Source organism: Natronorubrum amylolyticum, from assembly GCF_052040145.1.
Taxonomy (GTDB): domain Archaea; phylum Halobacteriota; class Halobacteria; order Halobacteriales; family Natrialbaceae; genus Natronorubrum.
Map to the genome: position 1 here is coordinate 1 of NZ_JBPPFW010000008.1, position 47,488 is coordinate 47,488.

At 64.7% G+C, this 47,488-nt stretch carries 52 protein-coding genes and 1 pseudogene; 23 read left to right on the forward strand and 30 right to left on the reverse strand.

Features of this window, described 5'->3' with window-relative positions:
• Window positions 1-339, reverse strand: a pseudogene (locus tag ACSFDB_RS20700) (helix-turn-helix domain-containing protein); the annotation flags it as partial.
• A gap of 134 nt (window positions 340-473) precedes the next feature.
• Between ACSFDB_RS20700 and ACSFDB_RS20705 the strand changes: the two are divergent.
• From ACSFDB_RS20705 to ACSFDB_RS20715, 3 genes are all read left to right on the forward strand, one after another.
• Entirely contained in the window at window positions 474-704 is a 231-nt protein-coding gene (locus ACSFDB_RS20705; RefSeq protein ID WP_440772783.1) for a DUF2249 domain-containing protein, read from the forward strand.
• A gap of 105 nt (window positions 705-809) precedes the next feature.
• Window positions 810-1,043, forward strand: coding sequence for a DUF2249 domain-containing protein (locus ACSFDB_RS20710; RefSeq protein ID WP_440772784.1), 234 nt, complete (start codon window positions 810-812; stop codon window positions 1,041-1,043).
• A 111-nt stretch (window positions 1,044-1,154) separates the two neighbouring features.
• Window positions 1,155-1,418 (forward strand): DUF2249 domain-containing protein, encoded by a 264-nt coding sequence (locus ACSFDB_RS20715; RefSeq protein WP_440772785.1) that lies wholly within the window; start codon window positions 1,155-1,157, stop codon window positions 1,416-1,418.
• An 11-nt stretch (window positions 1,419-1,429) separates the two neighbouring features.
• On the opposite strand, the gene ACSFDB_RS20720 is transcribed toward ACSFDB_RS20715, so the two are convergent.
• On the reverse strand, window positions 1,430-2,347 hold the full coding sequence (locus tag ACSFDB_RS20720) for an alpha/beta fold hydrolase (RefSeq protein ID WP_440772786.1): 918 nt from the start codon (window positions 2,345-2,347) through the stop codon (window positions 1,430-1,432).
• Between the two features lie 286 nt (window positions 2,348-2,633).
• On the opposite strand from ACSFDB_RS20720, the gene nirK reads away from it, so the two are divergent.
• Window positions 2,634-3,713: a copper-containing nitrite reductase gene (nirK, locus tag ACSFDB_RS20725; RefSeq protein WP_440772787.1), complete on the forward strand. Its 1,080-nt coding sequence runs from the start codon at window positions 2,634-2,636 to the stop codon at window positions 3,711-3,713.
• Window positions 3,714-3,792: 79 nt separating this feature from the next.
• On the opposite strand, the gene ACSFDB_RS20730 is transcribed toward nirK, so the two are convergent.
• Complete coding sequence (locus ACSFDB_RS20730) at window positions 3,793-3,918, reverse strand: hypothetical protein (protein WP_281245264.1); 126 nt, start codon at window positions 3,916-3,918, stop codon at window positions 3,793-3,795.
• Window positions 3,919-4,059: 141 nt separating this feature from the next.
• Window positions 4,060-5,037 (reverse strand): transcription initiation factor IIB, encoded by a 978-nt coding sequence (locus ACSFDB_RS20735; RefSeq protein ID WP_440772788.1) that lies wholly within the window; start codon window positions 5,035-5,037, stop codon window positions 4,060-4,062.
• 262 nt (window positions 5,038-5,299) lie between these two features.
• Here ACSFDB_RS20735 and gatC point away from each other — a divergent pair, with 262 nt between their 5' ends.
• The 3 genes from gatC to ACSFDB_RS20750 all read left to right on the forward strand — a co-directional run bounded on the left by gatC (window position 5,300) and on the right by ACSFDB_RS20750 (window position 7,361).
• Window positions 5,300-5,575, forward strand: coding sequence for an Asp-tRNA(Asn)/Glu-tRNA(Gln) amidotransferase subunit GatC (gatC, locus tag ACSFDB_RS20740; protein WP_440772789.1), 276 nt, complete (start codon window positions 5,300-5,302; stop codon window positions 5,573-5,575).
• A 2-nt stretch (window positions 5,576-5,577) separates the two neighbouring features.
• On the forward strand, window positions 5,578-6,852 hold the full coding sequence (gatA, locus tag ACSFDB_RS20745; RefSeq protein ID WP_440772790.1) for an Asp-tRNA(Asn)/Glu-tRNA(Gln) amidotransferase subunit GatA: 1,275 nt from the start codon (window positions 5,578-5,580) through the stop codon (window positions 6,850-6,852).
• A 95-nt stretch (window positions 6,853-6,947) separates the two neighbouring features.
• On the forward strand, window positions 6,948-7,361 hold the full coding sequence (locus ACSFDB_RS20750) for a DUF8048 family protein (protein WP_440772791.1): 414 nt from the start codon (window positions 6,948-6,950) through the stop codon (window positions 7,359-7,361).
• A gap of 569 nt (window positions 7,362-7,930) precedes the next feature.
• Here the strand turns inward: ACSFDB_RS20750 and ACSFDB_RS20760 are convergent.
• The 8 genes from ACSFDB_RS20760 to ACSFDB_RS20795 all read right to left on the reverse strand — a co-directional run bounded on the left by ACSFDB_RS20760 (window position 7,931) and on the right by ACSFDB_RS20795 (window position 16,345).
• Window positions 7,931-8,281, reverse strand: a complete 351-nt coding sequence (locus ACSFDB_RS20760) for a helix-turn-helix transcriptional regulator (protein ID WP_440772793.1) — start codon at window positions 8,279-8,281, stop codon at window positions 7,931-7,933.
• A gap of 72 nt (window positions 8,282-8,353) precedes the next feature.
• A complete protein-coding gene (locus ACSFDB_RS20765) occupies window positions 8,354-9,151 on the reverse strand; it encodes an NRDE family protein (RefSeq protein WP_440772794.1) in 798 nt (265 codons plus the stop codon).
• 91 nt (window positions 9,152-9,242) lie between these two features.
• Window positions 9,243-10,829, reverse strand: a complete 1,587-nt coding sequence (locus ACSFDB_RS20770; RefSeq protein ID WP_440772829.1) for a class I adenylate-forming enzyme family protein — start codon at window positions 10,827-10,829, stop codon at window positions 9,243-9,245.
• On the reverse strand, window positions 10,826-11,920 hold the full coding sequence (locus ACSFDB_RS20775; RefSeq protein WP_440772795.1) for a mandelate racemase/muconate lactonizing enzyme family protein: 1,095 nt from the start codon (window positions 11,918-11,920) through the stop codon (window positions 10,826-10,828). Before ACSFDB_RS20775 ends, ACSFDB_RS20770 begins: the two co-directional genes overlap by 4 nt.
• Window positions 11,917-12,858, reverse strand: coding sequence for a 1,4-dihydroxy-2-naphthoate polyprenyltransferase (locus tag ACSFDB_RS20780; RefSeq protein WP_440772796.1), 942 nt, complete (start codon window positions 12,856-12,858; stop codon window positions 11,917-11,919). The genes ACSFDB_RS20775 and ACSFDB_RS20780 overlap by 4 nt, the downstream gene beginning before the upstream one ends.
• A gap of 130 nt (window positions 12,859-12,988) precedes the next feature.
• Window positions 12,989-13,696 carry a hypothetical protein gene (locus tag ACSFDB_RS20785; protein WP_440772797.1) on the reverse strand — a complete coding sequence of 236 codons (708 nt, stop codon included), beginning with the start codon at window positions 13,694-13,696 and terminating at the stop codon, window positions 12,989-12,991.
• The gene (locus ACSFDB_RS20790; protein ID WP_440772798.1) at window positions 13,693-15,051 is read right to left on the reverse strand and encodes a DUF7350 domain-containing protein; all 1,359 of its coding nucleotides are present in this window, start codon (window positions 15,049-15,051) and stop codon (window positions 13,693-13,695) included. Before ACSFDB_RS20790 ends, ACSFDB_RS20785 begins: the two co-directional genes overlap by 4 nt.
• Before the next feature lie 31 nt (window positions 15,052-15,082).
• A complete protein-coding gene (locus ACSFDB_RS20795; RefSeq protein WP_440772799.1) occupies window positions 15,083-16,345 on the reverse strand; it encodes a DUF7405 family protein in 1,263 nt (420 codons plus the stop codon).
• Between the two features lie 149 nt (window positions 16,346-16,494).
• Here ACSFDB_RS20795 and ACSFDB_RS20800 point away from each other — a divergent pair, with 149 nt between their 5' ends.
• Window positions 16,495-16,668 carry a hypothetical protein gene (locus tag ACSFDB_RS20800; protein ID WP_440772800.1) on the forward strand — a complete coding sequence of 58 codons (174 nt, stop codon included), beginning with the start codon at window positions 16,495-16,497 and terminating at the stop codon, window positions 16,666-16,668.
• Window positions 16,669-16,773: 105 nt separating this feature from the next.
• Here the strand turns inward: ACSFDB_RS20800 and ACSFDB_RS20805 are convergent, their stop codons facing one another.
• The gene (locus tag ACSFDB_RS20805; RefSeq protein ID WP_440772801.1) at window positions 16,774-17,667 is read right to left on the reverse strand and encodes a 1,4-dihydroxy-2-naphthoyl-CoA synthase; all 894 of its coding nucleotides are present in this window, start codon (window positions 17,665-17,667) and stop codon (window positions 16,774-16,776) included.
• A 156-nt stretch (window positions 17,668-17,823) separates the two neighbouring features.
• Between ACSFDB_RS20805 and ACSFDB_RS20810 the strand changes: the two genes are divergently transcribed.
• Together ACSFDB_RS20810 and dpsA are read left to right on the forward strand one after the other, a co-directional pair.
• Window positions 17,824-18,117 (forward strand): amphi-Trp domain-containing protein, encoded by a 294-nt coding sequence (locus tag ACSFDB_RS20810; RefSeq protein ID WP_440772802.1) that lies wholly within the window; start codon window positions 17,824-17,826, stop codon window positions 18,115-18,117.
• Between the two features lie 191 nt (window positions 18,118-18,308).
• Window positions 18,309-18,854: a DNA starvation/stationary phase protection protein DpsA gene (gene dpsA / locus ACSFDB_RS20815; RefSeq protein WP_440772803.1), complete on the forward strand. Its 546-nt coding sequence runs from the start codon at window positions 18,309-18,311 to the stop codon at window positions 18,852-18,854.
• A gap of 111 nt (window positions 18,855-18,965) precedes the next feature.
• On the opposite strand, the gene ACSFDB_RS20820 is transcribed toward dpsA, so the two are convergent.
• The 8 genes from ACSFDB_RS20820 to ACSFDB_RS20855 all read right to left on the reverse strand — a co-directional run bounded on the left by ACSFDB_RS20820 (window position 18,966) and on the right by ACSFDB_RS20855 (window position 25,859).
• Window positions 18,966-19,133, reverse strand: coding sequence for a hypothetical protein (locus ACSFDB_RS20820; RefSeq protein ID WP_440772804.1), 168 nt, complete (start codon window positions 19,131-19,133; stop codon window positions 18,966-18,968).
• An 87-nt stretch (window positions 19,134-19,220) separates the two neighbouring features.
• Window positions 19,221-19,634, reverse strand: a complete 414-nt coding sequence (locus tag ACSFDB_RS20825) for a metal-dependent transcriptional regulator (RefSeq protein WP_440772805.1) — start codon at window positions 19,632-19,634, stop codon at window positions 19,221-19,223.
• A gap of 148 nt (window positions 19,635-19,782) precedes the next feature.
• The gene (locus tag ACSFDB_RS20830; RefSeq protein WP_440772806.1) at window positions 19,783-20,709 is read right to left on the reverse strand and encodes an FAD-dependent oxidoreductase; all 927 of its coding nucleotides are present in this window, start codon (window positions 20,707-20,709) and stop codon (window positions 19,783-19,785) included.
• The gene (locus ACSFDB_RS20835; protein ID WP_440772807.1) at window positions 20,706-21,914 is read right to left on the reverse strand and encodes an ABC transporter substrate-binding protein; all 1,209 of its coding nucleotides are present in this window, start codon (window positions 21,912-21,914) and stop codon (window positions 20,706-20,708) included. The genes ACSFDB_RS20830 and ACSFDB_RS20835 overlap by 4 nt, the downstream gene beginning before the upstream one ends.
• Window positions 21,907-23,079, reverse strand: a complete 1,173-nt coding sequence (locus ACSFDB_RS20840; RefSeq protein WP_440772808.1) for an ABC transporter substrate-binding protein — start codon at window positions 23,077-23,079, stop codon at window positions 21,907-21,909. Before ACSFDB_RS20840 ends, ACSFDB_RS20835 begins: the two co-directional genes overlap by 8 nt.
• Before the next feature lie 2 nt (window positions 23,080-23,081).
• Window positions 23,082-24,275, reverse strand: a complete 1,194-nt coding sequence (locus tag ACSFDB_RS20845; RefSeq protein WP_440772809.1) for an ABC transporter substrate-binding protein — start codon at window positions 24,273-24,275, stop codon at window positions 23,082-23,084.
• Between the two features lie 56 nt (window positions 24,276-24,331).
• The gene (locus tag ACSFDB_RS20850; RefSeq protein WP_440772830.1) at window positions 24,332-24,526 is read right to left on the reverse strand and encodes a hypothetical protein; all 195 of its coding nucleotides are present in this window, start codon (window positions 24,524-24,526) and stop codon (window positions 24,332-24,334) included.
• 202 nt (window positions 24,527-24,728) lie between these two features.
• Entirely contained in the window at window positions 24,729-25,859 is a 1,131-nt protein-coding gene (locus ACSFDB_RS20855; protein WP_440772810.1) for a FecCD family ABC transporter permease, read from the reverse strand.
• 673 nt (window positions 25,860-26,532) lie between these two features.
• On the opposite strand from ACSFDB_RS20855, the gene ACSFDB_RS20860 reads away from it, so the two are divergent.
• A complete protein-coding gene (locus tag ACSFDB_RS20860) occupies window positions 26,533-27,615 on the forward strand; it encodes a J domain-containing protein (RefSeq protein WP_440772811.1) in 1,083 nt (360 codons plus the stop codon).
• A gap of 254 nt (window positions 27,616-27,869) precedes the next feature.
• Here the strand turns inward: ACSFDB_RS20860 and menD are convergent, their stop codons facing one another.
• The 3 genes from menD to ACSFDB_RS20875 form a co-directional block, all read right to left on the reverse strand.
• Window positions 27,870-29,690 carry a 2-succinyl-5-enolpyruvyl-6-hydroxy-3-cyclohexene-1-carboxylic-acid synthase gene (gene menD / locus ACSFDB_RS20865; protein WP_440772812.1) on the reverse strand — a complete coding sequence of 607 codons (1,821 nt, stop codon included), beginning with the start codon at window positions 29,688-29,690 and terminating at the stop codon, window positions 27,870-27,872.
• 24 nt (window positions 29,691-29,714) lie between these two features.
• A complete protein-coding gene (locus tag ACSFDB_RS20870) occupies window positions 29,715-31,064 on the reverse strand; it encodes an isochorismate synthase (protein WP_440772813.1) in 1,350 nt (449 codons plus the stop codon).
• Window positions 31,065-31,191: 127 nt separating this feature from the next.
• A complete protein-coding gene (locus ACSFDB_RS20875; protein WP_440772814.1) occupies window positions 31,192-31,839 on the reverse strand; it encodes a sulfite oxidase-like oxidoreductase in 648 nt (215 codons plus the stop codon).
• 284 nt (window positions 31,840-32,123) lie between these two features.
• On the opposite strand from ACSFDB_RS20875, the gene ACSFDB_RS20880 reads away from it, so the two are divergent.
• A complete protein-coding gene (locus ACSFDB_RS20880) occupies window positions 32,124-32,423 on the forward strand; it encodes a hypothetical protein (RefSeq protein WP_440772815.1) in 300 nt (99 codons plus the stop codon).
• A gap of 288 nt (window positions 32,424-32,711) precedes the next feature.
• Window positions 32,712-32,933, forward strand: coding sequence for a ribbon-helix-helix domain-containing protein (locus ACSFDB_RS20885; protein WP_006091440.1), 222 nt, complete (start codon window positions 32,712-32,714; stop codon window positions 32,931-32,933).
• A gap of 28 nt (window positions 32,934-32,961) precedes the next feature.
• Here ACSFDB_RS20885 and ACSFDB_RS20890 read toward each other — a convergent pair whose 3' ends face one another.
• Window positions 32,962-33,150 (reverse strand): DUF7550 family protein, encoded by a 189-nt coding sequence (locus ACSFDB_RS20890; protein WP_090306402.1) that lies wholly within the window; start codon window positions 33,148-33,150, stop codon window positions 32,962-32,964.
• A 158-nt stretch (window positions 33,151-33,308) separates the two neighbouring features.
• On the opposite strand from ACSFDB_RS20890, the gene hisF reads away from it, so the two are divergent.
• On the forward strand, window positions 33,309-34,121 hold the full coding sequence (hisF, locus tag ACSFDB_RS20895; RefSeq protein WP_440772816.1) for an imidazole glycerol phosphate synthase subunit HisF: 813 nt from the start codon (window positions 33,309-33,311) through the stop codon (window positions 34,119-34,121).
• Between the two features lie 136 nt (window positions 34,122-34,257).
• Window positions 34,258-35,070, forward strand: a complete 813-nt coding sequence (locus ACSFDB_RS20900; RefSeq protein WP_440772817.1) for a hypothetical protein — start codon at window positions 34,258-34,260, stop codon at window positions 35,068-35,070.
• 36 nt (window positions 35,071-35,106) lie between these two features.
• On the opposite strand, the gene ACSFDB_RS20905 is transcribed toward ACSFDB_RS20900, so the two are convergent.
• Window positions 35,107-35,391 carry a DNA-directed RNA polymerase subunit L gene (locus ACSFDB_RS20905; RefSeq protein WP_440766297.1) on the reverse strand — a complete coding sequence of 95 codons (285 nt, stop codon included), beginning with the start codon at window positions 35,389-35,391 and terminating at the stop codon, window positions 35,107-35,109.
• A 160-nt stretch (window positions 35,392-35,551) separates the two neighbouring features.
• Here ACSFDB_RS20905 and ACSFDB_RS20910 point away from each other — a divergent pair, with 160 nt between their 5' ends.
• The 5 genes from ACSFDB_RS20910 (at window position 35,552) to ACSFDB_RS20930 (ending at window position 41,806) form a co-directional block, all read left to right on the forward strand.
• On the forward strand, window positions 35,552-37,453 hold the full coding sequence (locus ACSFDB_RS20910; protein ID WP_440772818.1) for a rhomboid family intramembrane serine protease: 1,902 nt from the start codon (window positions 35,552-35,554) through the stop codon (window positions 37,451-37,453).
• 417 nt (window positions 37,454-37,870) lie between these two features.
• Entirely contained in the window at window positions 37,871-38,638 is a 768-nt protein-coding gene (locus tag ACSFDB_RS20915) for an ABC transporter ATP-binding protein (protein WP_440772819.1), read from the forward strand.
• Window positions 38,628-39,908 carry an ABC transporter permease gene (locus ACSFDB_RS20920; protein ID WP_440772820.1) on the forward strand — a complete coding sequence of 427 codons (1,281 nt, stop codon included), beginning with the start codon at window positions 38,628-38,630 and terminating at the stop codon, window positions 39,906-39,908. Before ACSFDB_RS20915 ends, ACSFDB_RS20920 begins: the two co-directional genes overlap by 11 nt.
• The gene (locus ACSFDB_RS20925) at window positions 39,905-41,158 is read left to right on the forward strand and encodes an ABC transporter permease (protein WP_440772821.1); all 1,254 of its coding nucleotides are present in this window, start codon (window positions 39,905-39,907) and stop codon (window positions 41,156-41,158) included. The genes ACSFDB_RS20920 and ACSFDB_RS20925 overlap by 4 nt, the downstream gene beginning before the upstream one ends.
• Before the next feature lie 99 nt (window positions 41,159-41,257).
• Window positions 41,258-41,806: a putative phosphothreonine lyase domain-containing protein gene (locus ACSFDB_RS20930; RefSeq protein WP_440772822.1), complete on the forward strand. Its 549-nt coding sequence runs from the start codon at window positions 41,258-41,260 to the stop codon at window positions 41,804-41,806.
• 18 nt (window positions 41,807-41,824) lie between these two features.
• Here the strand turns inward: ACSFDB_RS20930 and ACSFDB_RS20935 are convergent, their stop codons facing one another.
• Window positions 41,825-42,460, reverse strand: a complete 636-nt coding sequence (locus ACSFDB_RS20935) for an METTL5 family protein (protein ID WP_440772823.1) — start codon at window positions 42,458-42,460, stop codon at window positions 41,825-41,827.
• Window positions 42,461-42,470: 10 nt separating this feature from the next.
• A complete protein-coding gene (locus tag ACSFDB_RS20940; protein ID WP_440772824.1) occupies window positions 42,471-42,872 on the reverse strand; it encodes a DUF7961 family protein in 402 nt (133 codons plus the stop codon).
• A 163-nt stretch (window positions 42,873-43,035) separates the two neighbouring features.
• On the opposite strand from ACSFDB_RS20940, the gene ACSFDB_RS20945 reads away from it, so the two are divergent.
• A complete protein-coding gene (locus ACSFDB_RS20945; protein WP_440772825.1) occupies window positions 43,036-43,203 on the forward strand; it encodes a zinc finger domain-containing protein in 168 nt (55 codons plus the stop codon).
• 136 nt (window positions 43,204-43,339) lie between these two features.
• Here ACSFDB_RS20945 and ACSFDB_RS20950 read toward each other — a convergent pair whose 3' ends face one another.
• Window positions 43,340-44,371: a disk-shape morphogenesis protein volactin gene (locus tag ACSFDB_RS20950; protein ID WP_006091426.1), complete on the reverse strand. Its 1,032-nt coding sequence runs from the start codon at window positions 44,369-44,371 to the stop codon at window positions 43,340-43,342.
• Window positions 44,372-44,469: 98 nt separating this feature from the next.
• On the reverse strand, window positions 44,470-45,372 hold the full coding sequence (locus tag ACSFDB_RS20955; RefSeq protein WP_440772826.1) for a cell division protein CdpA domain-containing protein: 903 nt from the start codon (window positions 45,370-45,372) through the stop codon (window positions 44,470-44,472).
• 225 nt (window positions 45,373-45,597) lie between these two features.
• Here ACSFDB_RS20955 and dph2 point away from each other — a divergent pair, with 225 nt between their 5' ends.
• Together dph2 and ACSFDB_RS20965 are read left to right on the forward strand one after the other, a co-directional pair.
• The gene (gene dph2 / locus ACSFDB_RS20960; protein WP_440772827.1) at window positions 45,598-46,644 is read left to right on the forward strand and encodes a diphthamide biosynthesis enzyme Dph2; all 1,047 of its coding nucleotides are present in this window, start codon (window positions 45,598-45,600) and stop codon (window positions 46,642-46,644) included.
• Between the two features lie 390 nt (window positions 46,645-47,034).
• Window positions 47,035-47,488, forward strand: a 454-nt coding sequence (locus tag ACSFDB_RS20965) for a DUF7344 domain-containing protein (protein WP_440772828.1), incomplete at its 3' end; no start/stop codon positions are given.

The following is a 47,488-nucleotide window of genomic DNA, read 5'->3' on the forward strand; positions in this document are numbered from 1 at the left end:
CTCGACCGTCGCCTCGCCGTCGACGATCTCGACCGGGAGTTCGATCGGCATTCCGGAGTCTCGCGACGAGAAAAGCAACAGCGGGGCAGTCGTTTCGAAGTGAACGGTCACCTCGTTCTCGCTCCACTGAGCGAGCGAGAGTTCGGTAATTTGGGGGTGGTCGCGCATCTCCTCGACGATATCGGCGACCTCCGGGCCGGCGATCCGGACGAGGGCGAAGCCGGTCTCGGCGCCGGGGACCGCGGCCAGCACTCGAAAGCTCGCCGCCGGATACGCCGTCGAGAGCTGTTGAATCCAGACCTGTTCGGGCATCGTGATTGTGAGTGTCGCCTGAGCCATAGGAACGTGTTCCGTTCGTCACTATATACCCGTGCCGTCGAATATATTCGCGACCGTTCCCAACCCGTGGGAATGCCAGACGTTCGAACACGTTCGCCCGAACGTCCACCCTCGTTCGCACCGTTCGTCGACACATGGCACCCGAACACACCGCTACCGAGACGACGCTCGACGTCCGCGAGATCGACGGCCCGCCGTTCGACGACATCGTGGCCGCCCTCGAGTCGCTTGCGGCCGACGAGCGACTGCGACTGATCGCGCCGTTCGAACCGAAGCCGCTGTACGAAGTGCTCGAGGCCCGCGGGTTCATCCACGAGAGCGAACGGCACGACGACGTTTGGCACGTCCGCATCGAGCACGCCTAACGTCGTCAGGGTGGCCCGCACGTGAGTGGTCTCCCGGTCGGGGACCCAGGGAGCGAACACGTTCGGACGAATATCCTTGCGGCCGCGCTCCCCAGAACCAGTTGCATGACACGACTCGACGTCCGGGAGATCCCACCGGTGAACCGCCACCCGAAAATCCACGAGGCGTTCGACGACCTCGAGCCCGGCGAGACGCTGACCATCGTCAACGACCACGAGCCCAAGCCGTTGTTCTACGAGTTCCAGGCCGAGGTCGACGCGTTCGACGCCGACGGCTACGAGGTCGAACGCGTCGCCCCCGAAGAGTTCGTCGCCCGATTCCCGAAGGTAACCGCCTGACGGTAACCGGGCCGGCACGACACACCACTCACACCCCTGCTTTCCACTTCTTCTGTGCGACCGAACATGTACGGGACGAAACCGAGGTAGCGCCGTCCCGAACCGTCACGTATGCAGACCTACGACGCCGTCGTCGAGCGGACCGATGCGCCGACCGACCGACCGCGGGAGGTCCTCGACGTACGCTCGCTCGGCCCGCCCGAACCGCTCGCGAAGACCCTCGAGACGCTCGCCGACAGTCCCGACGAGACCGTCCTCGTCCAGCGCAACGATCGGGTCCCGCAGTTTCTCTACCCGAAACTCGAGGACCGCGGCTACGCGTTCGAAACCGTCGAGCGCGAGGACGAGGTCGTGACGGTTATCTGGACGGAGTGATTCTCGGGGAGCTACTCAGAACTGTCCCCGAACGACTCGAGCAGCAGTTCGGTCAGCAGCTCCGGCCGTTCGTGCTGAACCCAGTGGCTCGTCTCGGAGAGGAGTTCGAGCCGACTGCGGTCGCAGTACTGGTCGGCGTCGATCGCCAGTTCGGTCGTCAGCGCGACGTCGTCCGTGCCCCAGACGATCAGCGTCGGAACGTCGACTCGTTCTCGGGGAAACGCGGGCGGGTATCGGGCGGCCGCCCGGTACCAGTTGTGCATCGCCGTGAGCGCTCCGTCCTGCCGCCAGGCGCGCCGGTATCGGTCGAGATCGTCGTCGGTAAAGGTACCCGGTGCGGCCATCTCAGTGAGCGCTCGCTCGAGCAGCGCGAAGTTTCCGATGCGGGAGGCGAACTCGGGGAGCCGCGGCACCTGATACGCCATCGCGTACCAGCTCCGGCGAAGCTGCTCCGGATTCGAGAGCAGGTGGTAGCGGTAGACGACCGGGTGGGGCGCGTTGACGATCGCGAGTCGGTCGAGGACCCCGGGGTGTCGGAGCGCGAGGTCCCAGGCCACCGCGCCGCCCCAGTCGTGGCCGACGACGCGAGCGCTGTCGCGACCCTCGCTCGCGATCAACTCGACGATGTCCCGGGAACACTCCCTGGTGCGGTACGGACGCACGCCCTCGGGCTTCTCGCTCAGGTTGTAGCCCCGCTGGTCGGGGACGAGCACGCGATAGCCGGCGTCGACGAGCGGTTCGATCTGGTGTCGCCAGCCGTACCAGAACTCCGGAAAGCCGTGCAGCAAGACGACCAGCGGGTCCGCCTCGTCGCCGGCCGCGACGACGTGTAACTCGATCCCGTTGACGGTTCGAACGGTCGATTCCGCCTCGAGCGACGAGGGTAGTTCCCCGGCGGCCTCGAGGCGCTCTCTCATCATCGCGGTCATACACGAACCGTCTACGGGCCGCGTCAAATCCGTTGGGGAACGAACAGATCGAAAGCCGTCTCAAATCCGTTGGGAGACGAACGGACCTAATCGATTCGGTCGCTCTCGAGCGTCGATACGACGGCTCGTGAGTTGGAACCGCTCGCACTCGCTCCGTTCCGAGACTGGTCCGGTCTGACGAAGACGACCTTCTGGGGCCGAACATGTCTGCCCAATTATTACGGGGAGAGAATCATCGCTACGGGTGTATGGCGAGGTCGCCTACCGATAACCGAGGAGAAGGCCAATGACAACCACTACCGCAATCTCGACCCGACGAACAGTACTCCAAGCACTCGGCGCAACCGGTGCGGTAGCACTGGCCGGTTGTCTCGCCGAGAACGACCCGGACCCAGCGGCGGCCGACGAAACCGGACTCGAGGCGGCGAAGGCCGTCGACATCGACCGCATCGCAGCCGACCCGACCGACGTTCCGCCCCCCGTCGACTGGGACGAACCGCGAACGCACGAGATCACACTCGAGAGTATCGAGGTCACGGCGGAAGTCGAACCCGGCGTCACGGTCGACTTCATGACCTACGAAGGCCAGATCCCGGGGCCGATGTACCGCGTTCGCGAGGGTGACACGGTCGAACTCACCTTCAAGGTGCCCGGCGAGCACAACGCCGCGATGCACAACGTCGACTCCCACGCGGTCTACGGCCCTGGAGGCGGCGCCGTCGCGACCTCGCTCGGACCCGGGGACGACACTGCCAGCATCCGCTTCAAGGCGATCTACCCCGGCGTCCACATCTACCACTGTGCCGTCCCGGCGATGGACCAACACATCAGCCTGGGTATGTTCGGCGCGATCCTCGTCGAACCCGAAGACGGACTTCCCGAAGTCGACCGGGAGTTCTACTTCGGCCAGCACGAACTCTACACCACAGGTGACACCGGCGAGGACGGACACCACGAGTTCGACTTCGATGCGGCCGCCGACGAGGATCCGACCTACGTCCTCCTCAACGGGGAGGTCGGCGCGATCACCGAAGACGGCCACGGTCCGGTCACCGCGGAGGTCGGTGAAACGGTTCGGGTGTACTTCGCCAACGGCGGACCGAATCTCACCAGCGCGCTCCACCCCATCGGCAACGTCTGGAGCCGCTACTACCGCGACGGCGACCTCCTGAGCGAGCCCGGCAGGAACGTCGAAACGTCGCCGGTCGCACCCGGGACCGTCACCGCGGGCGAGATGGAACTCCACGTTCCCGGCCCGATCAAGATCGTCGACCACGCCCTCTCTCGAGTGACCCAGCGGGGAATGATCGGCGTCATCGACGTCCAGGGCGAGCCGAACCCCGAGATCTACGACGACGATCTGTGAGAGTCGACCCGACCGACTCTCGTTCTTTTTCAGTTCTGATCGACTGATGGGCGCCGATTGCACCTAGTTGCAGACTCGGTCACGTCCAGACGCGCAGACACTCGTTCGAACAGAAGTGCAGATCGATCTGCTCGCCGGGGCTATCCGACACGTGAGTCGTCAGGGTGTAGGCGACCTGCTCCGATGGACAGTTGTCACAGCTCATACCCGAACTACATCGATACGTGATATTCACTATGAACAGACTATAATCGATGCAAAACGGTTAGTGGCGGAATAACTCGTGTCAACCGACTATTGACGAGCGTGGGAATCTGCGCTGAGAACGTGCTGACGCGCGGATCGATCAGGCCGGCGCGCCCTCTTCGGCCTCGAGCAACTCGTGGTACCGATTGCGGATCGTGACTTCGGAGATGCTCGCGACCTCGCTGACGTCGTTCTGGGTAACCTTTTCGTTGGTCAGGAGCGCGGCGGCGTAGACGGCGGCGGCCGCGAGACCGACCGGCGACTTGCCGCTGTGGAGCCCTTGTTCCTTGGCCGTCGAGAGGAGGCTCCGCGCGCGTCGCTCGGTCTCGTCCGAGAGATCGAGATCGCTCGCAAAGCGCGGCACGTACTGTTCGGGATCGGCCGGCTTGACCTCGAGACCGAGTTCCCGAACGACGTAGCGGTAGGTCCGTGCCACTTCGTCCTTCTCGACGCGGGAGACGGCAGAGATCTCGTCGAGGCTGCGCGGGGTGCCGGCCTGCCGTGCAGAGGCGTACAGCGACGCGGTCGCGACGCCCTCGATCGAACGGCCGGGGAGGAGATCCTCCTCGAGGGCACGCCGATAGATTACGCTGGCGGTCTCGCGGACGTTCTCGGGCAGGCCGAGCGCGCTGGCCATCCGGTCGATCTCGCCGAGGGCCTGCTTGAGGTTGCGCTCCTTGGAGTCGCGGGTGCGGAAGCGCTCGTTCCAGGTACGCAATCGCTGCATCTTCTGGCGCTGGCGACTCGAGAGCGACCGACCGTAGGCGTCTTTGTCCTGCCAGCCGATGTTGGTCGACAGCCCCTGGTCGTGCATCATGTTCGTCGTGGGCGCGCCGACGCGGGACTTTTCGTCCTTCTCGCCGGCGTCGAAGGCGCGCCACTCTGGACCGCGGTCGATCTCGCCTTCGTCGACGACGAGCCCGCAGTCCTCACAGACCGTCTCCGCGTGCTCGGTGTCGGAAATGAGGCGTCCGTCGCATTCGGGACACTCCTCTCGCTCGACTGATCGTTCTGATGACTCTTCGGACTCCTGCTGACGTCGCTCACCGCTCCGTGTTTGGATGGTGGTGTCTGACATTGTGTTGGAAATCGATCACAACGCTCGCTGGAAAACGTGCTATCGTGACGTATACGGATGAACCGCCGACGCTTAAATTCTTCGATCGTATCGTGAGATGAATGCTAGAGTATCGTGTGAGACTGTCGAACGTGTCTGTCGTTTTTGACAGCGGGTCGCCGGCGGCGTGCCCGTATTGTGGGCTACGGATGGGTTCGGTGTATCGAGACCGAACGGTGTGCGTATCGAAACCCTTACTCCCCGCTGGCCAGTGCGTCCACCCATGAGCGACGCCGTCAGTGCCGAGGAGGTCCGCCACGTCGCGGAGCTGGCTCGCGTCGACCTCGCGGACGACGAGGTCGACCAGTTCACGCGACAGTTCGCGGACATTCTCGAGTACTTCGAGACGCTGGACGAGGTGCCCGAGGTCGACCGCGAGGCCGACCTGACGAACGTGATGCGACCGGACGAGGAGCACGACTCCCTCGACCGCGAGGCGGCACTCGAGAACGCATCCGAGACCGAGGACGGCTACTTCAAGGGGCCGAACGTTTCCTGATCATGAGCGACGATATCTTCATCACCGAGGAGACGATCGAGGGCGACGACGACGGTCCCCTCACTGGCACGACCGTCGCCGTCAAGGACAACATCTCGACCGAGGGCATCCAGACGACCTGCGGATCGAAGATGCTCGCCGAGTACGTGCCGCCGTACGACGCGACGGTCGTGAGTCGCCTGAAAGAGGCGGGCGCGACCATCGTCGGCAAGGCGAACATGGACGAGTTCGGGATGGGGTCGACGACCGAGACCTCCCACTTCGGCTCGACCGAAAACCCCGCCGCACCCGGCCACGTCCCCGGCGGCTCCTCCGGGGGTTCGGCCGCCGCCGTCGCCGCGGGCGAGGCCGACGTCGCACTCGGCACCGACACGGGCGGCTCGATCCGTTGCCCCGCCGCGTTCTGCGGCGTCGTCGGCATCAAACCCACCTACGGACTGGTCTCGCGGTACGGACTGGTCGCCTACGGCAACAGTCTCGAGCAGATCGGCCCCTTCGGCGAGACCGTCGAGGACGCCGCCGCGCTGCTCGACGTGATTGCGGGACAGGACGAGCGGGACGCGACCACACGCGAGGTACCCATCGAGGACGACGCGAGCTACGCCGACGCCGCCACCGGCGACGTCGACGGGCTCTCCATCGGCGTTCCGACGGAACTGCTCGAGGGTGCCGACGAGGGCGTCGTCGAGACGTTCTGGGACGCCATCGCGGACCTCGAGGACCGCGGCGCGGAGTCCCACGAGGTCTCGCTGCCCTCGGTCGAACACGCCGTCGAAGCCTACTACGTGATCGCGATGTCCGAAGCCTCCTCGAACCTCGCGCGGTTCGACGGCGTTCGCTACGGGCACTCGAGCGACGCCGAGGGCAACTGGAACGAGCGCTTCGCCCAGACCCGCAAGGAAGGGTTCGGCGACGAGGTCAAACGCCGCATCCTGCTCGGGACGTACGCCCTCTCGGCGGGCTACCACGACAAGTACTACAAGAAAGCCCAGGACGCACGGGCCTGGGTCAAACAGGACTTCGACGAGGCGCTTTCAGAGGCCGACGTCCTCGCGTCCCCGACGATGCCCGTCCCGCCGTTCGAACTGGGCGAGAGCCTCGACGACCCGCTCCAGATGTACCTGGCCGACGCGAACACCGTTCCCGTAAACCTCGCCGATCTGCCCGCGATTTCGGTGCCGGCCGGCGAAACCGACGGGCTCCCCGTCGGCCTCCAGCTCGTCGGTCCGGCCTTCGGCGAGGAGCGCCTGATTCGGGCCGCAAGTGCGCTGGGCTGACTCGAGCGCGGCTCACTCGGTGAATTGAAAGATAGACTTTTATACTATTTTTGCTAACAGTACGCATACCGAACCGGTCGCTCGGTGATCGTCCAATGAAGATTACCCAAGAACACGAGGTCGAATTCGACGAGTTCTCTCGAGCGTGTGATCTCGTCGAGGAATATTTCGGCGAATCCATCGACGACGTCGCGCTCCACGCGCCGGTCTCTCGTCGCCAGCTCGTCGCCGTGCTCGCACGGGCCCAGCTTTCCGGCCGCCAGCTCGCGATCGACGGCCTGACGGAGAAGGGCGAGGTCGTCTACCAGTCCAACGACGAGACGTTGCTCTGGCTCGACGGCGGATTCTGGACGGACATGCGCGGTCGTCACCACCTGGAACCTGACGAGGGCCGAGCGGCACGCGAGGTCCACCGCCGTCTCATCGAGGCGATCGACGGCGACGTCTCCTACTACAACCGCGAGCGTGATCCGTTCGTCCTCATCGAACGATTCGATCCGTACGACTAGCGGGCTGTCTTCCGGCTCTGTTGAAATTCACTGGGAGCGATTGGGAGGGCCTTCGTCCCGTTCAGTACAGGGCACTCACGTACCACCTGCCGGCACCGCGACAGTCGAACCAGAGGCACAGCAGAAGAGAATCTAGCGATTCACGACTGAAGTGGCACTAGTCTCTGTGTAGTCGTCTGAGAACAAATCTTGGAGACAATGACCACCAGTCGAATGATGTCTGATCGAGTTCCCATCCGGCTTGGGAGAGTTGATTGAGTCGGCGTTCTGTTTCTTCTTCTTCCATGCGTCCTGTCCACGTTGTCGATGCCGAGATTATCTTGTATTCGTACTGGTCGGACATCTCTGTACTCAATAGAAGCGGCTTTGAAGTAACATTTACCCTTCGAGAGTTGATGTTAGTAGCAAATTCGCTTCACTCAGCTGTTTCATTAGCCTCTCGAGTGTGCAGCTATTTCACGGAAACAGAAATTGCAGCCGTCGGATCCACCGACAACTATCGTGGGAGAGGCACTCGAGAAACTGGGTGATTCGAGACCCGAATGACGGTCGAGAAACCGAGTACCGACCTACTCCTCGTACGCGAGGTTCATGATCCACTGCGAGAAGGCGTCGCTGTTGGGGTCGACCTCTTCCTCGCCGATAAAGGGCGACAACATGTCGCCGGCCATCAGGAGCGTGAAATCGAGGTCTCGAGCGGTCGGTGAGATATGGTAGGTGTTGTGTCCGGCGTAAACCGTTTCCTCGCGGTCGACCAGTTCCTTCTCGACGAGCGATTCGACGATTCGACTGCCCTTGCGCGAAGAGACATCCAGTTCCTTCCAGAAGTCGCTCTGGTGGATCCCCCCGGTTTCGCGGACGAGTTCGAGGCCGGCGCGCTCGTCCTCGGAGAGTTCGGCTTCGATCGCGGAAACGCTCACGGTGACCACCTCTCCGTGCTCGCCGCTCGTGACTGGAGTGCGTCCATGTACGTATGAGATGGATCGAGGCGCTTAAATGTGCCCTTCGACGTCGCGGTCGCCGTCGATGCCGACAGTCTCCGCGCTGCCGGCGGCCTCGAGGACGACCGGTTCGAACGGCGTTCGACAGGGTGGGCCCGAAGCGAACGCGTGCCGCGTCGGGCCAGCGCCGATCGCGATCAGCGACGAGGACCGCGTGCCGTACCCGTTCCCGTGAACGCAGACGCCGTACTCGTGATCGCCGAGCACCCCAGCGGCGCGCTCGAGCCAGTCCGCGGCCGACTCGTCGTTCGGAGACGACAGCGCCTCGCGGACCGCTCGAGCGTTGGCGGCCTGCTCGCGGGCCGCGTCGGGGCGAACGGCCGGGATATCGACCGTCTCGTCGACGGCGACGTTGACCACGACGTGGACGCCGGGATCGAACGCCGTGTACGAGAGCGTCCCGTCCCACCGGTAGCAACAGGCGCTCGAGGCGTCGGCGAGCACGAGGTAGAATCCGTCGTACTCGTCGGTTCGAACGGCGTCTTCGACGATCGACTCCGCCTCGAACGCGGTTTCGGCCTCGAGGACGTCGGCGACGAGGAGCCCGCGCGATCGCTCGGCGGCGAGATCCGCGTCGGTCCACCGGTTCGTGATACCGACGAAGACCCCGTGTTCATTGTATCCGATCCAGGTGCCGCCGGCTTCGACGTCCTGCGGAGCGACGATCGACGGCTCCTCGCGGTAGATATCGGGGGGTAGGGCCTCCCGCTCGAGCGCTTCGTCCCTGTTCGCGGCGACCGCGACCGGCGCGTCCTCGAAGACCTGCCAGGCGAGGGTGAGTGTACACACGCTCTCCAGTAGCAGCGCGAGCGTCTTAACTCCGGTTCTGGCACGCTGCTACAAACTAAACACGACCGTGGATACAGTCGCCGCTAGCCGATCAGGACAGCTCCGAGACGTCCGTCCCAGACTCGAGCAACCGGTCCCGGACCGCCTCTCGATCGACCGTCCCCGACGCCGTCCGCGGGAGCGAGGCAGCGACCCCGATCGTCTTCGGTCGTTTGAACCCGGCGAGACGCGTTTCGCAGTGGGCGAGCAGCGACTCGAGGTCGATCGTCCTCGGGTCGGCCGACTCACCGCCGCCGTCGGCGGGCACGACGAGCGCAGCCACGCGTTCGCCCCACTCGGGGTCCTCGAGGCCGACGACCGCGGCATCCTCGACTCGCGGAGACGAGCGCAACGCTTCGAGCACCGCGCCGGGATCGACGTTCTCACCACCGGTGACGATGCGGTCGCTGCGCCGGTTGAGTACCCACAGCCGTCCGTTCGCGTCTTTGTAACCGATATCGCCGGTGTGCAACCCGTGCTCGCCGAACGCCCCCTCGGTCTCCTCGTCCGAGAGGTAGCCCGGCGTCACCGTCGGCCCGGAGACGACAAGTTCGCCGGTCTCGCCGGCCGGAACCCGTTCGCCAGCGTCGTCGACGACCGTCACGTCCGTACAGACGAGGGGCTGTCCAACCGTTCCTTCGTGAGCGCTCGTCTCCGCAGGCGTCGCCGTCGCGATCTGGGAGGCCGTCTCGGTCATCCCGTAGGTCGGGTAAACTGGCACGTCGGCGGCCCGACAGCGCTCGAGAAACTCACTCGAGGCGGGCGCGCCGCCGAGCAGAACGAATCGCAACGAGTCCGCCGGATTCCAGCCGGCGTCGAGCAGCCGTTTGCACATCGTGGGGACGAGCGAGACGCCCGTGATATCGTACTCCTCGATCACGCGAGCGGTTCGCTCGGGATCGAACTCCCGCTGGATCACGACGGGTGTGCCGTAGAGCATCGAGCGGACCACCGGGGCCAGCCCGCCCATGTGGTACATCGGCAGACAGCACAGCCACCGATCGTCCGGCGTGACGCCGAGGCGGAACGCCGACGCGGTCGCGCTGGCTACGAGGTTCCCGACCGTCAACCGAACGCCCTTCGGGGTGCCCGAGGTCCCCGACGTGAACATGAGCAGGTGGGTTCGGTCGCGCTCGAGCGGAACTGGTATCCCGTTCGCTTCGGCCGTCGACTGAAGCGAGGAGAGCGAGGTAACGCCGTCGCGTTCGGGTCCGGGTTCGTCGACGGAAGCAATCGCGCAGTCCGCGACCTCGAGCGCCAACTCTTCCGTCCCTGACTCGCAGACGATCGCGTCGAGATCGGTTCGGCTCGCTTTCGACTCGAGTTCGGTGACCGTCTCGCGGACGTTCAGCGGGACGACCGTCACCCCGCGACGCATCGCGGCGAGGTAGACCTCGGCGAACGCGACTCGCGTCTCCATCAGAACCCCGAGTCGTCGCTCGGTATCGGCTGCAGTACTCTCGGAACCCGATAAAAGCGTCTCGAGCCGATTCGCGACGCCGTCAACCCGTCGATCGAACTCCCCGAACGTCCACGACTCGTCCGCATCGGCGTCGATTACGGCCGTCGCGTCCGGCGTCGTCGAGGCGCGGTGGGACAGTAGATCCCGCGTCGGCCACTCGACCGGGGTGCCCGTCACTCCTGCCACACCCCCTCGACGCCGAGCCCCTTCGCCTGCGGGACGACGGCCGAGCCCTTCTCGAGGAGCACCGGATCCCGTCCCAGATCCTCTGCTAGCAGCTCCGCCGTAGCCACGCCACAGGCCGGCACGTCCGGAATCGACGCCGCGAGGTGAACTGCACCGGTCCTCGCGACGACCGCGTCGATCGTCGTCGTCACGATGGGGGTGACCTCGAGCATTCCAACCCAGGCCGCGACTTTCCGGGCGACGTCGACGCCACCGAGCGCCATCGGCTTGAGCACGAGGACGTCGGCCGCCTCCGCGTCGCAGATCGCGTCGACGCCGTGCTCGAGCAGTCCTTCGTCCAGCGCGATCGCAACGCCGTCGTCGCCCGCCTGTCTCCGAAGATCGGCGTGGCCCTCGAGCGCCCCCGCCGGCAGCGGTTGCTCGAGGATCGATACGTCGAGGTCGGTGAACGCCTCGAGGGCGGTCGTCGCCTCGTCGTAGGTCCAGGCCTCGTTCGCGTCGACCCGCAGTTCGACGTCCGGACCGACGGCCTCGCGGGTCCGCCTCACGCGTTCGATATCGGTCTCGAGGTCCCTGCGGCCGACTTTCAGTTTACAACAGTCGAACCCCCGGCTGACGGCGGCGGCCGCCTCGCTCGCGGTTTCGGTCGGCGTGCCGTCGCCGATCGTCGCGTTCACCGGCACCCGGCCGACCATCGGCCCCTTGCCGATGTACTGGTACAGCGGGGTCGACTCACGGGTCGCTTGTAGATCCGTGAGCGCGAGCGTGATGGCGTGTCGAGCCGCGACCTGGTCTTCGACCGCCTCGAGCGCGGCGTCCGGAGTGGTTCGAATCGCCTCGCTGGCCCGTTCGAGGGCGGCCTCGCAATCCGCGTGGGACTCCGTCCAACCGGGAAGCGGCGTCGCCTCGCCGTAGCCGACCACTGGATCGCCGTCGTCGGGCATCGTGTCTAGAATGCGAACGAGAAAGCCGTCCCGAGTTTCGACCGTTCCGTCGGCCGTCTCGAGCGGGCTGGAGAGCGACAGCGAGAACGGCCGGTACTCGAGTTCGAGGTCTCGAGCGTAATCGCAGTCGTTGCTCACAGCACCACCCCCGCGGCGAACAGGGCCGCGTAGATCGCCAGCAGTTTGCCGGTGCCCTCGAGCGCCGGATTGAGCGCCTCGCCGTCGGTTCGCGTACAGACGGTTCGGGCGATCACGGCCGCGTAGGGCAGTGTGACCAGCGGGAGCAACACGCCGGGGCCGAAGCCCTCGCCGAGCCAGAGCCAGACGGGCGTGACGTAGGCGAGTCCGAGCAGGGCCACGTATTGGACGCGACTCCATCGGTAGCCGAGTCGAACCGCGAGCGTCCGCTTGCCCGTCGCCGCGTCGGTCTCGAGATCCCGAACGTTGTTCACCACCAGAATCGCCGTCGAAATCCCGGCGACTGGAAGACTCGCGAGGAACGCCTCGCGCGTCACCGTTCCGTCCGGGATTCCCACGGCGAGCGGTTCCGCGAGCGTCGCCGCAGCCTGCACGTAGAACGTGCCCATCACGGCGACGACACCGAAGAAGACGAAGACGAACAGGTCGCCGAGACCGTGGTAGCCGAGCGGGTAGGGACCGCCGGTGTAGGCCCAGCCACAGAAGACGCTCACCAGTCCGACGACGAGGATCGGGACGCCGCCGATGTAGACGAGATACGTCCCGGTGACGATCGCCAGCGCGAACGTGACGATCGTCGCCAATTTCACCTGTTCGGGTTCGATTATTCCCGCCTGCGTAACCCGCGTAAAGCCCTCTCGGTCGTCCGTATCGGCGCCCTTGATCGCGTCGTAGTAATCGTTCGCAAAGTTGGTGCCGACCTGGATCAGCGCCGCCCCGACGAACGCCATCACCGCCGGCAACAGGGCGAACACGCCCTCGTGGATCGCGAGTCCCGTGGCGACGATTATCGGCGCCGCCGCCGCGGGCAAGGTCTGGGGGCGTGCGGCCATCAGCCACGCCTTCGTCCGTGAGATGTCGACCTCCGCCGTACTCATTGCTCGAGAGTCCGACTCGCGGGAGTGTCAACGTTGGCATTGCAGCCGGCCGACTCGTCGCGGTCGCGGTTTCCACGTCCGAACCGACGGTCGGTTCCGCCGGAACTCCGCCGCTCGAGGGCAGTACGGGCTATCGACGCCCGAAGTAGAACAGCGTCACGGCGGTCACGGCCACAGCCAGTAGCGCCGTGAACCCGGGAATCGCGTCGTCTCCGTCGGCGTCCGATTCGCCGCCGTCACCGATCGTGATGGTCGCGTCTCGCTCGAGCGACGCCTGCGGGTAGCCGGTGACGAGGGTCGCCGTAGCCTCGTCGATCTCGATCGTGGTCGTCGACGGCGCGTCTTCGGCGACCTCGAGCGTGATGGTCGCTGCCGTATCCGTCCCGACGGCGCCGTCATCCGAGGGCTCGCGCTGCTGTTCGATCGTCACCGTTCCGCGCTCGTCGTCGATCTCGACCGAGCCGTCGACGGCGGCCGAACCTCCGCCGTTAGTCGCGTCGTCATCGTTGGCCGAGCCGTTCGGGTCAGCGCCGTCGTTTCCGGCCGCCAGCATCGGGCCGTGCTCGACCTCGGTGATGGTCACCGCCGCGGAATCGTACTCGAGGTCGATCGAGAGTTCGTCGATCCCTTCGCCGCCGTAGCCGCCGTGCGTGCTCACCACGAGATCGATCGTCACGGTCTCACCCGGCTCCGCCTCGAGTTCGTGCGGATCGAACTGGAACGTCGTCGCGTTGTCGCCGGCGGTGACGACCACCGGCGCGAGTAGGACGCCGACGAGCGCGCACGCGACGATCACCGCGAGCGCGGCCGTCCGGCGTGGCGTCGGTGATCCGGTCATTGGCGCTCCGGAACTCGCAACTCGATCGGCGGCATCTCGAAAAACGACGTCTCGTACCCCTGATGGCGAGCCACCTGCGGCGGCGACTCGATCGCGATCGTCACCGAATCGCCGGGCTGGACGTCGACGAGCGACGTCCCGTAGTGCAGATCGTACTCGCCGTCGATCGTCTGCTCGAGCATCGCATCGTCAGTAACCGTCTCGCCCTCGCGATCGACCGTCGCGCGCATGGACATATCCGCGAGCGGGACCCGATTGTACGGCGTTCGCGGCGAGACGAGCAGGTAGCGGTCGTCGCCGTCGGTCAGGCGAGAGTCGGACTCGAGGAGCGTCGCGACGAACGCTGCGTCGCCGCTTCGCGGAAGGTCGTCCGCTTCGGGGTCGTCTCCCTCGCGCTCGGCGGGCTCATCGGATTCGTCGACCGGCTCGAGCTGGGTCCCCGGATACGCTGTCGCCGGCGGAAGCGCGGAGTAGGGGATCTCGGCGTGGTGGTCGTGGTCTCCGTGATCGTGATCGTTGTCGTGTTCGCCGTCACCGTGATCGTGGCCGTCCCCATCGTGGTCGTGATCGCCGTCGTCGTCTCCATTGTGGTCGTCGTCCGCGTGCTCCCCGTGGGTCATCGGCTCGAGCGCGCCGGGTTCGCCCCACTCCGCCTCGTCGAGGTACTCGACGCCGTCGGTCACCTCGAGCATGAACTCCCGGTCGTACTCGAACTCGAACGTCGCGGTCGCCGATTCGGTGAATCGCCCCTCGAGGTCGCCGGTCGTTCGGACCGAAAGCGACGGTATCTCGACGTCGACCGCGTAGGTACCCTCCTCCTCGAGCGGGACGTTGTCGCCGAAGTGAAAGCCCATCTCCTGTGAGATCATCGGCCACGCTGATTGGGGCGAGCCGACCTGCTCGCCGTCCAGCGAGACCGCGATCTCGGCACCGGTGTCGACGGGGAGGATGACGTCCGTCTCGTCGTCCCAGACGACGAACATCAGGTGGACGCCGCCGCTCTGCTCGGGGTCGACGCGCTGCACTTCGTCCTCGCCGCCGCTGCCGGTCACGAGCCAGAACGGGTGCGGGTAGGACAGCATCGGCGCGAGGGTGTAGTCGCCGGCCGTGACCGGCTCGAGGACTCGCATCGACTCCCTGTGCGTCGGGAGGTAGACCGCATCCGGCGGGTCCTCGACTTCCGGAAATGCCGGCGCCGGCAGTTCGTCGTTAGGTTCGTCGCCGGTCGAATCGCCGGCTCCGTTTTCGTCGGAGTTGTCGCCGCCGAATCCCGCACAGCCCGCCAGCGCGAGCGCCCCGGCTGTCGCTCCCGACGATCGAACGAACGTCCGTCGGTCGATGTCGCGTTCGTGCATTGGTATTTTCGTGGGCTCGGTTGTCCGATCGTCACGCTCCATCCGGTGCTGCCGGCGGAAGCGCTCGCAGCGACCGGGGTGGGACCAGATAGTTGCCGCGCTGATTCGGAAAGATGTAGCTCCGAATTCCGTTGTTCGCGTTCGGCGCGCCGAGGTCGTCGCCCTCCATCGCCTCGCGAACGCGGACGAACTCGTCGATGCCCGCCTGCAGCGAGAGAAAGTGGAGTCCTGGCGTGTCGCCGTCGACGGTGTTGAAGTCCCGTCTGAGCAACAGCGGGTCCCCGTCTTCCCTCGCTCGAGCGGCCTTCTGGGCGTGGCCGACGACGCCACCGCGAGCGTCGGACTCGGTCGCCTCGATCCGCTCGTCGGTCAGCCCGCTCGAGGCTCCCAACGCCTCGCCGACATCGCCGGTCAGGTCCTCGTCTGCGTGCTCCGGGCTGAACATCTTCGCGACCCGCTGGTAGTGGCTGTCCTGCTCGAGCCAGGTCCGAAGCTGGATGGTCATCGACTCGACGTGCTGGGTCGTCGCACCCGCGAACGGGCCGTCCTCGATCGTTACCCGGTCCTCGGTGGCCTGGCTCTCCGCGAAGCCGGACCGAAAGCCCATGAAGAACGGGGCGTCCTCCGGCACGGAGTCGGGAACCCCCGAGACGTCGGTATGTTCCGCGGGAAGTCCCGGGCCGACGAAGCCGGTTCGGCGGTGGTCGTCGACGCGCTCGAAGACGCCCGTCAGATCGGTCTCGATCTCGCGCCCGTTGAACTCGTCCGAATCGCCGAACAGTCCCTCCTCGGCCTCGAGAACGACCCGCGAGTGATCGCTCGCGAGGTGGAAGAGCGCATCAAACTCGTCGAACGAGTCGACACGTCCGATGACCGACTCCGGCTCCGGGAGGTCGACCTCGTCGGGTAACGAGCCGTCGAATCGGTCGAAGTACGCCGGCGTGTAGCCGAGCGTGAAGAGCAGCCCCTCGTTGCTCCACTCGTAGGCGCGCTCGAGTTCCTGCAGGGCGGCTTCGACGCGCTCTCGAGCCTCGTCGGTCGGCTCGTCGACCAGCGAAAGCGCAACGAGGACGTGGTGTTCCGGCGGCCGGACGTTGCCGTCGTCGTCCCGCGTGAGAGCGTCGTTCCAGGCGTGCTGTCGCTCGGAAAGCGAGTCAGGATCGTTCGTACCCGATGGCACGTCGATATCGTTGCTCTCGGAGGTACAGGCGGCGAGCGCGCTCGCGCCGCCGACGGCGACCAGCGTCCGGAGGTAGTCCCGACGGGACAGCGCGGACCGTTCGGGGAGTGTCACTGGCTGCGTGTCGGTGCTGGAAGACCCAAAGCGTTACTCTTCCCGCCGACGCTACCGGAATCTGTAAGGGCGATTTGGGGGATGTCCGTCGGTGACGAACGCATTTCCATCGAAAAGTATATCGTTAATTGATATGTATATATCAAGACGTGAATCGAACTGAACTGTTCCTCGCGATAATCGCGTACACGCTGATGACCTGGGTGTTAACGTCCGAAGGCGGCGACGCCTTCTGGTTTGCGTGGCTGCCGCTCTACGTACTCGTTATCGCCCTCCCGCTGTACGTCGTGTACGACGTGGCCAAAAACCCGAGCTTCGAGTGAAACGGAGCGATCCGTCGGTACTCGTCACCGCGGTGGAGTCCGGTGATCCTCCGCCCTCGAGAATACTGTGATACCGAACCCCGTCCGCTCAATGCGCTCCCAGAGTTAGTAGTGCCACGGGTAGTCGTCGAAGTCGGGATCGCGGCCCTCGACGAACGCGTCTCGCCCTTCCTTCCCCTCGTCGGTCATATAGCCCAGTCGCGTCGCCTCGCCGGCGAACACCTGCTGGCCGACCATCCCGTCGTCGGTCATGTTGAACGCGTACTTGAGCATCCGCATCGCCGTCGGGCTCTTCGCATTGATGCGCTCGCCCCACTCGAGAGCCGTCTCCTCGAGTTCCTCGTGCGGAACCGCCTCGTTGACCATCCCCATCTCTGCGGCCTCCTCGGCCGAGTAGGTTTTGCCGAGGAAGAACACCTCTCGAGCCTTCTTCTGGCCGATCTGTTTGGCGAGGTAGGCCGAGCCGAAGCCGGCGTCGTAGCTGGCTACGTCGGGATCGGTTTGGAGGAACTTCGCGTGTTCCGCGCTCGCGAGGGTCAGATCGCAGACGACGTGCAACGAGTGGCCGCCGCCGACGGCCCAGCCGGGGACGACGCAGACGACGACTTTCGGAATGTGTCGAATGAGTCGCTGGACCTCGAGAATGTGCAGCCGACCCTGCTCCGATGCCCGTTCCTCATCTCCCTCGTACTCGTAGCCGTCCTCTCCACGAATCGTCTGGTCCCCGCCGGAACAGAACGCCCAGCCGCCGTCTTTCGGCGACGGGCCGTTGCCGGTCAGCAGGATACAGCCGACGTTGGTCTGGCGCTTGGCGTGATCGAGTGCGTCGTACAGTTCGTCGACCGTCCCCGGCCGGAACGCGTTGCGCACCGCGGGTCGATCGAAGGCGATCCGAACCGTGCCGGCGTCGACCGCGCGGTGGTAGGTGATGTCCTCGAACTCGTCGTTCAGGTCCGCGACCGGCTCCCACTGTTCCGCGTCGAAGAGTTCCGAAACCATTGCTCGTGTTTGGTTGGCAGCACGTGAAATAGGTTCGCGTCGTGGGCTCGAGGAGTCGAAACCGTCGACGGACGAACGATACGGGGTCTCGAGAGTCGACCGTCGAGACGGAACCACCGTGAACGACATATCCGTCGGTGACCTGTCTCTCGAACGATGCCAACTGACGACTCCGACACCGACGAGCGGACGACGATCCGCGCCGGACGAAACTTCGAACGGGAGTACCGCCTCGACGCGAGCGACGCCGGCGAGTTCCTCATCGCGCTCGGCGAACAGCTCCGCGACGGGGAGGAACTCACGATCGGCGACGACGAGTGGGTGCTCCCGTTCGCGTTCGGCGACCCGGTCGCACTCGAGATCGACTTTGACGGGATGGACGAGCCGGAGCTCGAGATCGAACTCGAGCTTCCCGGTCGGACCGACGAGACGGGGCCCCGGATCGAGTAGGCGACACTGGACCCGCGCCGCAGCGACGGTCGGCCCGTTGTGCGTCGGTAGCCGTCTCGCTTCGAGAGTGACGACAGTCTTTCCCTCGCCGGTCGCCGTTCCACTGCGTGTGAGAGATGGTTTAGGCAGTACGAAAAATTGTTCGTAGATTGAAAAGTTATAAGAGGAGGGAGAACCGACTCTGTACTGTGATGAACACGCAAAAGACCACTCGACAGCCCGCGGATACCGTCGAAGCGAACGCCCTTCGACTCGACACCGAGAAAGCAGCACAGATCGTCGACGCGCTCAACACCGACCTCGCCGACGCGTACGTCCTCTACCACCAGCTCCACAAGCACCACTGGAACGTCGAAGGTGCGGAGTTCCTCGAGATCCACGTCTTCCTCCAGGAGGTCTACGAGGACGTCGAAGACGCGGCCGACGAACTCGCCGAACGACTGCAGGCGCTCGGTGGCGTCCCACACGCCAGTATGACAACCCTCGCGGCCAACGCGACGGTCGAACCCGAAGACGAAGACGTCTACGACGTCCGGACCTCGCTCGCCAACGACCTCGAGATGATGGGCGACATCATCGAGAGCTACCGCCAGCACATCGAACTCGCGGAGGGCCTCGGCGACTACGCGACCGGACAGATGCTCCGCAAACAACTCGAAACCATCGAAGAACACACCCACCACATCGAACACTATCTCGAAGACGACACCCTCGTCCTCGAGTCCGCGACGAAGTAACGCGGACGCCTCGGACGGAGTCCGGGCCTCGAGTGGTGTCCCGTCGATTCGCCTCGAGCGTTCCAGCTTAGGTATCGATTTTTCGCCGGAGAAGTCTGCTGGAGTCAGAACTCACCGAGTGACGTCCACGATACGGCTGCTCGAGATCCATCCCTCGGTGTTCCCGGATTCGATGAACACCAGCGTGTCGGGGCCGCTTTTACAGACTGCGATCTCGGGTCCGTGGTTCGGAGCCGGTTCGGAGTCACGGTCGTCATCCGAGCGAGTGCCGGTTGCCATTGCGGTTATTTAGGTTGGCCTAAAACAAAAACCGTCTGGTTTGGCTCGGACCGACGGTACCGGGTGGACCGGGGTGCACGCGAGTCGTTACCGGGAGTCCAAGAAGGCGGACGGAAGCGACGCCTGTGTCTCTCCGGACGATTCGCCGACGGTGAGAAGCGTCGACTCGAGGCGGTCGATGACCGTCGGACTGACCGCTCCCGCGAGTTCCATCGCCTCGCGCTCGTACTCCTCGAGTTCGAGCACGTCGCGAAAGAACCGCGAAAGTGTATCGTAGGCCCCGTACAGCTCTGCAGCGGCGTCTCGTCCCTCGTCGGTGAGCGTCGCTCCGTCGTACGGCTCGTAGGTCACGAGCCCCCTCGTTTCGAGTCGTTGGAGCATCTCCGTCGTCGCTGCGGGCGACCGACCGACAGCATCCGCGACGGCGCCGGACGAAACCGGTGGGCCGTCCCGTCGTTCGACGAGAAAGACCACGAGGAGGTACTGGGGGCCACCGGTCATCTGTCACTGGATCGGCTCCGGATGATCTCCCGCGCATCCGACACCCGACGTGTAGACGCGAGCGTTCCTCACCGCCGAAAGCGGGTGGATGACTGGATCGAGGTCGCCCGACGGTTCGAGAGCCGCCGGTTCGCTGGTGGACGTGATGCTACTCACCTCCCGCCTCGCGTTCGGCGTCGATCTCGCACGCTGCCTTGAGGATCAATTCGTCGTCGATGTGCTCGAGCAACCGCCTGTGGCCGCGCTCGACCCGCCGTTCGATCTCGTCGTCGGAGAGATACGTTGCAAGCCGGCGGTCGATCTCCCGTTCACGTCTCTCCTCGAGTCGCGCCTCCTCGAGGTCGTGGTCGTCGGGGAGTTTGGTGTCGAAATACTCCCGCCATCGGCTCCGATCGCGCCACTCGTCGTCGAGTTCCCGCTCCCGACGCATCCAATCGTAGTGATTCGCCAGGGGTTCGGGCAAGCCCCGCTCCCGTCGAACGTCTTCGACGAGGGTTATCCCGACCCGCGTGCCGTGTCCGGCGGCCATACTCGCCTGATAGCCGGTGTCCCCGTACGGCGACGCGATGAACAGATCATCGACCGGCGTCGCCCCGTCACTCTCGGCGTAGCTCTTATCGAAATGCTCGTGTTCCTCGCCGTCGTGGTCGTGCGTCTCGAACATCGCCGCCTCGTCGTCGAGACCGCGCATGTACTCGCCGTCGTAGCGCGTGGCCGCGATCACCCGCCGGGCGGTGACCGACTCTCCCTCCTGTGGAGTTACGACGAACCCCTCGCCGGTCTCGATGCGCTCGAGTGACTCGACCAGGTCGGACACGATCTCACAGCCCGCCGTCTCGGCGTGATCGTGCATCAGTCCGTACAGCGTCTCGATGTCGATCCCCGCGGGGAAGCCGAGGTAGTTCTCGAGGTAGGCACAGCGCTGAATCGAGGAGCGTCCGCGGTCGAAGATCACCGTCTCCAGGCCGGACCGGGCGGTGAAGACGCCCGCCGCACAGCCGGCGGGACCGCCGCCGACCACGACGACGTCGTGATCGAACGTCGTCTCCGTTCCCGTGGACTCGAGTGCGCTCATCGATCGATCTCCCCGCTGATGATGTCCGCTACCTCCTGGCGGTCGAACAGCCGTTCCTCCGCGGTGATCTCGGGGTACGGGCCGTCGGTGTACGTCGGCCACTCGCCGAACACGTTAGGATAGAGCTGTTTGGCCGTCATCTCGAGTTGGAACAGGTTCAGAATCGGCCCCTGGTAGCGCGCCCCCTGCGGGTAGACGCGGCCGTTTTCGACCGCCGAGAGCTCCCGACCGACGGCGTGGCTCTGCAGCGTCGATCGAATCTCGAGCATATCCGTTTCGGGGTGCATCCCGCCCAGCACGAATATGACGTCGGGGTCGGCTTCGAGCATCCCCTCCATGTCGATCGTATCGCCGGAGGAGACGTCGTCGCCTAGCGCACCGATCGGCTCGAGCGGGCGCACGTGCGCCGTCAGAAATCCGGGCGTGTCCAGCGTGTAGACGTACATGCTCTCGGTGTCGCTCATCCCCGACATGACCACGGTCGGGCGCTCCCGTTCCGGAGGGAGGTTCTCCTCGAGCGTGTCTACCAGGTTCGCGTGTACCGCCGCGAGTGCTTCGTACCGCGCTTCCTCGCGGAACAGCGCTGCGACCTTTTCGAACTGCTCCCAGAGCGTGTAATACTCGTAGCGGTCGGCCCACTCGGCCGGCGGCTCGCCGTGTCTGTCGCTGAACGTGTTGCCGAACCACGGGGAGACGGTCTCTCGAATCTCCTCGATATCCGCCGCGTCCCAGCTATCGAGCGCAGACACGCTCGCCGGATCGGCCAGGTGAACGTCGCTGTCGAGATCGTAGAGCATCTCCTTATCCGGGTCCCAAGAGGAGTACAACCCCGACCAGTCCAGCGTGACGCCGGGTAGTCGTTCGGTGAACTGATTCCACAGTTGGTCGTAGTAGTCCGGCGCGTGCATCGCGTTGACGTCGTTCCCGCGTCCGAGGGCGAACGCCATTCCGGCGAGGTGAGTCAGCCGCGTAAAGATGCGCTCCGGCGGCGAATCGAACGCGACGTTGCCCACCGGGGCCATCGTCACCGAATAGGTGCCATCGCCGGACGTGGTACCGTCGCCGGACTGTCCATCCGACTCCCCGCTCTGTCCGATCAGTTCGGCACAGCCTGCGAAGGCGACACCGGTTGCGAGCGTCCCGCCGTACTTCAGCGCGTCTCTGCGCGTCGGCGTTTCTGACTCGCTATCGGTCGTATCACTCATTTTTCTCTCCGGTGATGATGTCTGCAACCTCCTGTCGGTCGAACAGCCGTTCGTCACCGGTCACGTCACCGAACTCGTCGGGAAACAGCTGCTTCGCCGCTCGCTCGGTCAGGAAGAAGTTGTGAACGGGGCCCTGGTTGAGGTAGCCGCCGCGATACACCCGTCCCTGCTGGACGGCGGTGAGCTCGCTCCCGACGGGATGGCTCTGCATGTAGTCGAGAACGATGTCGCGGAACTCCGTAGCCGACTTTCGCTCGTGGCCACGGACGAGAATCACGTCGGGGTCGACCTCGAGTAGGTTCTCGTAATCGAGTTTGCCACGGTTCGTGGTGCTGAGATTCTCGGTGCCCGTCCCCGCGAGCGCGTCGTGGACGCCGAGGTCGCGCCACTGTTTCTTGCTCGTCCCCTCGTCGTCGAGTCGATACGGCGAGAACGCCTCCGGCTCGTCGGCCCCCTCGAACGTGAGGAACGCGGTCGGCCGTTCGTCGCTCGGCGGGAGTCGCGCCTGTATCGCCGCGATGAACTCGGTGTGCAGTTCGCTTAACGCCTCGTAGCGCGCTTGCTGTTGGAACACCTGGGCCACCTTCTCGAAGGCCTCGTACAGCGTGTAGTAGCGGTAGTCGTGCCACTCGTCGGAGCGCCGGAAGATCAGATTGCCGACGAACGGCGCGACGTTCGACGCGATTTCCTCGACGTCACCATCGTCCCAGTCGAACCAGTTGATGAGCATCTGGGGATCGTACAGGTGGACGTCGCTCTCGAGTTCGTAGAACTCCTCTTTGGTTCGAACCTCCGGATACCGCTCGAGGACATCCCGATCGACGGTGACGCCGGGGAGTTCGTCGTAGACGGAGGTGTAGTATCGATCCGCGCCACCGATCCCCGCCAGACCAGCTGCCTGCCCCAGTGCGACGGCCATATCTGCGTAGCCGCCGTCGTACGCGATCCACCGTTCGGGCACCCGGTCGAACGCAACGCTCCCCATCGGTTCCATCGACACCGAGTACGATTCACCCCCGGTCGTCTCAGCCTCCTCGTCTCCCTCCTGTCCGACAAACTCCGAACAGCCGGCGAGGGCAGCGCCGGTTGCGAGCGCCCCGCCGTATTTCAGCGTGTCTCTGCGCGTCGGCGTCTCGTGAGTCGTATTGGTGGTGTCGTCGCTCATGTTCAGAACGCTCCGTTGATGATATCCGCAACCCGCTGGTGATCGAACAGCTGTTCGTCGGGGCCGAACGCCGGATACACATCGCCGTCCTCATAGCCCGGCCACGCGCCGAACTGCTCCGGGTACAGTTGCTTTGCGGTCATCTCCAACTGACAGAGGTTCATCAGCGGCCCCTGCCACCGCGTTCCTTGGGCGTATACCCGATCGTTCTTTACGGCGGTGAGCTCGCTTGCGACGGGATCGTCTCGCAGGTTCCGGACCAGCTGTTCGAAGTCGACTGTCTCCGTGACCGTCCAGAGTGCGAGTATCGCGTCCGGATCGGCTTCCAACAGTGCCTCCGCGTCGACTTGCTTGAACGGCCCGTCGAACTCCTGATCGCCGAAGGCGTCGACGGTACCGAGCGGCCTGGTGTGGGTGTTCCAGTATCCCGGAGCGTTCAGCGGAAGCACGTGGATCGCGGACAGGTCCGTCTCGAGAGAGAGGTACGCGACGGTCGGTCGTTCGGACTCCGGCGGAAGCCCGTTTTCGATGGTCTCGAGGAGGTCGCCGCGAACGGATGCGAGCGCTTCGTACCGCGACCGTTCGCCGTACAGGCTGGCGACGCCGTCGAACAGTTCCCACAGTGTATTGTACTCGTATCCGTCGGCCCACTCCTCGGGCGGCGTGGCGTGATTAGAGCTGTAGTAGTTCCCAAACCACGGCCCGACGTTGGTCGCGATCTCGTCGACGTCAGCTCGGGTCCAGTTGTCCTGTGTCGTCACCCAGGCGGGGTCGACGAGGTGGAGGTCGCTGTCGAGTTCGTACAGCTGTTCTTTCGTGAACCCGTACTCCCCCGGTTCGTCTGCCCACGCGATCTCGACGTCGTCCATTCCGGCGGTGAAGTACTCGAGGGCCGCCGCGGTTCCATCCCACCAGAGATAGTTGACGCTCTCGCCGTGACCGAGTGCAGTGGTCATGTCCGGGAACCACGGAAAGTGGGTGAAGACGTTCGTCGGGGGCTCCTCGAGCGTGACGGTACCGACCGGCGCTAGCGTCGCGGTGTAGGAGCCGTCGTCCGCCTCCGCCGTCGACTCCGATTCGTTCTGATTGACGATGTCCGAACAGCCGGCCAGTAATCCGCCACCGATGGCCGTGCTGCCGTACGTGACGAACGCCCGTCGCGTCGATTCCCCGCGTGCCGGTTTCTCTCTACCCATGGGTTTAGGCTCGCCTAAAACATAATAAACGCTCTGATTTTTAGGCCGGCCTAAAATTATCGGTCGCCGAAGATCGCCCCGTGAGTGACGGTATCGACGAACGCCTCGGGCAAATCGTCGACCTCGCCGGTTTGTACGCCCCACAGATTGGCGTACAGGCCGTCCGCCGCGAGCAGTTCCTCGTGGGTGCCGCGCTCGACGACCCATCCGTCCTCGGGCGCGAGCTGGTTTGCCAGCCCCTTCAAAAGCATACTCTTCCCCGCCGTTCGGGCCCACGAGTGCGGTGACCGCACCCGGTTCGGCCGCGATGGATTCGCCGGCGATGGTCGGCTCGCTCGAGTTCGAGTACCGTAACACGAGCTCCGAACCGGAAAGCGTTCTCGCCGCCGAGTCGACGACGGCTGTGTCTTTCGATTCGTCTGTCCGTTGGCTCTCCATGACGGTACGCCCCATTCAAATCTCACCCATGTTCTGCTGTTTTCGCATCAAGTAGAGGAAGTACGGACCACCGATGAGTCCGGTGACGATACCGACGGGGATCTGGGTGGGACTCAGCGCCAGTCGCGCGCCCACGTCGGCACTAACCATCAGCGCCGGCCCGACGAACAGACAGCCGACGACCAGTTTCTTAGAGTCGCTTCCGACGAGGTTTCGGACCATGTGGGGGACGATGAGGCCGACGAATCCGACGATGCCGGCGACGGCGATGCTCGCCGCTGCCGCGAGGACGGCGACCCCGGACAGCGCAAAGCGGACTTTCTCGATCGACATCCCCAGGGACTTCGCCGTCTGCTCGCCTAACAGGAGAACGTTCATCTGGCGCGAACCGGCGATAGAGAGGACGACGACTGCAATCGTCCACGGGAGCACGATTCGAACCTGCTCCCAGTCGGTGCCGGTGAGCGAGCCGGTAGTCCACGCGATAGCCGACTGAACGACGCCGATGTCGTCCGCGAAGAAAAACAGCGCCGTCTGCAGCGATCCGAAAACCGTACCGACGATGACGCCGGCCAGGACCAGTCGAACCGGTGACGTCCCGTTCTTCCAGGCGATGACGTAGACGATGAGAAACGAGACGGCACCGCCGAGGGCAGCGATCAGCGGCAGAAACGTCGTTAGACTTCCGAACACGACGAGCGTGAGCAGGATCATGAGCCCGGCGCCGGAGGAGACGCCGAGAATGAACGGGCTCGCGAGTTCGTTGCGGGTGACTGCCTGGAAGATCGCCCCCGACACGGCGAGATTCATGCCGACCAGCACCGCGACGAACACCCTCGGAAGACGAATATTCCAGACGATGAGGCTCTCGGTGCTCATGTCAGGCATCGGTTCGCCGAGCAAAAATGCGTCCCACGCCTGCGGATTGAACAACACGTTCGGGTTGAACACCGCCCGCCACGCCTCGGCGAACGTCATCGAGTACGCGCCGTAGCTCACCTGAATCAGCGCGCCGACGAAGACGACGACGAGGCTCCCGAACACCACCGTGAGGAGTTTCGGGTCGAACAGCCACCGGAACCGCGTGCCGTCCGATACCGACTGCTCGGCCTGATCCGTCTCGAGGTTCGATTGCGTTCCACTCATCGTGAACTCACATCGACTGGGTCGACCAGGATGGTAGCCAAGGAGCTGCCGAGCGGACCGATCGGTGGCTCGTGACGCGCTCCAGCGGGTTCCGAACGTCGCGGAAGCGATACGTCGCCAACCGTTTCGGAGATCCTGTACGCTCGTCGAACCAACACGTCGATTGCACGGAGTTCGTGCGCCATATTGGTTTAGGCCAACCTAAAAGATAAAACCGTTCCGATTTTTAGGTCGACCTAATACATCCGTCACATCAGCGGGGGCCACCACATCGCAGACAGATTGGCGGCCCCGCCTCGGGAAGCAACTGCCCGCAGTGGGGGCATTCGTCGCTGTCGGGGCTGGCAACGGCATCGACGGCCTCGTCAGCTCGGTCGCGAATACCCTCGACCGTCCCGTTTCCGCCGCAGTAAGTACTGAAATCCACCGTCGACGGTGTCCGCCGGCGGTTCGACGTACCCCGAAGGCGGGGGCGCGCTGGACGGTATTTCATATAGCAGTATACGATTCATTTGGTGTGTCAGAGTCAGTCGGCGAACTGAGAAACAACCGCTCGAGTGGGAGCGGAGAGCCTCAATTAGGCGAATCACCGAATTTGGAGAGCAAACAGAGCAATTGACAATCATCCAATCAGTGATGTTTTTTGACTGGGCTTCGAACTCCAGCGTACTCGATGGGGAAGACGTACTACGACGTCCTCGAGATCGACCCCGACGCGACCCGTGCCGAGATTCAGACGGCCTATCGCGAGCGCGTCCTCGAGACCCATCCGGACCACAACGACGCCCCCGACGCCGCCGCCCAGTTCAAACGCGTCTCGACGGCCAGATCCGTCCTCACCGACGGCACCGAACGGGCGCGGTACGACCGCCTGGGCCACGACGCCTACGTTCGCCTCGCCGAGCGCTCGAGCGGGGCGAGTTCCTCGGACTCGAGCGCGTCCGACGAGCCTGGCGACACTACCAGCGAGCCAGACTCGAGTTCGGGGACCGGAACGGCATCGTCGACCCGTTCGGAGTCCACCTCGCGGGGGAACAGCGGCGGGGGCGCTACCGGCCGCGATAAACGCAAGAACGGACGAAGCGGAAGTCACCACGCCCGCCAGCGTACGCGACGCCAGCGGAAGACGGCCCAACAGCGAGCTAGTGGTGGGTGGACGTTCGTGACCGAGGGCGGACGCGAGTCGAGTCGCGAGTCGTCCGCGAGGGACGGCTCGGCTGCCAGTGACACGTCGTCCGCGGCTGGTGCGTCGGGAGCGACCGGAGCGACCAGCGCCGGAGCGACTGCCGGTACCCGGGCCGCCGGTGGCCCCGGGCCGACGAGTGGCGCAGGTACGTCTGCGGGCTCGAGTGCGTCCGACGCAGACGCTTCCTCGAGCTTTCGGTACACCGTCCACGACTGGGAGGGGGAGGTCGACCTCGAGTGGGAGGGCCAGGCGATAACGCAGACGACGGCGGTGACGATCGGCTGTCTCTGGCTGCTGTATCCGCTGTTCGTCGCGGCGAGCGTGACGCCGCTGTTCCCGCTCGCGATCAACGCGATCGTCGCCGCCTGCACGCTCGCCTTCGTCGGCTATCTGCTCACGAGACCCCGTATTGCGACCGCGGTGTTCGGATTCTGGAGCGTGTTGTTCCCGTTCGGGATCGATCAGTTAGCGTCCGTTTCGGCGTTCTCGATCACCGGGCTGGTCGCGCTCGGCTTCGCCTGGGTTCCCTTCGGCTACGCAGTTGCGCTCTGGTGGGCGCTTCGGCCGTGAATCAATACGGTATCCGGGCCGATTTTTGACTACAACGAACGTTCTGCCCGCGCTGGCGGCGATGAATTCCACGTCCTCCCCAGCCGATTCACTCGCTACGCTCGCTCATCCCTCGCGCAGTATCGTCATCCGTCCTCGCTTTCACTCGGACGGCCGACAGCGCGCGCCACTGCACGCCAGTTCGGCGGCTCGAGTACCACGTAGAGAGCCGCGGTTGGCACTTGCCGGAAAATTCGACCGTCCTGAAACGACCGTTACTCGCTCTCGTCTCGAATTTCGTCACGAACCCGGTCCTCGAGCGCCTCCCGCCGCCGATGACTCGCTTCCGAGTCGAACTCGAGGGCAAGTACCTGCGTTCCGTCGCACTCGAGCGAGTCGCGATAGGCGTCGACGAAATCGACGGGGTCGACCCGCTCGTACTCGAGGCCGTAGAGCTCGGTCAGGTGTTCGAATTCGAGGCCGTGGGGCGTCTTGAACTGGTCCGTAAACGGCGGTTCAAACTCCTCGATGGGGAGTTTGTGGAAGATCCCGCCGCCGTCGTTGTCCAACAGAACGATGGTCGCGTCGACGTCGCAGCGCTCGATCGCGAGCAGGCCGTTCGAGTCGTGGTAGAACGCCAGATCGCCGGTGACCAGAACGAGCGGGTCGTCGGTCGCGCTCCCGGCACCCAGAGCCGTGCTCGCGATGCCGTCGATTCCGCTCGCACCCCGATTCGCGAGCACGGTCAGATCGGCTGCTCGCGGCTGCCCGAACCGATCCGCGTCCCGGATCGGCATGCTGTTCGAGACGAAAACGGTCGCCGGATCGGGCGCGTGCGCGAACACCGACGTGAGGGTACCCCCCTCGAAGGGGTCGGTCTCGAGTGCGTCCGCCGTGAGCGCGTCGTCGAGGACGTCCCAGTGGCGCTCTTCTGCGGTCTCGAACCGAGTGCGCCAGTCGTCGGTCGGCGCGGACGTGGTTTCGTCGCCGCCGTCAGTGGCGTTCGCCTCGAGTCGCTCGCACAACCCCTCGAACACGCTCCCGGGAGACGCCGCGAGCAGGTCCGTCGCGGTGAACGTCGCCTCGCGCCACGCGCCAGCGGGATCGAGCAGGAACTGACGGGCCCCGCTGTCGCGCAGGGCGTGGCGAAGCGGCTTCGAGGTCGGCGACGCGCCGAAGCGGACGACGACGTCCGGCGACGGGAGATCGGCGATGTAGCCGTCGTACCCGCCGTAGACGGGTCCATCACTTGTGTCGGTGGCGGAAACGTGAGACCCGAAGCGCAGGCTCGAGAGCGGATCCGCGAGGATCGGCGCGCCGACGCGTTCGGCGACGGCGACGACGGCTCCGGGATCGAGTGTGGGCAGGTCAACCGGATCGGTCGGCCCAGCCACGATCAGCGGACGGTCGGCGTCCGTGAGCGCCTCTACGAGCGGCCGGTACTGGCCGTCCGCGAGCGTCACGCTCCCTGAATTCGTCTCGACGAACGCGCCCTCGCGACCCTTGCCGGCCAGCGTCTCCGAGAATGAATCCGGGACGTCATCGGAGACCTCGAGCGGCTCGAGCGGTTTTCGGAACGGACAGTTCAGATGGACGGGTCCGGGATCGGTCCCGTCCGTCTCGGACAGGGCTCGCGCCGCGGTCGTCCGAAGGCTTCGCACCTTTCGCTCCTCGGCTTCGGGCTCCGGCAGTTCCGCGTCCCACCGAACGGCGTCGCCGTAGAGGCCGACCTGATCGACAGTCTGATTCGCGCCGCTGTCACGGAGTTCGTGGGGCCGATCGGCCGTGAGCACGAGCAGCGGCACGCGAGCCCGATCGGCCTCCATTACGGCGGGATGAAAGTTCGCCGCAGCCGTTCCGGAGGTACAGACGAGCGCCGTCGGCTCGCCGGTTCGTCTCGCGCGCCCGAGCGCGAAGTAACTCGCGGAGCGCTCGTCGAGGTGTGAAAAGACGCGAATCTCGGGATGGTCGGCGAACGCGACCGTCAGCGGCGTCGATCGACTTCCGGGGGCGATACAGACGGCCTCGAGGCCGCCCTTCGCGAGTTCGTCGACGAGGACGCGACCCCACAGCGTCGCGCGGTTCGGTACGGTCACGGGATCACCTGTCCGTACATTGTCTCACCGCAACTCGTCGAGGATCGGGCGGAATTTGAGCTGTACTTCCTCCCACTCGTCGTCGGGGTCGCTGTCGGCGACGATGCCGTTGCCCGCAAAGAGCGTGACCGTCTCCTCGGTCGCGATTCCCGAGCGAATGCCGACGGCGAACTCGCCGTCGCCGTCGCCGTCGAACCAGCCGACCGGGGCCGCATACCAGCCTCGGTCGAAGCTCTCGGCGTCGCGGATCGTCTCCCAGGCCGCCGCCGGCGGAACCCCGCCGACGGCCGGCGTCGGGTGCAGTGCTTCGACGATCTCGAGGACGTGTCGATCTCCCTCGAGCGTCGCCGAGATGGGCGTCTGGAGGTGTTGGATGTTCGCCAGCCGTCTGATCGTCTGGTCGCCAATTCGGAGCTCCGACGCAAGCGGCTCGAGCTGGTCACGGATCGCTTCGACGACGAGTCCGTGCTCGCGCTGTACCTTCTCGCTGTCGCGCATCTGATCCGCGTACGCCTCGTCCTCCTCGGGGGCGTCGCTTCGGGGCACCGAACCCGCGAGGGCTTCGGTCTCGACCCGGGTCCCGTGTTTAGAAACGAGGCGTTCCGGCGGCGCGCCGAAGAAGGTCCCGCCGACCTCGTGGCCGATCAGGAACCGATAGCAGTTCGGATACCGCCGGCGTAAGCGCTCGAGCGTGCCGGGGATATCGACCGGCTCGTCGAGCTCGACCGACAGCGCCTGCGCGAGCACGACCTTCGTGAGCGCGCCGCGTTCGATGCGTTCGAGTGCGGTTTCGACCTGCTCGGTCCAGATCTCGCGGGAAGTCGTCCGTTTTGTCGAGTCGATGCCGGGCGCCGTCCCGCTGGGTTGCATCGTCGGCATATCGTTCAATCGCTCGATCCAGTGCTCGAGGCGAGCCGTCGCCTCGTCGGGGTCGTTCCCGACGGTCGTCAGCCAGGTACCTTCGTCGCTGCGGACGACGAGCGTCCGCGGGACGACGAAGGAAGCGGCGCCGAACCCGGTCCACGGCGGGCCGGACTCGTGTCCGTCGTGAAACGAAAAGCCGCCGAATGCACGGGGTCGCGCGACCGCAGGGCCGTCGTGATCGAGCGCGTCGAACACCCGAGCGGTCTGCGCTCGAATGCGGTCGAATCGCTCCGGCCCGCTGGCGGTGACTCGAGCGGCGACACCGCGACCGACGACTTCCAGTCCGTCCGGTGTGGCCCACAGCATCCGCGAGTCGGTGGCGACGTCGACGATCGCGCCGAACGACACGTCCTCGAGTTCGCGACTCCGGCTGGTGAGGGTGGTCGGACCGTCGGCTGGCTTGGTCCCCGTCTCACCCGCCAGTCGACGCTCACCCGACGATTGGTCCATCGAACACAGTTCGGGACTGCCGTGCCTTCAGCCTAACTATCCCGGTCACTGTGTGGGGGTTGACAGGAACGTGCGGTGTATCCGGTCGACAGAAACGGACGGCGGCGCGGGGACGAGCGGCTATCGATCAGCTGTATCGCTCTTCTTGCCACGGGTCCGCCGTCTGGGAGTAGCCGCGTTTCTCCCAGTAGCCGCGTTCGGTCTCAGTGAGGAACTCGATGCCGTCGACCCACTTGGCCCCCTTATACGCGTACTTGTGGGGAGTGACCACCCGCAGCGGGCCCCCGTGATCCGGCGGGAGCGACTCGCCGTCGTACGCCCACGCGAAGAGGACCTCCTCGCGCAGGCAGTCCTCGAGCGCGAGGTCGGTCGTGTAGCCGTCCAGCGCGGAGAACATTACGTGGACGGCCTGACCGGACTCGGTCGGATTGCCCGACGACCGTCGCTCGTCGGCGTCGTCGACGACGCCCGCTCGCTCGGCGAGCACCGGGAACGGGACGCCCGTGAACTCGCAGTCGAACTTGCTCCAGCCGGTGACGCAGTGGAAGTCCTGTCGCTGAGTCTCGCTGGGGAGCGCCTGAAACTCATCCCAGGAAAAGGAGAGCTCCTCCTCGACCGCACCGGTGACGGTGAACTCCCACGTTTCGGGGTCCCAGTCGGGCGTCGGCCCCTTCGAGAGGACGGGAAACGCCTCGGTCTCACGCTGTCCGGACGGCAGTCGGTCGTCGCCGAACTCCCGGTACAGCTCCGTGACGTCGGTGACGTCGTTAGTCATACGCGTGGGTTAGTGCCGACTGACGTAGATGTGACGCTCGACGACGGACGGTCTCCGCGGGAGCGTTGGGCGGCGCGACGTCCGGCCACCGCTCCCGCCCACTCGAGCCGCGTGCTCGGTGACACCCGACTCGAGTGATACGATCGCCGACACGTAACCCCGATTTTCGGGGACGGCGCCGCGGTTGGAACGGAGTGGAACAGTCGAGTCGACATCACAATTCACGCCCTTCCTCTCGAAACCCTCGCCACCCCTTAGTACAGTCTCGACCACCCTCACAGTGTATGGCGAGCAGACAACAGCTATCCGAACGGGACGTCAGCGAACAGTCAGCAGAAGAAGTCGGCGAAGAGGCCATGGGCCCCGCAGCCATCGCGTCGGCCGCGTCGGTCGGGCTCTCGCTCTACTACTTCTTCATCCGCGGAGAGCGCCAGCTCGGCGCCTTCATCGGCCTCTGGCCGCCGACCATCCTCGCGTTCGCGAGCTACTTCAACCAGCGAAAGATGCGCAACCAGCTCGAGACGATCACCCAGCCTGGGACGTCGCTCAAGAACGCGTTCGACTCGATGATGGGCAACAAGTAGAGCGACACCGACGCTGACCACCGCTTCGATCGCGGCACCGAGACGCAACCACCGGACCACGTACCGACCGGCGACTTCTCCGTCGGTTTCACTCGAGCGATACTGACACGTTCGCAGATCGGTGTTCCGATGGCCCTCACAGTGGCGCTAACACACTCAACACGGGCAGTACATTCTGTACAACGACGACGATTCGCCGGCCAGCCGAGAGCTACCACGGTGGCCCAATTTCGGACACCGTACAGTCCCCGTCAAACCTAAATACCCCCTCGCCGAAAGCCGAATCAGATGCCGAAAGTAGAGATCACCATACCGGAACACCTCGAGATGCAGATCGCCCAGATGGTCGAACGCGGCGAGTTCGTCAATCGCGAAGAGGCGATCGAGGACCTCCTGTCGACCGGTATTAAAGCCTACAAGACCAGTGGACCGATGGACGAAGACGAGGGTGGCCCTGGCGGCCTCGAAGACGACGGTATGATGGGTCACGACGACGAGTACGTCTTCTAACGACCACGTTTCCGCACCGCGTTCTGTCTTAGGGAGCGACGGCGATCAGTGGAACCCCGAACGCGATGGCGACGCCGATCAACACGATCACGAAACCGATACCCGCTTCGCGTGCAGTAAACTCGCTCATCGGAGCGGTCGTCCGTTCGGCCTCGAGGTCGTGGCCGACGTCGGCGGCCGTATCCGGTTCGTCTGCTGGGTCCGTATCGTCTGCCATAGCTGCGTGTTGCCGGCTCAGGGCCTTAAAGACACGCGATTGCGAACCGAATCGGTTCAGCTGTAGAGAATCGAGTAGAGATCACCGCATCGCTCACGCCCACTACCCGATGCAGACCACTTTACTACTCCGGGTGCCAACGCTCGAGTAACGACCACATGTTGACCAAGCGCATCATTCCGTGTATCGACGTGGATTTAGACGAGGACGGGAACCCGGCGGTCTACACCGGCGTTCACTTCGAGGACCTGAAATACACCGGCGACCCGGTCGAGATGGCCAAGGCGTACAACGAGTCCGGGGCCGACGAGTTCGTCTTCCTCGATATCACCGCCTCCGCGGAGGGGCGCGAGACCATGCTCGACGTCGTCAACGACGTCGCCGACGAGGTCTTCATCCCGCTGACCGTCGGCGGCGGCATCCGCACCACCGACGACATCAAGGAGACGCTTCGCGCAGGCGCGGACAAGGTCTCGATCACGACCGGTGCGCTCGAGCGACCCGAACTGATCAACGAGGGCGCGAAAGCCTTCGGCAGCCAGTGTATCGTCATCAGCGTCGACGCCAGACGGCGCTTCGACGAGGCCGGTGAGCACTACGTCGAAATCGACGGCGAGTCCTGCTGGTTCGAGTGTACGAAGAAAGGCGGCCGCGAGGGGACGGGGATCGACGTTCTCGAGTGGGCCAGCGAGGCCGAGTCCCGCGGCGCGGGCGAACTGTTCGTCAACTCGATCGACAAGGACGGCACGAAAGACGGCTACGACCTCCCGCTGACGAAGGCGGTCTGTGACGCCGTCGACACGCCCGTCATCGCCTCCTCGGGCTGTGGCGGTCCCGAGGACATGTACGACGTGTTCACCGAGGCCGGCGCCGACGCCGGCCTCGCGGCGTCGATCTTCCACTTCGACGAGCACTCGATCGAGGAAACCAAGCGATATCTGGACGATCGGGACGTGCCGGTTCGACTCTGAGTTCGATTTCAATCGGCCTCGAGGGAGATCAGCGGCCGATTTTGAGGGATTTCCCGCCTCGAGCGCACGGTTCCTTTCACCCCATCCGTTCCGGCTTCCAATACGCTTATATCTGCACGGTCGTGCTCTATTACCAGTGAAGTGGCGGTGTACGTGGTGTGGCAAACCACACGAGTCGAACGATCCGCCCTGCGATAGCTGCGGCCACAACACGTTCGAAGAGGCGGTCGTTCGCGAACAGGAGTTCGAGACCGTCGACACTGGCACGCAGTACATGTGGGTCTGTGCGAGCTGCGGTCGCCAGCACATGAAGAACAACCCACCCTGCTCGCGCTGTGGCGACCACGATCTGGAGAAGACCGAGCAGCGCTACAGCGACATCGATCAGGATCTCGAGGTACCCAGTTGGTTCGAAGTGGCCAGACCCTACGCGCCGATCATCGTCGGGTTCGCCCTGATCGTCACCCTGTTCGCGACGGGGATCGTTTCGACGTCGATCATCCCCGGCATCGGCGCGCCGTCGCCGCCCGACGCGCCCGGCGAGGGAACGGAGGCTGCTGGAATTGATCTCGAGGCGACCGAAGGCGAGGTTCACGAGCGACTCGAGGCAGAACGGGATGCGGACGAGTCGCGGTCTTACGACAACGGACTAGCGGCGTACGCCGAATACGTAAACCGCGCGGACGTGGCCAGAACGCACGAGGACGCGAATCCGGATTCGGTGGATGGGAGTGACTTTGACGTAGAATGTCGCAACGACCTCGTCGGCGGGAGCGTGCCGATCCCCGGCTCGATCGACGACTACGACGACGAGGCCGCGCTCGCCGAGACTGTCGCCGAGGCGGTAGTCGCGAGCGAGCGTCTGAACGAGCCCGGACTCGAGTCCGAAGGACTCGACCTCCACGTCGGTCCCGACGGCGCGCTCTACGGCGTCTATCTGACGTGTTGAAAGAGAAGTGCGAGACGCGTCGGCGATCGATCCTGCTTAGGCGGCCGCTTCGAACGCATCGCGGAACGCCGTCGTTTTCCCGCGGACGTCGCCCGCTGCTGCCTCGAGCGCCTCGAGGGGATCGACGCCTTCGACGGTCTTGATGGTCAGGATCGGCTCCGTCTGACCGCCCGACTGTTCGGGGTTGACGTCGTAGGTGGCGGCCGTGATGTCGTCGTGCTCGAGCAGCGTCCCCTTCAGGACGTTCATAAACGTGTGATCCTCGCCGGCGATCTCGATCGAGAGTTCGTTCTCGGTGCTCTCGGTGACCCGCAGTTCCATGTCGATGAGTCCGGTCGTCGGCCGCTTGTACCTTTCTGTTCGGAGTGGAGCGATCAGCGAGACGCGGCTACAGTGTGATCGGTTCGCTGTAGTTGCGACCGACGACGGAGTGAGCACCATAGAAGTAAATCCATATACACGCTCGCTCGAACGTCTGGATATGCTCTCGCTCGAGACCGTCCAGTGGGTCCTCCTGACGGTCGTCCTCCCCATCGTTACGGTGGCCACGGTGCTCCTCTCCGTGGCGGTCGTCAGTCGACTCCATCGAACCGACGCTCGGTGGGGCGACGTGGCCCGCTCGAGGCTCGTGATGGGCGTCCCGTGGGGGTCGCTGATCGTCATCGCGCTCGTCTGGTGTGTCTACCTGTTCGTCCAGGACGGAATCACGGCGTTCGACGACCCCGTAACGATCCCCTACCGGGCGTACTCGTACTTCTACCCGCTCGGAATGCTGACGGCGTCGTTCTCCCACGCCGGCCCGAACCACCTCCTCGGAAACCTCGCCGGGGCCGCCGTCGTCGCGCCCATCGCGGAGTACGCCTGGGGCCACTATCCCGGCGGGCGGAAAGCGGACTCGGTCGACTCCGACGGACGGGAAGCGGACTCGGTCGACTCGTGGCGAACCAACCCGTGGATCCGCGCGCTCCTGGTCTTTCCGCTCGTCGTCGTCGCGATCACGATCCTCACCAGCCTGTTCGCGCTCGGGCCCGTGATCGGCTTCTCGGGTGTCGTCTTCGCCTTCGCCGCGTTCGCCCTCGTTCACTACCCCATCGTGACGATTGTCGGCGTCCTCGGCGTCCAGGGCGTGTTGCTGACGCTCTACCGTGCGCTCCGAAATCCGATCGGGGTCTACGTTGCCGAGTCGAGTCCGCCCTCCGCGCCCTCGTGGGCCGGCATCGCCATTCAGGGCCACGCCCTCGGCTTCTTCATCGGTCTCGTGCTCGGAATCGCCCTGCTCCGGCGGCGCGGCCATCGCCCCGACGCGCTTCGAATCTGGATCGCGATCCTCATCTTCGGCTTCGCACAGGGGCTCTGGCAGATCTACTGGTTCGGCGGCGGGAACGTCTTCTACCTCTTCCAGGGCCCCGGCGTGTTGATCGTCACGGTGCTCGCGCTCGTGGTTACTGTCGCGATCACGGCCTCCGAGCGACCAATCGTCCCGGAACGCATTAGCCGGCGATTCACTCGAGTCCGCCGACCCCCGTCCGACTCGGCCGTTGCCCGCCCCCTCGAACTCGCTCGGAACAGCGGTGATGAGTCCGTATCCGACAGCCGTGCTGGTGACTCCGCCGGAGCCGACGCGACGGCTCTGACTGCTCCCCTCGAGCGAATCAGCGAACTCGTCGCCACGACCGACTCTCGCGACTCGAGTCGGCTCTCGGGCATCGGCCGGCGACAGGCCGCGTTCACGCTCGTGCTCGTGGTTCTCGCCGTCCTCGCGGGCATGGCGATCCCGGTCAACTTCTTCGTGCTGGACGACGCGAACGTTTCCTCGGACGCGACCGTCGAGATCGAGGACTACACGATTCAGTACGCCGAGGACGTCGAGTACGAACTCGTCTCACCCGTCAGGGTCGGGCCGCTATCCGACGCCGTCGCCCTCGATGCCAGCGGCGTGATCGTCGCGAGCGAGGAGCGACAGCTCTGGGCGGAGGTGGTCCCGGCCCGGCAACTCGAGTTCTCGAGCGAGGAGTCGATCGCCGTCGGCGGCCCCGGCTGGCGCGAGACCGTCCACGTCGAGCGGATCGGCTGGGAACCGGTCGGCAACGACAGCGTCTACCAGGTCGAAATATGGGCCGAGGGCGACGATCCACAGCTCGCCCACGAGTCGAACGGGTCGCGTGCGGACGTCCGGATCGACGACCAGAACGTGACGATGTCGTCCGTGGACGGCGAGTTCACCCTCGAGGTCGAGTCGACCGAGACGAGGGACGTCGAGACGACGACGGTGCCGGAGTCGAACGAGTCCACTACAGCGGGCGGGCTCGCCTTCGAGCGGGAGGACGACACCATCTACGCCGCCGCTGACGGAACGCGGATCGCCATCGCGAACGAGGAGTAGCCGCCCCCGATTTCGCAACCGAGTACGATTCTGCTGACGGATGCGACGGCCTGAACTCCGTATGCCGTCCGTTCGTGACAGCGATCGATCCGGTTCGGAAGGACGAGTGCGATGGGATGAAACCGGCGTGTTGGTGCTTCTACCGGGAATTAGACCGCGGTTTCGCTCAGTTGATGCCAACAGGAACGACTAGCTGAACGAGACAGTCAGTGTTACAACGACGTTTCGCCAGACGGGTCTCCGATCGACGCTGGCGAACCGGTCGAAACTCGAGACCGTCGCGTACCGATTACTGTGGTGGCTGAGAACCAGTTTGGCGATTTCGCCCGCATCGTTAACGGCTACGTGGCCGAGAGAAGCCGGAGAGAAACAATATCCGGCTCCGACGTTCGTTCGATCGAGTTGAACTTTGGACCGATGAGCAACCACGCACTGCGGCAGGCGACCGCCTCGGACGACGACTCGAGTACCGACGACGTCGAATCGCCGACGGCCGTTCGGCTCGAGTCCGTCACCCACGAGTACGGGGCGAACGGCGGCCGAGGCCGCTCGGGCGACGATCGAACCGTAACCGCCCTGCGCAACGTCTCGTTCGACGTGCAGGCGGGCGACATCGTCGGTCTCGAAGGACCGAGCGGCAGCGGCAAGTCGACGATCCTCCATGCGGTTTCGGGACTGCTGGTCCCTTCCGGCGGCGCCGTCGAACTGCTGGACACCGATCTCACGGCCTGCTCGAACCGGGAGCGAACCCGGTTGCGACGTCGACACGTCGGGATCGTCTTCCAGCGTTTTCATCTGCTCCCGTCGCTCTCGGCCCGAGCGAACGTTGCGTTGCCGCTCGTGCAGGCTGGCATTCCTCGAGCGAAGCGACGCGAGCGCGCCGAAACGCTGCTCGGGAAGGTCGGCCTCGGCGACCGGATTCACCATCTCCCGGGCGAACTGAGCGGGGGTGAGCGACAGCGCGTCGCGATCGCGCGGGCGCTCGTCACCGACCCGGACGTGATCGTCGCCGACGAGCCGACGGGCGAACTCGACACGGCGACCGGGGAGGACGTCCTCGATCTTCTGATGGATATCGGCCGCGATCGGGCGCTGCTGGTCGCGTCGCACGACGAGTCGACGCTCGCCGTCGCCGACCGCGTGGTCACCCTTCGCGATGGACGGGTGGTCTCGAATGGAGGCTGACGACGAGTTCGACGCCGCGCGCGACGGCTCTCGCCGAACGCGCTGGCGCGGCCTCGTCGGTGTTTCGGTCGTCAGACTGTGGAAGCGGACGGTTCGAACGCGCTCGAGTCGCGTCGTGGCGACGGTCGGTGCCGTCGCCCTGACGATCGCCCTACTGGTGGTCGTAACAGGGGTCGCGCTCGGGCTCGCCGGCGGCGGCGCGGTCGACGACACCGACGCCGACGTCCAGATCGTTCCCGAGGAGAGCGGCGCGCTGTCGGCCGTCGACGGCGTCGAGGGACCGCGGCTCGGTGAGACCAACGAACGCGCGGAGTCGATCCGCTCGAGCGACGACGTCGACCACGCCTCGCCGGTACTGGTCGAACCGGTGAAGCTCGAGTCGGCGGGCGACGACGAACCGAAGACCGTCCTCCTCGTTGGCGTCGTTCCGGACGACGAGTCCCGAACCGTCGGCGGGCTCTCGACCGATGCACTCGAACCCGGCGATCCACACTACGCCAACGGTTCGTACGACGGTCCGCGGACGGGCGAACTCGTGCTCTCCGAGGCGGCCGCAGAACGGCTCGAGGCGGAGCCGGACGACGAACTGACCGTGGGTGGCTCGCAGGTGCCGGAGAACGCGTCCGCGCCGACGGTGACGGCCACTGCCGTCGAGAAGGCCGGTGACGGTGACGACGAGACGCCGGTCGCGCTCGTCCATCTGAGTGAACTCCAGGCGCTTTCGGGAGCCGACAACGACCAGCTAGCCGACCAGGTGCTGATCTGGGGCGACACCAACGCGGCGGAGTCGGCCGCCGCGGACGAGTATCCCGACGCCGCGATCGAATCCCACGACGGAACCGATCCGTCTGCGCTGTTCGGCGACGGGCTGGCGTTCGCGACGAGCCTGCTTGCGTTCGTCGTCGGCATCGCCATCTGCGCCTCGTTCGTCGCGACGACCGCTGGGATGACCGTCACCGAGGACCGACGAACCCTCGCCGTCCTCGAGGCCGTCGGCTACCCGACACGTAGTCGGCTCTCGATCGTCGCCGTCTCGACACTGTTGACGACCCTCGCGGGCGCGCTGGTGGGGATCGTCCTCGGCGTCGGCGGCATCTACGCCGTCAACGCGCTGGCCAGCGCGACGGTCGCGCCGGGTGCCGTCGCGCTCGTCCACCCGATACTCGTCCCCTACGCGCTCGCCGTCGCGCTCGTCTCGGGACTCGTCGCCATCCCCTACCCGCTCGCCGTCGCCGCGCGAACCTCCGTCCTCGAGGAGGTGGGACGATGACCTCGGGGCTCCGTCGAGCGGGCCGTCGGCTGCGTGCCGTCGTCGGGCTGGCGTTCGCACAGCTTCGACGCTCACCCGGACGGACCGCGCTCACCGTGTTCGCGGTCGCGCTCGCGGTGCTGTCCGTGACGTTGCTCGCGAGTCTCGGCGTCGGCGTCGTCCAGACCGGCGAGGACGGGCTCGACAACGCCGACCGGGATATCTGGGTCTCGAGCGATCCGATCGATCCCTCGGCCAGCGGCACGGCAAACCCGATCGTCGGCTCCCACGCCGTTGCCGCCGAGATGAGCGAACGCGACGACGTCAGTTCGGCCGCGCCGATCGCCATGCACGATATTTACGTCGGAACCGAGGCCGACGACCTCGAGCGAACGTCCGCGGTCGGGGTCCACGAGACCCACGACGGCTTCGGCTTCGAGGAGGGAGGCGGGTTCGAGACGGAGATGAACCACTCCTCGGGCGAGTACGCCGACGGCGAACGGCCCAGCGAACCGGAGAACGAGGAGATCGTGCTCGACCCGGACACCGCGGCGGCTCACGACATCGACGTGGGCGACACGGTCTACGTCGGGACCAGTAGAGAGTCGGCGGCGAACCACGAGTTCACCGTCGTCGGCATCTCCGCGTACTACTCCCAGTATCTGGGTTCGGACACGGAAACGGTCCCGCTGACGGATCTCCAGGCCGTCGCTGGGACGACCGGAACCGATCGGGCGACGTTCATCACCGCCAGCGTCGAAGACGACGCCGACCGCGACGCCGTCGTCGAGGAGTTGGACGAGGAGTACGCGGCCTACGACATCCGGACCAGCGACGAGCAGATCGGCGCGATGTTCGAAGAACAGCCGCTCGTCCTCGCCAGCGGTGCGACGCTGATCGGACTCGCCGTCGTCGGCGGCATCGTCCTGACGGTCAACCTGTTCGCACTCGTCGCCTACCAGCAGCGGGACGAACTCGCCGCTCTCCGGGCGATCGGGCTCTCCCGGTGGGTGCTCGCGGGAACGATCGCCGTCCAGGGACTCGTCATCGGCATCCTCGGCGGGATCCTCGGTCTCGTCCTGACACCCCTGCTCGCAGCCGGGCTAAACTATCTCGCGTCGTCGGTCATCGGCTTCGGGGAACTGCTCCGGACGCCGCTCGAGGTCTACCTGCTCGGACTCGCGCTGGCCATCGTCGTCGGGACGGTCGTCGCGCTCGTCACCGGCTGGCGGGCGAGTCGCTACGCGCGGATCGAACACCTCGGGGGATAGATCACTCCCCGTCGCTCCGAATCGTTCATCTTCACGTTTACTTTCACTTCCACCGTGGATGTGGCGAGCGTTGAACTAAGTCGACAGTGGAGAAATAGTATGGATATCGAACGGGATCCGACTGAGATCACAGACGACGGACGGTATTGGCTGCGGGCCCAGCGCGTCACCGGCTACCCGCGAATCGCTCGAGACGCGTACTTCCCGACGCACGACGTGATTCGGCCGGCGGCGGTATCGGCGACTGACCTTCCGCAGACGGACGACGACGCAGTCCGACGTCTCGACGAGGACGCACTCGAGACGCGATTTACAAGCGGAAAGTGGCAGGTGACGGCTGAGGTCGAAACGATCGTCGATCTCTGGCCGCGTATCGTCAACGACGTTTCCGCAGGGGTCATCTGGGACGCGAAAGTGATGACCGCGACCGGGATGGCCGAACTGCCGTACGACGAGTACATGATCGTCGTCTACACGCCCAACTACTTCGACACGGACGACGTGTTCCGCGTACGCGAGCACCTGCGGGAGACGTACGACTGTTCGTCACCACTCCGATACAAGCCGGATATCTACTCGAAAAAGGGGATCGTCGCCGAGACGGCGAGCGAGTGGGGCCTCGAGCGGCCGGCCAGGTTTCGGGCGTAATCGTCCTCGAAGCCGGCTCTACCACTCGATCCGAAACACTTCCGCCTCGAGCGTCCGCTCGGCGTCGGTGTGGAACTCGAACCGGTTCGCGATGGAGAACTCGGCTCGGAACGCGTGTGTCACGTCGCCACCTTCGTCCGCGGCGAACGACTCGACGAACTCCTGACTTCCCTCGTTGTGGATCGTGTAAGAGACGTCGGCGATCGACCGGGCGGTCTCGAGGAACTCGCGGTCGGCGTGTCGGTTCCCGCGCTGGGCACCGAACGGCGGGTTCGAGACGACGGTTACGTCGGTATCGCCCACCGAGAGTGGTGGCCGAGTCGCGTCGCCACGAACCCATTCGAGGAGTCCGTCGCGCCCCGCCTCGTCGATCCGTGCGGCGTTCGCCTCGGCCAGTGCGAGCGCGTCGGGATCGACGTCGACGCCGACGACGCGCTCGGCCCCCGCGAGCGAGGCCCCGATCGCGAGCATCCCGGTTCCGGTGCCGAGATCGACGACCCAGCCCGTTAGATCGTCCTGCATCCGCGCCTGATGACAGACGTGAGCGGCGATCTCCGGCGGCGTGAGATACTGCTCGAGTGCGGCTGATGGCTCGGAAAAGTCGGCGAGCGCTTCGAGCGCTCGAGCAAGGGTACGTCGCGACGGGCCGGACATTACCGCGTCGTTAGGAGTCGAGGCTGATAGCCCCGTCGAGTTCGAGCGCGAGTCCCTCGCGCTCGGCGCGTTCGGCACAGGCGGCCAGCGCGGGACGCACCTTCTCCGGATCGGCGATATCGTCGATCTCGAGCGTAACGGTTCCGACGCCGAGGAAGGCACCGGCCCGCACGTACGCTCGCACGCGGTCAATCTCCTCCTGGGTCGCAAGCGAGCAGTCCTCGTCGAAGCAGGCGTCGACGGTCAACTCCGCCGGGAGCAGCCCGTCCTCGGTCAGGTCGCGCTTTAGGTCCCGAAGGTAGCCGGGCGCCGTCGACTCAAGCGTCGGCGCCTCGAGCGTGACCGGCGTCACGTCCGCGGGCCGACAGTCGGCGATCGTTCGGTCGGGTTCGGGGGTCGGTGACGTACTCATTGCAACCACATACATGAGTCGCATACAAAAACCTTTGTAAATGCCCAGTAGTAATATGGCGTGGGAAGTACCTCGGGTCGGTCGCGTCGCTCGAGCGATTCGAGTGTGCCGGCTTCATGACAAATGTGGATAGAGTTAAGGAGAGACCGTGTGAGAGATAGGTATGGAGTGTCCACGGTGCCAGGGGTCGCTGGAGGAATACTCGCTGGGTGACGCCTCGACAGTTACCTGTCCACACTGTGATTTCGCGGACGTCCCCGTCGACCACGTCCAGGAGGGGGAAGAGACGGAGTCCTGGCGAGACGCGTTCAATCGTTTCTACGAGCAGTGAGTGATCGGCGCCATCGGGGCGGCGGCTGCTGACGGCTGACTGGGCGACTCTGCTGACTGATTCTCTCGCGATCGAACGCGGCTACGCAGCGATAACTCTCACGAGACGCTGTGCAAACGGAAAAACCGGAAGTCGCTTACTCGGCTTCCGCTTCGACTTCCTCGTCGTCCGCGCCGGTGTCGTGGTCGACGTCCTCGTCGGAGCGTGCGGCCACGAGGCCACCGCGTGCGACGCTGTACAGTGGCTCGTTGGCGTGTGAGACGCCGCTGATCGAGAACGGAATGTTCGCGTCCTCTAAGTGGTCACGGAACAGCGCCTCGAAGCCGCTGGGACTCGAGGTACCGCCGGTGACGACGACGGGAACGTCGAGTCCTTCCTCGACGTCCTCCTCGTCGACTTCCTTGACGATGTTCTCGATGACGTAGTCGAGCAGGTTCTCGTAGTAGATCGAGAGCGCACCCTCGACGCCGCCGACGTCCGTCGTGAAGTCCAGTTCGAAGTCGTCCTCCTTGATGGAGGTCACCTTGTCGACGGGCGTGCCCGTCGCGCGGGCGGCCTGCTCGTCGACCCAGTCGCCACCGCGGGCGACGGAGAACTTCATGACCGGCACCGCGTAGTACGCCAGACAGACGTTCGTCATCCCGGCACCGAACGAGATACCGAGTCCGGTGAAGTTGTTGTCCGCGAGTTCACTGTAGATGACGGACATCCCTTCGTTGATCGGTTCGGAGTCGTATCCCATGTCGTCGAGGAACGACTCGATCGTCTTCTGGTGGTACAGCGTCGAGAGATCCGAGTCGATCGGATCCGCGGGCGAGGAGAAGTACAGTTTCTCGTCCGGATACGCCGGCTCGCCGACGACCTGCTCGATGATGAGCTTCATCATCGGGATCGCGCTCTTCTCGTCGTTCGAGAGGATCCCGTGTTTCATCGGGCGCCGCGTTTCCTTGTTGAAAATGTTCGCAAAGTTGAGGGCGTCGTCGCCGACGACGTACACCTTATCGTCCTTACGAATGTGAAGCACTTCGCTTCGAGAGAGCATCTGCTCGGCCATATCCGAGTATTCGATCTCTACGAAGGAGTTACGCTGTTGCACGAAAACCGTATCGTTCCCATCCTGCTGTGCTGACAGGATGTTCATCGTTCCAACGTCTAGGCCTTTCGCCATAGTTGGGCAAGGCGGCCGATGGATTATAAATCTATGTGAATAACTTACAGCTCAGACTGCTCGACAATAAGAATAGTTTAACGTAGGGAAACAGCCCATTACTTTCGGCCGAAAAGCTCGCGAACCCGATCGAGCAGACCGGAGAGCGGTGAGCCATCGTCCTCGGCCGTCGCCAACTCCTCCGCTTGCTGTTGTTCGCGTAGTTCCTTGAGTTTCGCCGTCTGATCGTCGACCGTCGACTGGGAGGTCGTGGTCTTCGTCTCGCCGCCTTTCAGTCCCTTGAGACCCGCGACCTGCGCGTCGACGCCCGTCGAACGTGCCGTCTTCGTTCCGGCGTCGGTGTTGACCGACACCGCGTCGAACTCATCTTCGGAGAAGCTGAGACGCTTGTGCTCGGTCTTTTCGACGCCACCCCAGGAGAGTTCGACGTCCTCCATCGCCTCGTCGATGTCGCTGCGGATATCGGCGTCGGTGAGTTCGTCTTCCTCGTCGGTTTCGTCGTCCGGGTCGACGGTCCGGACCTGTTGGGCCATATCCAGATAGTGGGCGATCAGCGCCGCCCCCGTGGATGCGGTGATCCCGGCGAGACCGACGGCGTAGGTCGCGACGACCTCAACCGTGTAATCGTTTCCGTAGCCGTTCCAGTCGTCCGGGTACGCACCGATGAAACCGATGATCGCACCGACCGTGATCGCGACGCCGGCGATCGACGTGTACAGCATCCGCCGTTCTGACGGCAACAACACCACGACCCCGAGCATGAACACGGGGAGTGAAATCATTACGAGCGCGTACGCGGGCTGTACCCAGGCGATGTACGATGCGGACCGAGTCTCAAACGTTCCGCTCCACACGAAGAGTAACAGAGCGACGATCGCGAGTCCGATTCCGCCGAGAAACAGGCTGAACCCGACGTAGACGTCGGTTCGGTCCTCCGGTTCGCCGATGTATCGACGATAGATATCGAAGAGATACCCGTCTGCAGGCTGTTCCGCTGGCATTGCTACCGGGTTTATACTCCAGTACTATGACTGTTGGGTCGCGCTACCAGTTCGATATTGCTGTCGTCGTGACGTGATAGCTACCGCCGTCAAATTGGGTCGCTTCGAACCGTGCAGTCGGATACGGCCCGCTCGAGTCGGACGCGAATTCACCCGATACGGCGGCCAGTCTGCCGTATTCCTCACAGCGTGCAGTATTTACGTCCGTGGTCGTTAAGACGGTCAATGAGTCAAGAGTCGGAGTACACCGAAGGTGACCTCCGAAACACCGGGATGCGGTTGAAGCACGATCGGGAGTGGGACTACGAACTCGAGCAGATCGTCGACGCCATCGAGGAGCGAGACGCGACGAAGGTCGGCCTGCAGTTTCCCGAGGGACTGAAGCGACGCGGTCCCGCGGTCGCCGACGACCTCCGAGAGCTCACGGACGGCGTGACGTTCATGCTCTCGGGGCAGCCGTGTTACGGCGCCTGCGACCTCGATACCTACCTGATGAAACGCACCGACGTCTTCGTCCACTTCGGCCACTCGCCGATGAAGGACACGGACAAGGTGATCTACGTGCCGCTGTTCTCGAACGTCGAGGTGCTGCCGATCATGGAGGAAGCGCTCGACACCTTAGAGCCACCCGAGGAAACCGAAGGCGTCGGTCTCGTGACGACCGCCCAGCACATGAACCGCTACGAGGAGATGTGCGAGTTCTTAGAAGAACAGGGCTACGACGTCCAGAGTCGCCGCGGCGACGAACGGCTGACCCACGAGGGACAGGTGCTGGGTTGTAACTACGCGAGCGCGGACGTGCCCGCGGAGCAGGTGCTTTACGTCGGCGGCGGAAAGTTCCACCCGCTCGGTCTGGCGATGGAACACCCCGACAAACACGTCGTCATCGCGGATCCGGTCAACAACGTCGTGACACCAGCGGACACTGACAAATTCATGAAGCAGCGCTACGGCGCCGTCCACCGCGCGATGGACGCCGAGAAGTGGGGCGTCATCTTCTGTACCAAGATCGGCCAGGGCCGCTGGGAGATCGCCCAAGACATTATCGACGACAACGAGAACGCCTACCTCATCACCATGGACGAGGTGACGCCGGATCGACTGCGGAACTTCGACATGGACGCCTTCGTCAACACCGGCTGTCCGCGGATCACGACCGACGACGGACCGCAGTTCCACAAACCGATGCTCACCCCCGGCGAGTACCGGATCGCCGTCGGCGACGAGCCGCTCGATAGCCTTTCGTTCGACACCTTCCACGGCACCTGGTAGCGACCTCGGTTCGTCCGAGCGACGGAGACAGGACGGTCGATCGTCAACTTCGCTCGTCTGCTTCGCACACAGCTTCGTTCGGTTCTTCTTCGGCCTCGAGATCGGGATCTCTCGGTTTGCCCAGCGATCGAACGCAGAGGGCTAGCGATTTCGACCCGTCCGCTTCCGCGAGAGTACTTACGCTACGAGTGAGCCATCGCGGAGATCGTATCGCAGGATACAGTCGCGGAAAGATGACCATACTGTCCAAATATAACTGAAACACCCGACTATTATTCATGGTATGTTGGACTTGTTCCGGCCACATTCAACATTTGATTAGTAATTGTGTGCTGATTCCAAAGTGGTTTGGAGCAGTTCTTTTGCCCGATAGCCCCCCACCAGTAATCGATGAGTAATCCCGACGTCAGCGGACGGTCGCCGCGATCTCGAGACGAGGTCTTCGATACACTCGCAGACAGCACTCGGCGTGAACTCCTCCGTCTCGTTCACAGCCGATCGTCGAGCGGCGTCTCGAAGACCGATCTCGCCTTCGAACTCGCCGCAGTAACCACGGAGAGCCCACTCGAATCGGTGACCGACAACGATCACCAGCGCGCACTCGTCGACTGTCAGCACAGGCACCTGCCCGCGCTGGTCGACGCCGGACTCGTCACGGAGACCGACGACGGGACCATCGCGACGACCGACCACTGGGTGTTCGACGACTCCGAGTTCGGCGCGATCCTCACCGGCCGAACGGACGACGAAACCGATCTCGACGCCCTGTTCGGCGCCCTCGCCGACTCGCGACGCCGAACGATCCTCACCGTTCTCGGGAACCAGTACCATCCGCTCTCGACCG

Coding starts and splice junctions, on each gene's coding strand:
- ACSFDB_RS20705 (WP_440772783.1), top strand. CDS start 474: ATGGCACCCGAACACACCGCTACCGAGACGACGCTCGACGTCCGCGAG.
- ACSFDB_RS20710 (WP_440772784.1), top strand. CDS start 810: ATGACACGACTCGACGTCCGGGAGATCCCACCGGTGAACCGCCACCCG.
- ACSFDB_RS20715 (WP_440772785.1), top strand. CDS start 1,155: ATGCAGACCTACGACGCCGTCGTCGAGCGGACCGATGCGCCGACCGAC.
- ACSFDB_RS20720 (WP_440772786.1), bottom strand. CDS start 2,347: ATGACCGCGATGATGAGAGAGCGCCTCGAGGCCGCCGGGGAACTACCC.
- nirK (WP_440772787.1), top strand. CDS start 2,634: ATGACAACCACTACCGCAATCTCGACCCGACGAACAGTACTCCAAGCA.
- ACSFDB_RS20730 (WP_281245264.1), bottom strand. CDS start 3,918: ATGAGCTGTGACAACTGTCCATCGGAGCAGGTCGCCTACACCCTGACG.
- ACSFDB_RS20735 (WP_440772788.1), bottom strand. CDS start 5,037: ATGTCAGACACCACCATCCAAACACGGAGCGGTGAGCGACGTCAGCAG.
- gatC (WP_440772789.1), top strand. CDS start 5,300: ATGAGCGACGCCGTCAGTGCCGAGGAGGTCCGCCACGTCGCGGAGCTG.
- gatA (WP_440772790.1), top strand. CDS start 5,578: ATGAGCGACGATATCTTCATCACCGAGGAGACGATCGAGGGCGACGAC.
- ACSFDB_RS20750 (WP_440772791.1), top strand. CDS start 6,948: ATGAAGATTACCCAAGAACACGAGGTCGAATTCGACGAGTTCTCTCGA.
- ACSFDB_RS20780 (WP_440772796.1), bottom strand. CDS start 12,858: ATGAGTACGGCGGAGGTCGACATCTCACGGACGAAGGCGTGGCTGATG.
- ACSFDB_RS20785 (WP_440772797.1), bottom strand. CDS start 13,696: ATGACCGGATCACCGACGCCACGCCGGACGGCCGCGCTCGCGGTGATC.
- ACSFDB_RS20790 (WP_440772798.1), bottom strand. CDS start 15,051: ATGCACGAACGCGACATCGACCGACGGACGTTCGTTCGATCGTCGGGA.
- ACSFDB_RS20805 (WP_440772801.1), bottom strand. CDS start 17,667: ATGGTTTCGGAACTCTTCGACGCGGAACAGTGGGAGCCGGTCGCGGAC.
- ACSFDB_RS20810 (WP_440772802.1), top strand. CDS start 17,824: ATGCCAACTGACGACTCCGACACCGACGAGCGGACGACGATCCGCGCC.
- dpsA (WP_440772803.1), top strand. CDS start 18,309: ATGAACACGCAAAAGACCACTCGACAGCCCGCGGATACCGTCGAAGCG.
- ACSFDB_RS20820 (WP_440772804.1), bottom strand. CDS start 19,133: ATGGCAACCGGCACTCGCTCGGATGACGACCGTGACTCCGAACCGGCT.
- ACSFDB_RS20825 (WP_440772805.1), bottom strand. CDS start 19,634: ATGACCGGTGGCCCCCAGTACCTCCTCGTGGTCTTTCTCGTCGAACGA.
- ACSFDB_RS20830 (WP_440772806.1), bottom strand. CDS start 20,709: ATGAGCGCACTCGAGTCCACGGGAACGGAGACGACGTTCGATCACGAC.
- ACSFDB_RS20835 (WP_440772807.1), bottom strand. CDS start 21,914: ATGAGTGATACGACCGATAGCGAGTCAGAAACGCCGACGCGCAGAGAC.
- ACSFDB_RS20840 (WP_440772808.1), bottom strand. CDS start 23,079: ATGAGCGACGACACCACCAATACGACTCACGAGACGCCGACGCGCAGA.
- ACSFDB_RS20845 (WP_440772809.1), bottom strand. CDS start 24,275: ATGGGTAGAGAGAAACCGGCACGCGGGGAATCGACGCGACGGGCGTTC.
- ACSFDB_RS20850 (WP_440772830.1), bottom strand. CDS start 24,526: ATGCTTTTGAAGGGGCTGGCAAACCAGCTCGCGCCCGAGGACGGATGG.
- ACSFDB_RS20855 (WP_440772810.1), bottom strand. CDS start 25,859: ATGAGTGGAACGCAATCGAACCTCGAGACGGATCAGGCCGAGCAGTCG.
- ACSFDB_RS20860 (WP_440772811.1), top strand. CDS start 26,533: ATGGGGAAGACGTACTACGACGTCCTCGAGATCGACCCCGACGCGACC.
- ACSFDB_RS20870 (WP_440772813.1), bottom strand. CDS start 31,064: ATGGACCAATCGTCGGGTGAGCGTCGACTGGCGGGTGAGACGGGGACC.
- ACSFDB_RS20875 (WP_440772814.1), bottom strand. CDS start 31,839: ATGACTAACGACGTCACCGACGTCACGGAGCTGTACCGGGAGTTCGGC.
- ACSFDB_RS20880 (WP_440772815.1), top strand. CDS start 32,124: ATGGCGAGCAGACAACAGCTATCCGAACGGGACGTCAGCGAACAGTCA.
- ACSFDB_RS20885 (WP_006091440.1), top strand. CDS start 32,712: ATGCCGAAAGTAGAGATCACCATACCGGAACACCTCGAGATGCAGATC.
- ACSFDB_RS20890 (WP_090306402.1), bottom strand. CDS start 33,150: ATGGCAGACGATACGGACCCAGCAGACGAACCGGATACGGCCGCCGAC.
- hisF (WP_440772816.1), top strand. CDS start 33,309: ATGTTGACCAAGCGCATCATTCCGTGTATCGACGTGGATTTAGACGAG.
- ACSFDB_RS20905 (WP_440766297.1), bottom strand. CDS start 35,391: ATGGAACTGCGGGTCACCGAGAGCACCGAGAACGAACTCTCGATCGAG.
- ACSFDB_RS20910 (WP_440772818.1), top strand. CDS start 35,552: ATGCTCTCGCTCGAGACCGTCCAGTGGGTCCTCCTGACGGTCGTCCTC.
- ACSFDB_RS20915 (WP_440772819.1), top strand. CDS start 37,871: ATGAGCAACCACGCACTGCGGCAGGCGACCGCCTCGGACGACGACTCG.
- ACSFDB_RS20920 (WP_440772820.1), top strand. CDS start 38,628: ATGGAGGCTGACGACGAGTTCGACGCCGCGCGCGACGGCTCTCGCCGA.
- ACSFDB_RS20925 (WP_440772821.1), top strand. CDS start 39,905: ATGACCTCGGGGCTCCGTCGAGCGGGCCGTCGGCTGCGTGCCGTCGTC.
- ACSFDB_RS20930 (WP_440772822.1), top strand. CDS start 41,258: ATGGATATCGAACGGGATCCGACTGAGATCACAGACGACGGACGGTAT.
- ACSFDB_RS20935 (WP_440772823.1), bottom strand. CDS start 42,460: ATGTCCGGCCCGTCGCGACGTACCCTTGCTCGAGCGCTCGAAGCGCTC.
- ACSFDB_RS20940 (WP_440772824.1), bottom strand. CDS start 42,872: ATGAGTACGTCACCGACCCCCGAACCCGACCGAACGATCGCCGACTGT.
- ACSFDB_RS20945 (WP_440772825.1), top strand. CDS start 43,036: ATGGAGTGTCCACGGTGCCAGGGGTCGCTGGAGGAATACTCGCTGGGT.
- ACSFDB_RS20950 (WP_006091426.1), bottom strand. CDS start 44,371: ATGGCGAAAGGCCTAGACGTTGGAACGATGAACATCCTGTCAGCACAG.
- ACSFDB_RS20955 (WP_440772826.1), bottom strand. CDS start 45,372: ATGCCAGCGGAACAGCCTGCAGACGGGTATCTCTTCGATATCTATCGT.
- dph2 (WP_440772827.1), top strand. CDS start 45,598: ATGAGTCAAGAGTCGGAGTACACCGAAGGTGACCTCCGAAACACCGGG.